The sequence below is a fragment of the Actinocorallia sp. B10E7 genome, from assembly GCF_039871655.1.
In the GTDB taxonomy this organism is placed as follows: Bacteria; Actinomycetota; Actinomycetes; order Streptosporangiales; family Streptosporangiaceae; genus Actinocorallia.
Map to the genome: position 1 here is coordinate 335205 of NZ_JBDPLZ010000006.1, position 56349 is coordinate 391553.

The window sequence follows — 56349 nt, forward strand, 5'->3', positions numbered from 1 at the left end:
AGCGCCCCGGACAGCCACTGGTGGGCGAGTTCCACCATCGATCCGGTGAACATCGCCGCGCTCACCACCGCCTGGCGGGGATCGGTCTCCGGACGGACCTGGGCGCTCTGCTGCAGGGCGGCGTCCATCAGCGCGGTCTGCGTGGCCTGGCGCCGCGCGGCCAGCACCGGATTGGCCCTCCCCTCCGTGAACAGCACCCGGCCCCGGCGGGGATCGGCCGAGCTGAACTCCAGCACGGCATGGATCCCGGCCCTGAGCCTCGAGACCAGGTCGCCGCCCGTTGCGGCCGACTCCACCGCCAGCAGCCGTTCGGCCAGCTCCGCCGCCACCTCGTCGTACACGGCGCCGAGCAGTTCACCGGTGTCGGCGAAGTTCTCGTAGAAGTAGCGGGCGTGCAGGCGGGCGGCCCGGCAGACGGCGCGCACCGACACCGCGGCCTCGCCCCCGGTGCCGAACAGCTCGAACGCCGCCTCCACCAGCAGGGCCCGCCGCCCGCTCCTGCGGTCGGCCGGGGAGACACCCGCCCATCGGGTGGCCGAGGAACCGCGCTCGCTCACCATCCCCTCACCCTAAACGCCCGAACGCCACCGCGAGGCGCGTCGTCCGCCCGTGCGTCCGGCCCGGCCGGACTCCACCACTGATTCGATAGACTTCGAAATACTGAAAGGCGTGCGGAGGGAGAGGATCACCATGGCGGACGCGCGTCCGAGCGCCGCACCGCGGAAGGTCCTGCGCCTGATCCGATCGGCCTGAGACAGACGGTGGAGAACATGACGAATCCCGCTCTTCGAGAGATCGACGTCCTGGTCGTCGGGGGCGGCCAGGCGGGGTCGGCGGCAGGCTTCCACCTGCGCCGCGCCGGGATCGATTTCGTGATCCTCGACGACCAGAACCGGCCAGGCGGGGCCTGGCAGCACACCTGGCCCTCACTGCGGCTGTTCTCTCCCGCCCGGTACAGCTCTCTGCCCGGCCGGATGATGCCCGCGCCCGCGGACGGCGGCTACCCGACCGCGTCCGACGCCGTCGCCTACCTCACCGACTACCAGCGCCGCTACGAGCTGCCCGTGGTCTGGCCCGTGCACGTCGACGCCGTCCACCGCGCCGACGGAGGGCTCCTCGTCCGGACCGGAGCGGGCGACTGGCACGCCAAGATCGTGATCAGCGCGACCGGCACCTGGTCCCGCCCCTACGTCCCCCACTACCCCGGCATCCGCGAGTTCGCCGGCCGCCAGCTCCACACCGCCCGCTACACCGGCCCCGAACCCTTCGCCGGACAGCGCGTCGTGATCGTCGGAGGCGGCAACTCCGCCGCTCAGCTGCTCGCCGAGATCTCCACCGTCGCCGACACCACCTGGGTCACCCTCAAGCCGCCTCGGCTGCTGCCCGACGACATCGACGGCAGGGCCCTCTTCGACCTGGCGACCCGCCGCTACCAAGCTCTCACCTCCGGCGAGGAACACGCCGGAGTCGGCGGCCTCGGCGACATCGTCGCGGTCCCTCCGGTCCGCGAAGCCCGCGACCGCGGCGTCCTCAAAGCCCACCCGATGTTCACCCGCGTCACTCCCACCGGCGTCGCCTGGCCCGACGGCACCCAGCTGGCCTGCGACGCCATCGTGTGGTGCACCGGCTTCCGCCCCGCCCTGGGCCACCTGGCCCCGCTGCGCCTGCGCGACCGCGACGGCCTCATCCCCACCGAAGGCACCCGCGCCGTCGCCGAACCCAGACTCCACCTCCTGGGCTACGGCGACTGGACCGGCCCCGCCTCCGCCACCCTCATCGGCGTCGGCCGCACCGCCCGCGACGCCGTCACCCGGATCTCCGCACAGCTCCAAGCCTCTGAGCCACTCCAGTAGGGCCGTTGAAGAGCGCGGGCCCTCAGCAACAGAACTTCAGATAGTCCTGCAGGTCGGCCAAGGCCCGGGCGGCGCGTTCCTTGTCGCCCCGGTACAGCACGGTCTTGCCGTCGCGGCGGGAGGTGACGATGCCGCCGCGCCGCAGCAGGGCCAGTTGCTGGGAGGCGGTGGACTGGCCGATCCCGGCGCGCTCGGCGATCTCGTTCACCGACAGCTCGGCGCCGTGGGCGAACAGCAGCATGATCTGCTGTCGGGTCGGGCTGGCCAGCGCCTTGAGGAAGTCGTGCGTGGCCTCCGACAGCCCGGGTGACGGCATCGCGCCGCAGTCCCCTGCCGCATCGCAGCCCGGTGCGGCCGTCTCCGTGCCCGATGGACTGGTCCTCGCTTCGGCCATGGGAGCACCTCCTGGGACAGCAGGCTAACCCGTACATCATCATATTGACATATTAGGAAATGAGAATATGTTGGGCGCATGCCGACGCGAACCGCACCCGACGTCACCGTGAAGGGCGGCTGAGATGACACAGCACTTCGATCTGATCGTCATCGGCGGCGGCCAGGCCGGGCTGGCCGCCGCGTACGCCGCCCGCGACGCCGGGCTCTCCGCCGTCGTCCTGGAGGCCTCGCAGCGGACGGCGGGTTCATGGCCGCACTACTACGACGGCCTCACCCTGTTCTCCCCCGCCCGTCGCAGTTCCCTGCCGGGCCTGCCGTTCCCCGCGGATCCCGACCGCTACCCCGCGCGCGATGAGGTGGTGGCCTACCTGAGCGACTACGCCGCGTGGCTGGGCGCCGACATCCGCACCGGTCACCGCGTCTCGAAGGTGGCCTCGGCCGGCTCGGACGAATTCGAGGTCTCCGCCGACGGAGGCCGGAGTTTCACCGCGCCGATGGTGATCGCCGCGACCGGGGCCTTCAGCCGCCCGTACCAGCCCGATCTACCGGGGCTGGAGTCGTTCACCGGCACCGTCCTGCACTCTTCGGCCTACCGGCGGCCCGAGCCGCTGGCCGGACGGCGCGTCGTGGTGGTCGGCGGCGGCAACTCCGCCGTCCAGATCGCCATCGAGCTCGCCGAGCACGCGCACGTCAGCCTGGCCACCCGGCATCCGCTGCGGTTCATGCCGCAACGGCTGCTGGGGCGCGACATCCACCTGTGGTTCGGCTGGAGCGGACTGGACACGGCCGGGTGGGCCCGGCCGCTGCTGACCGGCGGCAGGGGCACTCCCGTCCTCGACACCGGCGCCTACCGGAAGACCATCGCCTCCGGCCGCCCCGACCGCCGTCCGATGTTCACCCGCCTGGACGGCGACCAGGTGCTCTGGAGCGACGGGACGCGCGAGCGCGTCGACGCGGTGCTGCTGGCCACCGGGTACCGGCCCGGTGTGGACTATCTGGCCGGCCTGGGGGCACTCGATGCGGGCGGACGGCCCCTGCATCGCGGCGGCATCTCGCTCACCCACCCGGGGCTGGGGTTCGTCGGCCTGGAATGGCAGCGTTCCTTCGCCTCGGCGACACTGCGCGGCGTCGGCCCCGACGCCCGCCACGTCCTGGCCCGGCTCAGCCGGCGATCGACGCGGGGAGGGCGAACAGGCCTGACAGCCGGGTGAGCGCAGGAGGGACCACCCGGTAGTACACCCAGGTACCGCGCCGGTCACCGGTGATCAGCCCGGCTTGGCGCAGCACCTTCAGGTGGTGGGAGATCGTGGGGGCGGACAGTTCAAACAACCCGGTCAGATCGCACACGCACGCCTCGCCGCCCTCGCTCGCGGCGATCAGGTTCAGCAGACGCAGACGCACCGGGTCCGCCAGAGCCTTGAACACCTGTGCCAGCTCGGCGGCCTCCTCCTCGCCCAGGACCGGGCCGTTCAGCGGCGCGCAGCACTCCCGGGCGGTGACGTCCTCGATCTTCAGCAGCTTCGACATACATCTAATTTGACATCCATCTATCCAGAAGGCAAAGTCGAGTTACTTAGACAAACTTCGAAACAAGGGGGCGGGTCATGCGCAGCCCGTTCGGCCGCCCGCCTCTGATCTTTCGGCCATCCGTCGTTCCGAACTCCTGAAGGAGAGACCACATGAATGCTTCCGAGTCACAGCGGCCGGTCGTCTCCCCGGCCGATGACGGCTGTTGCGGGGTGAGCGCCTGCTGCACCGGCGCCGAGTCCTCCCTCGACCCGTCCGTCACCGTGATCCAGGCCAAGACCGACGCCGGCTGCGGCTGCGTCCAGAACAAGAGCGACGAGGAGGCCCTGCCGGTCGTAGTGATCGGGGCAGGGCCGATCGGTCTGGCCGCCGCCGCCCACCTGGTCGAGCGCGGCCTGGACTTCCAGGTCCTGGAGGCCGGGGAGACGGTCGGCGCGGCCGTCGCCGAATGGGGACACGTCCGGCTCTTCTCCCCGTGGCGCTACAACGTCGACGCCGCCGCCCGCCGCCTCCTGGAGCCGACCGGCTGGACGGCACCCGACCCCGAACTCCTGCCCACCGGCGCCGAACTGGTCCGCGACTACCTCGCTCCGCTCGCCGCCGTCCCCGCCCTGGCCGGACGCATCAGCACCGGAGCCCGCGTCCTGGCCGTCTCCCGCCTGGGCGTCGACGCCACCCGGACCGTCGACCGCGACCGGCATCCGCTGCTGGTGCGCGTCCGCCACGCGGACGGGACCGTCCAGGACATCACGGCCCGCGCCGTCATCGACGCCTCCGGCACCTGGGGGCAGCGCAACCCGCTCGGCCACTCCGGGCTTCCGGCGATCGGCGAGGAGCAGGCCGAGCCCTACCTGACCGGCCCCCTGCCCGACGTCCTCGGCCGGGACCGGGAGCGGTTCGCCGGAAAGCACGCGCTGGTCGTCGGGATGGGGCACTCGGCCGCCAACACCCTCCTCGCGCTGACCGAACTCGCCGCCCAGGAGCCCGGCACCCGCATCACCTGGGCCGTGCGCGGCGCGTCCGTCGCCCGCCTGTACGGCGGCGGCGACGCCGACGGCCTGCCCGCCCGCGGCGCCCTCGGCACCCGGCTGAAGAACGCCGTCGACGGCGGTGCGATCGACCTGGTCCGTTCCTTCACCATCACCGCCTTCCAGGAGACGCCGAACGGGGACGCCATCACCGTCACCGGCGCCACCCCCGACGGCGAACGGACACTGACCGCCGATCTCGTCGTCGCCGCCACCGGCTTCCGGCCCGACCTGGACATGCTCCGAGAGGTCCGCGTCGCCCTCGACCCGGCCACCGAGGCCCCCGTCGACCTCGCGCCGATGATCGACCCGAACTTCCACTCCTGCGGAACCGTCCCCCCGCACGGCGAACGCGACCTCGCCCACCCCGAGACCGGCTTCTACCTCGTCGGCATGAAGAGCTACGGCCGTGCCCCGACCTTCCTCATGGCCACCGGCTACGAGCAGGTCCGCTCCATCGTCGCCGCCCTCGCAGGCGACCGCGAGGCCGCCGACGCCGTCCAGCTGGACCTTCCCGAAACGGGCGTCTGCTCCAGCAGCCTCATCACCGAGGACCTCCTGCCCGGCGCCGACGCCGGGGGCGACACCGCCTGCGCTCCCGAACCCGCCCCCGCCGAGGCCGTCTCGTGCTGCGGCGGCTCCCCCCAGCCGGTGACCATCGGCGTCGGCGCCCCTGCCGGACTCGGTTTCGCCACCGGCCGCGCGCACGGCTACTCCGGCGACCCCGAGAACAGCGAGGCCTGAGGCCGTTCAGGAGATGAGCCGCGCCCATCCCGGTCCGGTGCCGGCGGCGTCAGTCGCCGTCGGCACCGGCGGGCCCTCCCGCCTTCCGCTGATCGCGCTGTGCATCACCGAGATCACCAGCTGGGGAGTGCTGTACTACGCGTTCCCGGTCCTGTCCTCGGCGATCACCGCCGACACCGGCTGGTCCGCCCCCTCCATCACCGCCGCGTTCTCCGCCTCCCTCGTCGTCGCCGCGCTCGTCGGCATCCCCGTCGGGCGGCTCCTGGACCGGCACGGCCCCCGCGCCCTGATGACCGGCGGCTCCGCCCTCGCGGCCGGCTCTGTCCTCCTGCTGGCGGCCGCGCCGAACCTCGCCTTGTTCACCCTCGCCTGGCTGCTCGCCGGAATCGCCCAGGCCGCCGTGCTCTACCAGCCCGCCTTCGCCGCCCTCGTCCGCTACTACGCGCCCCGTCACCTGAGCGCCCTGACGAGCCTCACCCTGGTAGCGGGACTGGCCAGTACGGTGTTCGCGCCTCTCACCGACGCCCTGGCCGCCCAGCTCACCTGGCGGCACACCTACCTGGTGCTCGCCGCCGTCCTCGCCCTGGTCACCGTGCCCCTTCACGCCCTGGCGCTGCACCGCCCCTGGCCCCCGGCCCCCGCACCGGCCCGGAGCACACCCGGCCGCACCGTCTCCGAGATCGTGCGCGGCCGCGCCTTCCTCCTGCTGACCGCAGCCCTCACCCTGTCGACGTTCGCCATGTACGCCGTCATGACCAATCTCATCCCCCTGCTCACCTCACGCGGCTCCAGCGCCACCCTGGCCGCCTGGGCGCTCGGCCTCGGCGGCGTCGGCCAGGTCGCCGGACGCCTCGGCTACGGCCTCCTGGCCCGTCACACCACCGTCGGCTCCCGCACCCTCTGGATCCTCGCCCTGTCCGCCGCCACCATCGCCGCCCTGGCGATCGTGCCCGGCCCGATCGCCCTGCTCGTCGCCATCTCCGTGTTCTCCGGAACCACCCGCGGCATCGCCACCCTCCTGCAGGCCACCGCCGTCTCCGACCGCTGGGGCACCACCGCCTACGGCGCCCTGTCCGGGATCCTCGCCGCCCCCGTCACCATCGCCGGAGCCCTCGCCCCCTGGGCCGGAGCCGCCCTCGCCGCCTCCCTCGGCGGCTACCCCGCCCTCTTCGCCGCGCTGGCCACCGCCGCCCTTCTCGCCGCGCTCCTGGCCGCCGGCAGCACCCCCGCCGAACCCGTCAAGCCATGAACCCCTCACCCCACTGCTCAAGCACGACCTCACCAAAGTCCTGGAGATCGGTGGACCGCCCTTCCGCCCCTGCCGGGTTCGGGCGCACGCCTTGCCTCCTTATCGATACTCAAGTATCAATTGACACTCAAGTATCGAAAGGATGGGTGATCATGAAAGCGGCGTTCACTACGACCGACGGTGTGCGGGTCGGAGAGGTCCCGGAACCGATTCCGGGGAAAGGGCAGGTGCTGGTGGCGCCGCTGTCGGCGGGTATCTGCGGATCGGATCTGCATATGGTGGACGCGCTGGCCGGCCTGGGTGACGCCGCTCCCCGGATCGTGATGGGGCATGAGTTCTGCGCCGAGATCCTGGAAGCGGGGCCTGGGACGTCCGGCCGGTTCGCGCCGGGGACACGCGTGGTGTCGGTGCCTCACATCCTGGGCCCGTCCGGGCCGGTGGATTTGGGGCTGTCGCCGGAGTCGCCGGGCGGGTTCGCGCAGCGGTCGGTGATGCAGGAGTCGCTGCTGCTGCGGGTCCCGGACGACCTCGCCGACGACCACGCCGCGCTGACCGAGCCCTTCGCGGTAGCCGTGCACGCGGTGCGCGCCGCCCGCCCCGAGCCCGGAGACGTGGCGCTCGTCGTAGGCTGCGGACCGATCGGCCTGGCAGTGATCGCGGCACTGAAGGCCGACGGCCACGGGCCGGTGGTCGCCGCCGATTTCTCCCCGGCGCGCCGGGCCCTGGCCGAGCGGCTGGGCGCCGACATCGTGCTCGACCCGGCCGAGTCCTCACCCTATGAGAGGTGGGCCGAGCTCGAGGTCGTCGAGCAGCCTCCCTCTCCCCTGCTGGAAGAGGGCATCCTCGCAGGGAACGTCGTCGCCTTCGAGTGCGTCGGCGCTCCGGGGCTGATCCAGCAGATCATCGACGGCGTCCCACGGCACAGCCGGATCGTCGTCGTCGGCGTGGGCATCGCGCCCGACACGATCACTCCGGTGTCGGCGATCCTCAAGGAGGTCTCGCTCGCCTTCGTCTTCGCCTACCGTCAGCAGGAGTTCGCGCACGCCCTGGAGATGCTGGCCTCGGGACGGGTGGACGCGCAGGCCTTCGTCACCGGCTCCGTGGGACTCGACGGCGTCGCCGACGCCTTCGCCGACCTGCGGACCCCCGACGAACACGTGAAGGTCATCGTGCGTCCTCGGTGAAGGGGGCCGAGATACTGGCCGTATGTCCCCAACGCATCCCAGGCCTCAGAGCCTTCGCGAACGCAAGCGACAACGGGCACGCGATGAGCTCTATACGGCCGCGCTGGACCTGCTGGCCGAGCGGCCCTTCGACGAGGTCACGATCGATGAGATCTGTGAGCGCGCGGAGGTCAGCAGGGCCTCCTTCTTCCGGATCTACGGGGCGAAAGCCGGGCTCCTGCTGGAGTTCAACCACCGACTGGCCCGGAACGCGCGTGAGGCCATGGCCGCGCAGGCGACCGCCGACGCCGTGGAGCGGCTCCGGGTGGTCCAGCAGACCTTGGCCGCCGACTGGACGGCGACGGGCCCCGCGCTACGCGAAATGGTGCGCGGGTTCCTCACCGAGGCGGGCCCCGTCGTGTTCTCGGAGGCCAGGGAGGCGCCCGTGCATCCCGAACTGCTGTCGCTCGTGGCGGAGATCATCGAGGGCGGGCAGAGGGCAGGGGAACTCGACACGCGGCTGGAGCCGAGTTTCATCGCCTGGCTCATCGTGACGGGGATGGCCACCGTCACCGGCCAATGGATCGTCGGCCGCAGTGAGGTGAGCCTGGAGAAGGCCACCGGTGATGTGCTGGAGGTGCTGCTCACCGGCCTGGCGCGGCCCTGAGACCACCGGACGCCCGAGCGCTCGACCATGGGAACTCCTTGCCAAGAAATAGAAACTCGAGTATCAATTGAGATTCAAGTTTCACTAGGAGGGTCTCATGCACCTGAACGGCGGCACTCTCTTGGCCAGAACGTTGGCCGAAGCGGCTCCGGTGATCTTCACCCTGCATGGCGGGCACCTGGACTCCTTCTTCCAGGGCTGCGTGGAGGAGGGCATCGAACTGATGGACTTCCGGCACGAGGCCGCTGCGGTCAACGCCGCCGACGGGTATGCCCGGGTGACCGGCGGGCTCGGCGTGGCCGCCGTGACCAGCGGCCCCGGTTTCAGCAACGGCTTCGCCGGGATCACCAACGCCTTCGCCGACGGCGTCCCCCTGCTGGTGATCATCGGCGCGCCCCCGCTGCGCGAGGTCGAGACCCGGGAACTGCAGGGAGGCCTCGACCAGATCGCCGCCCTCACCCCGGTCACCAAGTGGGCCCACCGCATCACCGCCCCCGAGCGGATCCCCGACCTGGTGGGCCTGGCCGTCCGCCACGCCCTGTCCGGCCGTCCCGGCCCGGTCGTGCTGGAACTCCCGATCGATGTGGCCTTCACCCCCGTGAACGAAGCCCACCTCCGGCCCGCGGGGCCCCTGCGGATCGGCGCCCGTCCGGCCCCCGGCCGTCAGGCCCTCACCGACGCACTGGAATTGCTGGACGGCGCCGAGCGCCCGGTCATCCTCGCGGGCGAGGGCACGCTGTGGTGGCAGGACCGCGGGATCCTCACCGAGTTCGCCGAGACCACCGGGATCCCGGTGATCTCGGGAGGCCCGGCCTCGCGCGGACTTCCGTCCCGGCACCCCCTGAACGGCCACGGCCTCGGCACGCTCACCGCGCTCGGCATGTCGGGCGGCGGCTCGCCCGACGTGGTGATACTGCTCGGATTCCCGCTGAGCCTCTTCTCCGGGGGAGGTCCCGGAGGGGCCATCCCCGCCGACGCCAAGCTCCTCCAGATCGACGCCGACGCCGCCGAGATCGGACGTCTGGGCCCGGTCGACGTCGCGGTCCAGGCCGACGGCGCCGAGACCCTCGCCGCCCTGCTCGACGCGCACGAGGGGCCCTGGCGCGACCACGGCGAGTGGGCCGGCAAGCTGGTGGCCGCGCACAAGCTCATGGAACTGCTGTTCGCCGACGCCCCCGAGGAGATCGACGGCCGGATCCACCCCTACCACGCCGCCAAGGAGGCCCTGGCGACGCTCGACCCGGAGACGATCATCGTCGCCGACGGCGGCGAGTCCGCCGCCTGGGTCAACTTCACGATGCCCGAGGCGGAACCGGAGATCGTGCTCAACCCCGGCTACCAAGGACACCTGGGCATCGGACAGGGCATCGCCATCGGCGCGCAGCGCGCCGAGCCCGGCCGCCGGGTCGTGCAGATCACCGGTGACGGCGCGGTCGGCTTCCACATCCAGGAACTCGACACCATGGTCCGGCACGACCTGCCCATCGTCACCGTCGTGCTGGCCAACGACACCTGGGGCATGTCGATCCACGGCCAGGACGTCCTGCTCGGCAAGGGCAACGACATCGTCAGCCGCTTGGCCCCCACCGCGTACGAGAAGGTCGCCCAGGCCTTCGGCGCCCACGGCGAGCGCGTCGAGAAGCTCAGCGACCTCGGCCCCGCCGTCCGCCGGGCCCTCGACTCCGGCAGGCCCTCCCTCGTCAACGTCCTCATCTCCAACGAGGTCGTGCACCCGATGACCACCGCGATGCTCGGCGACGTCACCGCGACCGACGAGATCGTCGTCCCCTACTACCAGAACATCCCCCTCAGGTAGCGGGCGAAGAGACACTAAGCCCCCCATCTGCATATTTCCTTCCTTATAAAGTAAACAATCTTCCTCCGGAGGACGCTCATGCTGGGACGTGACCGGCTCTTCATCGGCGGTGCCTGGGTCGACTCCGCCGGCACCGGCACCATCGACGTCGTCTCCCCCCACACCGAAGAACTGATCGGCCGGGTACCCGAGGGCACCGAGGCCGATATCGACCGGGCCGTGGCCGCCGCCCGCGAGGCCTTCGACCACGGCCCCTGGCCGCGGATGGGTCCGGCCGAGCGGGCAGAGGTCCTCGGCAGGCTGTCGGCGATCTACGCCGAGCGCCAGCAGGCCATGGCCGACCTGGTCACCGCCGAGATGGGCTCGCCCGCCCTGTTCTCGATCTTCGGACAGGCGGCCATCCCCCAGATGGTGCTCCAGTACTACACCGATCTCGCCGCCTCCTACCCCTGGGAGGAGGAGCGCCAGGGCATGCAGGGCCCGGTCACCGTCGTCCGGGAGCCCGTCGGCGTGGTCGCGGCGATCGTGCCCTGGAACGTCCCCCAGTTCGCGCTCATGCTCAAACTCGCCCCCGCCTTGATCGCCGGCTGCACGATCGTGGCCAAGCCCTCCCCCGAGACCCCGCTGGACACCGTCCTGTTCGCCGACTGGCTCGCCGAAGCCGACGTCCCCGCGGGCGTGGTCAACATCGTCCCCGGCGGACGCGAGGTCGGCGCCCACCTGGTGGCCCACCCCGGCGTCGACAAGGTCTCCTTCACCGGCTCCACCGCCGCCGGACGCCAGATCGGCGAGGTGTGCGGGCGGCAGCTCAAGCGGGTCACCCTGGAACTGGGCGGCAAGTCCGCGGCGATCATCCTGGAGGACGCCGACCTGGCTGCCACCGTCGAGGGCTTCAAGATGGCCTCGCTGAGCAACAACGGCCAGGTCTGCGCCGCGCAGACCCGCATCCTCGCGCCGCGCTCCCGCTACGACGAGGTCGCCGACGCCCTGACGGCCATGGTCGGCTCCCTCACCGTCGGCGACCCGTCCAGCTTCGACACCCACATCGGCCCGCTGGTGTCCCGGCGTCAGCAGGAGCGGGTGGAGGGCTACATCCGCCTCGGCCAGGAGGAGGGCGCGAAAGTCCTCGTCGGCGGTCTGAACCGACCGCACGACCGCGGCTGGTACGTCGCCCCCACCGTCTTCGGCGACGTCACCAACGACATGCGCATCGCCCGCGAGGAGATCTTCGGCCCCGTCCTCGCCCTCATCCCCTACGAGGACGAGGAGGACGCCGTCCTCATCGCCAACGACAGCGAGTACGGACTGGCCGGCTCGGTCTGGACCTCCGACGTCGACCACGGCATCGAGGTCGCCCGCCGTATCCGTACCGGAAGCTGCGGCGTCAACCTCTACGGCGTCGACCCCGGCACCCCGTTCGGCGGCTACAAGAACAGCGGCCTGGGCCGCGAACTCGGCCCCGAGGGCCTGGAGGCCTACCTGGAGCACAAGAGCATCCCCCGCCCCGCCTGAACGACCGACGGAGCCTCCCTTCGAAAGAAAGAAGAGAACACATGACCGACACGCTGGAAGGCAAGCACGCGCTGGTGACCGGCGCCGCCTCGGGAATCGGACTGGCATGCGCCCGCGCGCTGTCCGCGGCGGGCGCCCGCGTCACCCTGGTCGACATCGCCGAGGACTCGCTGGCCGAGTACGCGGCCGAACTCGGCGCCGAAGCCCGGGCGCTGGTCGCGGACGTGACCGACGAAGAACAGGTGGAGCAGGCCGTCTCAGCCGCCGCCGACGCCTTCGGGCCGCTGCACGTCACCGTGAACGCGGCAGGATCCGGCACCTTCGGTTCGATCACCGACCTGCCCCTGAGCGAATGGCGCCGCGTCATCGACCTGAACCTGACCGGCGTCTTCCTCTCGATCAAGCACCAGGCCCGCCACATGGCCGACGGCGGCTCGATCGTGAACATCGCCTCGCTGAACGCCCGGCAGCCCGCAGAGGGATTCGCCACCTACTGCGCGAGCAAGTCCGGCGTAGAGATGCTGACCAAGGTCGCCGCCATGGACCTGGGAAAACGCCGCATCAGGGTCAACGCGATCGCGCCGGGACTCATCGACACCCCCCTTACCGCCGGTTTCAAGGGAACCGCGATCGAGGAGGAGTTCCTGGACAACATCCCCCTGGGCCGCGGTGGCCTCCCACACGACGTCGCCTCGGTCGCCGTGTTCCTGGCCTCCGACGCCTCCTCCTGGATTACCGGTGACATGCTCCTCGTGGACGGCGGCGCCCACACCATGCGTTACCCCCAGATGGCCAAGCTCTTCGGAGCCGGCTGACCCGCCTGACGATCTCACCGATCGGCAGGACCAGGCCGCGCATGCGGCATCGTAGGGATTCCGGCCGCGGAGACTCACCGGCGACCAGCCCCCAGGCCGCCGCCTCGAAAGATCGACGAAAAGCCGAACGGCCCCGACGCTTTCGCGTCGGGGCCGTTCCGCCACGCGGCGGGTCGCGACTTTCGTCGCCACCCAAGGGTGGGCGAGGAGGGATTTGAACCCTCACACCCTTTCGGGCACACGGACCTGAACCGTGCGCGTCTGCCGTTCCGCCACTCGCCCTTGCGATTGGCCGCTTTCCGGCGGCGCTTGAAAAGATTAGCACGTCTGCGAGGGTGGTTTGCGAACGACGGTGGGTCCCGAACCTTCCCCCGGATACGATCGTCTGACTAGCAGGGAGAGGAGGTGCCCGGTGGGCGTCCTACAGCGCTTCGAACGCCGGCTTGAGGGCATGGTCGAGGGTGCCTTCGCGCGGGCGTTCAAGTCCGAGCTGCAGCCGGTCGAGGTGGCCAGCGCGGTTCAGCGGGAAATGGACGAACGCGCCGCGATCGTGGCCCAGGGCCGGACCCTGGTGCCGAACGACTTCGTGGTGGAGATCTCGCATCCGGACGGGCAGCGGCTGGAGGTCTACGCCGACAGCCTGAGCCAGGAACTCGCCAACCTGGCCCGGGAGTACGCCAAGGAGCAGGGGTTCTCGTTCGTGGGCCCCGTGCGGGTCCGGTTCGAGCCCGCGGGGGACCTGGGCACGGGCATGTTCCGGATACGCTCGGGCGTCGTCCGCGGCTCGACGATCGAGAACAACGAGATCCGCCGTCCCGCGTCCGATCACCCGCAGGGCCGCGGCAGCGTCTTCCCCGGCCGGCCGAGGCTCGACGTGACCACGGGCGAAGGAGCACACCAGTCCTATGACATCACCACCCCGGTGACGCTGCTGGGACGGGGAACCGACTGCGACCTACGACTGGTCGACCCCGGAGTGTCACGCCACCACGCAGAGATCCGCGTAGAAGGTCCCGAAATCGCGCTCGTGGATCTAGGGTCTACCAACGGCAGTTTCGTGAACGGTCAGCCGATCCGAAGAGTCTCGCTCATCGACGGCACCCGGATCACGATCGGCCGGACCAACCTCGTGTTCCGCCGCGACCGGGAGTAGCACCCCTCGATGACCCCGATCACCCTGACGCTCATCAAGATCGCGTTCCTTGCGGTGCTGTGGCTCTTCGTCATCGCCGCGGTGGGCGTGATCCGTGCCGACCTGTTCGGCTCCCGGGCCGCAGAGCGGGCCGCGAACCGTCCCCCCAGGCAGCCCCGGCAGACGGCCCAGGAAAGGGCCAGACAGCAGCAACCACAGCAGCGTCAGCCGGCGGCACCGCCCCAGCAGACGCCCCAACCGCAGCAGCCGTCGCACGATTCCCCGGTCCTCGTCGTCACCGAGGGGCCCCTGACCGGTACCCGGATCGATCTGGCCACCTCGGGAACGGTCACCATCGGCCGCGCCCCGGACTCCACCCTGGTGGTCTCCGACGACTACGCCTCGAGCCGGCACGCCCGGATCTTCCGGCAGGACGCCGGCTGGATCCTGGAGGACCTGAACTCGACCAACGGCACCTACCTGGGCAGGTCGAAGGTGACCCGGCCCACCCAACTCCCTGTCGGCGTCCCGGTGCGTATCGGCAAGACCGTAATCGAGTTGCGCAAATGAACACTCCACGTATCGGCATCCGCTACGCCGCCCGCTCCGACGTGGGCATGCTCCGCGAGGGCAACGAGGACTCGGGCTACGCCGGGGCCCGTCTGCTGGCCGTCGCCGACGGCATGGGCGGCCACGTCGGCGGCGAGATCGCCAGCGCCGCCGCCATCGAGACCCTGCGCAAGCTGGACACCGAGGTGCCCGCCGACCAGCTCCTGGTCGCGCTGGAGCACTCGGTCAAGGCCGCCAACGACAAACTGCACCACATGGTGGAGGGCGACCCGTCCCTGCAGGGCATGGGCACCACCCTCACCGCCATGCTCTGGTCCGGCAGCCAGGTCGCGCTCGCCCACATCGGCGACTCCCGCGCCTACCTGCTGCGCAACGGCGAGCTGTTCCAGATCACCCACGACCACACCCTGGTGCAGTCGCTGGTGGACGAGGGCAGGATCAGCCTGGACGACGCCGCCACCCACCCGCAGCGCTCCCTGCTGCTGCGCGCCCTGGACGGCCGCAACGAGGTCGAACCCGACCTCTCCCTGCGCGAGGCCCAGGTCGGCGACCGCTACCTCCTGTGCTCCGACGGGCTGAGCGGGGTGGTCAGCGCCGAGACCATCCACCAGGTGCTCACCGCCCAGGAGGCTCCCGAGGGGGCCATCCGCCAGCTGATCGACCTGGCCAACCGCGGCGGCGGCCCCGACAACATCACCTGCGTGGTCGCGGACGTCATCGACCTCGACCGGGAGCCCCCCTCCCAGGACCGCCAGGTGCTGGCGGGCGCGGCGGCCAACAAGGCGCAGGAGGCCGCGCAGGCCGCGCCGCAGCCGCCGCGCCCCGCCGACACCCCGGCGCAGCGGGCCGCCGACCATCTGCGGGACACCCTGCCGCAGCCGGGGCTCCAGCTGAACAACGACTACGTGCCGCCGCCCTCACCGGCTCCCGCCCCCGCCCAGGCCCCCGCGGCCCAGGGCGGCATGCCCCAGCCCTACCAGGCGGCGGGAGCGCCTCCCGCGGCTCCTCCGCCGCCCGCCGGGCAGGGCGGGCCGCCGGGCGGCCCGCCGCACGGACGCCGCAAGGGCAGGCCCGTCCTGCTGCTCGGCGCGGCCGGGGTCGTCGGCCTGCTGGTGATCGCCGCCGGCTACTTCGGCTACACCAGCCTGAACAAGGGCTTCTACCTCGCCGCCGAAGGCCAGAAGGTCGTCGTCTTCAAGGGCACCAACAAGAGCCTGTTCGGCCTCCCCGCCCCGTCCAAGGCACCGTCCAAGGAGCAGCCGGACCTCACTCTGGCCGACCTGCCGAACGCCGAGAAGAAGAAGATCCGCGACAAGTCGATCCACCACGACGACCTGGCCGGGATCAGGCAGGAACTGACCCGCCTCGAGGGCGCCTGCAAGATCCAGCTCCGGGACCAGGACGAGATCGTGGTGATCGTCAGGGGTGAGGGGCAGCCGGGCTGCCCGGCCCAGCCGCTCACCCAGGACCCCCGGTCCAACACCCCCCTCCCTCGGCCCGACGTGAAGGCCCTGCCCGAGACCGCGCTCGAAGAGGCCAAGAGCAAGGACTACCCGACGGTCGAAGCGGCGGTCACCGAACTGGTGAACCTGCAGAAGCGCGCCGACAACTGCAAGGCCACGCCCAACCAGAGCGACTGCCCGAAGTGACGACGCGTGTGAGGAAGGGACTCCAGAAGCCATGACTGCGGTAGCCACGCCGACGGCTGCGCGACCACGCCGGGCGGCGTCCCTCGGCCTGCTCGTCTTCGCGCTCGTCGTCACCATCGCGGGCTTCGCCCAGGTGGGCCTGGTCCGGGACGGCGGCCTGCCCACCAGCATGTTCGGGTACGCGCTGGCCATCATCGCCCTGGCCGGCGTCGCCTACTTCGTGATGCAGCGGTGGACCCCCTACGCCGACCCGGTCCTGCTGCCGCTGGCGATCCTGCTCAACGGCCTCGGGCTGGCGATGATCTACCGCATCGACCAGACCACGACCACCGACTTCGCCGAGGAGCAGGCCCGCTTCGAGGCCGCCAACCCCGGCAAGGAGTACGTGCCGTTCGGCGTGGGCTCCGACATCATGGGCCAGCTGCTGTGGACGGTCCTGTCCATCGGCCTGTTCATCGCCGCCCTGATCGTCGTCAAGGAGGTCAAGGCCTTCCAGCGGTACCACTACACGCTGGGCGCGGTCGGCCTGGTCCTGCTGATGCTGCCGATGGTCCCGGTGATCGGCACCGAACTCAACGGCGCCCGGATCTGGATCAAGCTCGGACCGTTCTCCATCCAGCCCGCCGAGTTCTGCAAGATGGCCTTCGTCGTCTTCTTCGCCGCCTATCTGGTGAAGAAACGGGCGGCGCTCTCCCTGGTCCAACGCAAGATCTGGCTGCTGGAGCTGCCGCGCTCGCGCGACCTCTACCCGATCCTCGCCTTCTGGATCCTCACCCTGATGGTCCTGGCCGTGGAGAACGACTTCGGCACCGCGCTGCTGTTCTTCGGCCTGTTCGTCAGCATGATCTACATCGCCACGGGGAAGGCGTCCTGGGTCTTCATCGGCCTGAGCCTGTTCATCGGCGGCGTACTGATCATCTACGTCGGCGCCCAGCTGATCGGCATCGACCACATCAACCAGCGCGTCGAGATCTGGCTGTCGCCCGAGAACTACTTCGGCGGCGGCTGCAAGCTGCCCGACGGCACCGTCGACAACATGATCGACGCCAAGCCGACCTACGACGAGTGCATCGCGGCGGGCGGCAGCTACGCCGAGAGCGACCAGCTCATGGCCGGCCTGTACGCCATGGGCGAGGGCGGCGTGCTGGGCACCGGCCTGGGCCAGGGCCAGCCCTACCGCACCCCGCTGGCGTTCAGCGACGAGATCTTCACCTCGCTCGGCGAGGAGCTGGGCCTGACCGGCATCATGGCCCTCCTGATGCTCTACGTCCTGCTGGTGGAGCGCGGCTTCAAGGTCGCCATCGCCACCAAGGACGAGTTCGCCAAGCTCTTCGCCGGCGGGGTGTCCTTCGTCTTCGCGCTCCAGGTGTTCGTGATCACCGGCGGTGTCACCAAGCTGATCCCGTTCACCGGTCTGACCACGCCGTTCCTGTCCCAGGGCGGATCCTCGCTGCTGGCCAACTGGGTGCTGATCGCCCTCCTCATCCGGCTCAGCCACGAGGCGCGCAAGCCGGCCCCGGTGGCCATCCAGGACGAGGGCATGACGCAGATCGTCAACGTGGGGGGCCTGCGATGACCAAGATGTCGATGAACGACCAGCTCAAGCGGGTGGCGCTGGTCGGCCTGGCGCTGATCGCCATCCTGATGATCAACGCCAACTACATCCAGGCGTTCCAGGCCAAGGACCTGCAGAACCACGCGCTGAACAACCGCAAGTCCCAGGGCATCTTCCTGCGCTTCCGGGGCGACATCTACTCCTCGGACAAGATGAAGCTGGCCTTCTCCGAGCCGCTGAGCCCCGGCAACTCCAAGACGAAGTACCAGCGCAAGTACCTGAAGAACGCCGAGGTCTTCGTCCCCATCACCGGGTACTTCAGCAGCACCCTGAGCAAGGGCGGGGTGGAGCTCTCCTTCGACTCCATCCTGGACGGCCGGGACGAGCGGCAGACCGCCACCTCCTGGGTCAGGACCCTGGCCGGGGAGAAGCCGCTGGGCGGCAACGTCTACACCACGGTCGACGCCAAGGCCCAGCAGGTCGCCTACCAGCGGCTCACCGCCCAGGGCCCGATCCGCGCCGCGGCCGTCGTCATCGAGGCCGAGACCGGCGCCGTCAAGGTCGCGGCGGGTTTCCCCTCCTTCGACCCCAACACGATCGCCAGCATCCAGAAGCTCAACGAGGTCGCCGCCAACCTGAACAAGCTGACGGCGGACAAGGACCAACCGCTGGTCAACAAGGCCTACTCCGAGCTCTTCCCGCCCGGATCGTCCTTCAAGACCGTGGTGGCCGCCGCCTTCCTCTCCCAGAACGGCAACACCAAGGACACCCCGGTGCCCGCCCCCTCGCAGGTGCCGACCGGCGGCAGCAAGCCGATCACCAACAGCCACGACGACGGCATCAACTGCGGTCTGCCGCAGGCGCCGCTGATCAACACCTTCGCCGAGTCCTGCAACACCACCTACGCCCTGCTCGGCGCCGACGACCAGTACCTGGGCAACAACGCGGTGCGCCTGCAGGCGGAGAAGTTCGGCTTCTACAGCAAGATCCCGATCGAGGACGACCTGTCCGCGCCGGCGTCGGAGTACCCGCACAACGCGCAGAACCGCGACGAGATCCTGCGCGGCTCGTTCGGTCAGGGTGAGACCAAGACCAGCCCGCTGCAGATGGCGATGGTCGCGGCGGCGATCGCCAACGACGGGAACATGATGAAGCCGTACCTGGTCGACAAGGCGGTCGCCCGGGTCGAAGGCGACGGGGGCAAGCCCGAGGAGGCCGGCACCATCTACGAGGCCGACCCGAGCTCGATGGGCAAGCCGCTCAGCGGCGACTCCGCGGGTCAGCTGCAGGACATGATGCGCCAGGTGGTCGCCACCGGTACCGCCAAGAACCTGCAGGGCCGCAACATCGCGGGTAAGACCGGTACCACCGAGCTCACCGCCACCCGCGGTGGCGCCTGGTTCGTCGGGTTCGCCCCGGCCGACAAGCCCAAGTACGGCTTCGCGGTCTTCGTCGAGGGCAGCACCAGCATCTTCGGCGCCACCGCCGCCGGTCCGATCGCGGCCGACATCATCGACGCCCTGTCCAAGAAGTGATCACGTGAGATGACGGCCCTGTTCGGATCTCGCCACCGGCTGCGTGCGGAGTTCCTCTCCGACGAAGCCGCCCCGCGGCGGTTCCCGGCCGCGGCCCCGGCGTACCCGGACATCGCCCGGATCCACGGCTACGGCGGGCGGGACGACCCGTCCTGCCCGCCGCCTGAAGCCCCGCTCAGGAGCTCCCCGCCTGCCGCCCGCTCGGACGACGCGCCTTTCGGGGAGAGCAACGCCTCGGTTTCGCCCCCCGAGAGTCCGGTCACATCAGAACTGACGGAGCAGCCCCCTACGACCACCGCAAGCCCGCCTTACGACGCCGTTGGCCCGTCCGTAACGATTACCACAACGAAACTTCACATCGAACCCGATCCCGTAAGCACTACCACTCGGGCGCTAGGTTCGGGTAACAAGGTTTGACTCGGATCAAAGGAACTGCGAGACATGACACAGCCTCGGCTGCTGGGCGGCCGTTACGAGCTCGGTGCGGTCATCGGGCGCGGAGGCATGGCCGAGGTGTTCCGTGCCCGCGACCTCCGGCTCGACCGCACCGTCGCGATCAAGACCCTCCGCACCGATCTGGCCAGGGACGCCACGTTCCAGGCCAGGTTCCGGCGCGAGGCCCAGTCGGCCGCCTCACTGAACCATCCGTCGGTCATCGCGGTGTACGACACCGGCGAGGACGACTTCAACGGCCAACCCGTGCCCTACATCGTCATGGAGTACGTCGAGGGCCACACGCTGCGCGAGCTGATCCGGCCGGAGAACGGCGCGGAGCGGCGGCTGCGGCCCGAGCGCGCGCTGGAGATCGTAGACGGCATCCTGCGCGCCCTGGACTACTCCCACCGGGGCGGGATCATCCACCGGGACATCAAGCCCGCCAACGTCATGCTGACCCGCAACCACGAGGTCAAGGTGATGGACTTCGGCATCGCCCGCGCGATGTCGGACTCCGCCGCCACCATGACGGCGACCGCCCAGGTGATCGGCACCGCCCAGTACCTGTCGCCCGAGCAGGCCCGCGGCGAGCGGGTCGACGCGCGCAGCGACCTGTACTCCACCGGCTGCGTGCTCTACGAACTGCTGACCGCCCGGCCCCCCTTCCAAGGGGACTCGCCGGTCGCGATCGCCTACCAGCACGTACGGGAGGAGCCGATCCCGCCGTCCCAGATCGATCCGGAGATCCCCCAGTGGGCCGACAGGATCGTGCTGAAGGCGATGGCCAAGGACCCGGCTCACCGCTACCAGAGCGCCTCGGAGTTCCGCGCCGACATCCAGCGGGCCATGCAGGGCGTCCAGGTGGCCTCCCAGAGCACCTCGACCATGGTGGTGCCGCCGCCGATGGCCGGCACCCAGGTGATGGGCCAGGTCCCCGGCGGCCCGACCAGGGTCCAGCAGCCGGTGGGTCCGGCCACCTACGCCGGACAGGGCGGGTACGACGACCTGCCGCCCGTCCGGTATGACGAGGCCACCCAGCACGGCGGGCGGCGCCCTGCCGTCTCCGACGACGACGAGCCCGGCAAGAAGGCGCAGAAGGCCGCGTTGTGGCTGCTGCTGGCGGTCGTGGTCGTCGGTGTCTTCGCCGGCCTGGCCGTGCTGCTGACCGGCGGCGGCGGTGACGACGGCGACAAGAACACCGAGAATCTGGTGGCGATCGAGAGCGTCACGGGCATGTCCCAGAGCGAGGCCACCAGCGTCCTGCAGGGACAGGGTTTCAAGGTCGAGGCCGACAAGCAGTCCAGCGACACCGTCGCCAAGGGCAAGGTCATCAGCACCGACCCGGCCGCGGGGGAGGAGGCCGAGAAGGGCAGCACGGTCACCCTGCTCGTCTCCACCGGCAAGGAGAAGGTGACGCTCCCCGGCGGGCTGGTGAACCAGCCGTTCGAGACCGTCGAGGAACGGCTCAAGGGCTTGGGGCTGCTGGTCGAGCGGTATGAGGAGACCAGCGCCAAGGTGAAGCCGGGATCGGTCATCAGGACCGATCCGGCCCCCGGCTCGTCGGTGGCGCCGGGCGCGACGATCAAGGTCTTCGTGGCCAAGGCCGTGGAGAAGGCCCAGATGCCCGAGCTGAAGGGGATGGATCAGGCGACCGCGATCGCCGCACTCCAGAACGCCGGATTCACCAAGAAGCCGACATTCGTGGAGAAGACTCCTCCGGATGCCACCTACCCGCCGGGCACGGTCTTCTCGACCAACATCGCGCCCGGCACCGAGGTCCCGGTGACCAGCTCGATCGTGGTCTACATCGCCGCCCAGCAGGAGGTCCCGCCGACGGAGACGCCTGCGGACCCGGCCCAGCCGGACCCGGGCCTGCCGCCGGAGCAGAACGACGGGACCAACCCCTTCGCGCCGTGATCCGATCCTGAGGTGAGAACGCAGAAGAGCCCCGGGCCGAGAGGCCCGGGGCTCTTCGTTGTCATGGTCAGGGTCGGCCCGCGCGGTTCCGGGCAAACGATGAGGGCTTCCGCCACTCGGGGGCGATGGCGGAAGCCCTCATAGGGAGTTCGTCACGGAAGGACCCGTTGTTACAGATTCCGGGAAAGAACGTGAAGAAAGAGCCCCTCCCGGACGGAGTGAGTGCAGCCAGGTGCGCAGCAGGGTGTGTCCGTGCTCGCTGAGGACGGACTCGGGATGGAACTGCACGCCCTCCACCGGGGCCGTCCGGTGCCGCAGGCCCATGATCACGCCGTCGGGGGTGGTGGCGGTGACCTCCAGCTCCGCGGGGACGGTCCGGGGGTCGACGGCCAGCGAGTGGTACCGGGTGGCGCGGAACGGCGACGGCAGCCCCGCGAAGACCCCCCGCCCCCCGTGGTGGATCTCGCTGGTGTGCCCGTGGACGATCCGCGGGGCGGGCCCGACCCGCGCCCCGCACGCGTAAGCGAGCGCCTGGTGTCCGAGGCAGACGCCCAGGACGGGCGGGCCGCCGTGCCCGGCCGCGGCCAGCAGTTCCAGGCAGACGCCGGTGTCGGCGGGGTGGCCCGGACCGGGGCTGAGCAGCACCCCGTCCACGCCTGAGGCGTGCTCCAGACGTGCCTCGTCCCGGTCGAGGACCCGGCAGTCGGCGCCGAGCTCCCTCAGGTACTGGACGAGGTTGTAGACGAAACTGTCGCGGTTGTCGACGACGAGGACGCGCTCAGCCGTCCTCATGGATGGTCCCCTGGTCGAACTGGATCTGCGGCTCCACCCAGGGGAAGACGACGTACCAGAGCAGGGCCGCCAGGGCCAGGACGAGCGCCGCCGCGATCGCGGCCTTGGCGAAGGGACTCTTGGCCGGGAGGTGACGCCAGATCCACAGGTACATCGGGCTGCCTTACTTCTGGCCCCCGTCGCTGACACGGGGGAGCTGCCGGTCGAGCTCACCGAAGACGATGAGCCGCTGCGCCGCAGAATACTTGGGATGGCAGGTGGTGAGCGTGATCAGCTTCTTCTTCGGCTTCCTCCCCGGGTGGAGGGGGACCGGCGCGGTCACCTCGATCCGGGTGGGCGCGACGATCTGGAGCTTCGTCACCTTGTAGACGTACTGGGTCTTCTTGGTGTCGATCAGGATCTCGTCGCCGGCCCTGAGCCTGTCGGCCTTGTTGAAGGGCGCACTGTAGGTCGTCCGGTGGCCGGAGACCACGAAGTTGCCGATCTGGCCCGGCAGCGCCGTCTTCGCGTAGTGGCCGGGACCGCGCCGCAGATCGGCGGGCGAGGTGCCCTCGACTATCACGAACCTGTAGTCCTTGCCGAACCTGGGGATGCGGATCAGCGCCAGCCCGTCGCCGAGTCTCACCTTCTCGGTGGTGACATGGGGCGCGGCGGGCTCGGACCACTTCTGGTCCAGTTGTTCGGCGAGCGTCTCCTGGTGCGCCTGGGTGTACCGGCCGGTCCCCCACAGCTCGTAGGTCACGAACAGCAGCACGACCAGCCCGAAGGTGATGAAGAACTCGCCCAGAACCTTGATGAGTCCGCGCATCAACGAAGCCCTCTCACCTGGATCAACCTACCAGCGGCGCGCTCACCCCGCGGGGACGCTGCGCCCGCGTGCGGGAGCGATTAGAATTCGGCGGACTGGACGTTTGCGCGGGAGAGACGCGCGACCCCGCGTTCGTTGAGGAGACTACCCGTGGCCAAGTCCAAGACTCGCAAGAAGGCCGTCTACACCCCGCCCGTAAGGGCCACCGAGAAGGCAGCCGTCACTCCGCGCTGGCTGGTCCCGGTCATGCTCGCCGCTTGGCTGATCGGCCTGGGCTGGATCGCCACCTACTACGTCGCGGCCAGCACCGGCTCCGACGTGCCGCTGATCAGTGACCTGGGCAACTGGAACCTGGGCATCGGCTTCACCCTGATCATCTTCGGGGTGATCCTGTCCACCAAGTGGCGTTAGCCTTTACCCAGGTTTCGCGTGGCTCAATCCACGAATGTTTTCCACAGCCTGGGGACAACGGCTCACGTTGTCCCCAGGCTGTCTGGGTTATCCACAATCCTCAGGTCAGGGCACCTGTCCGCACCGCGATCAGCGCCAGCATCAGCACCGTGATCGCGGCGGTCGTGCCCCACTGCACCGCGTTCCGGTGCTCCCGGGGCGCGTAGGCGTACGCGAACGCCAGCAGCCCGCCGGCGACCAGCCCGCCCAGATGGCCCTGCCAGCTGATGCCGGACCACACGAAGGTGAACACCAGGTTCAGGATGATCACGAAGGCGATCGGCCTGATGTCCAGGTTCATCCGGCGGGACAACACGAAGACCGCGCCGAACAGGCCGAAGATGGCGCCGGACGCCCCCGCCGTGTTGGACAGCAGCGGCGAGGCCAGATAGACCAGCGTCGCGCCGCCCAGCGCGCTCACCGCGTACAGGGCGAGGAAACGCGCCCTGCCCAGCCACAACTCCAGGGACTGGCCCACCGCCCACAGCGCCCACATGTTGAGCAGCAGATGCGCCAGGCTGTTGTGCAGGAAGGCCGAGGTCGCCAGCCGGTAGAACTCGCCCTCGGCGACCAGCGGCGGGAACAGCCCGAAGTCGAACCGGATCCGGCCGGGATCGCCCACCCCGTACTGCAGCAGGAAGACCGCGACGTTGACCGCGATCAGCGCGTAGGTCAGCCGCGGTGAGGTGGCCACCTCACCGCCGAACCTGCCGGCGGCGTGCCGCACGTCGCGGTTGCCCGCCTTGACGCATTCCGGGCATTGGAAGCCGACCGCCGCCTCGACCATGCAGTCGGGGCAGATGGGCCGGTCGCAACGAGTACAGCGAACGTAGGTCTCACGTCCGGGGTGCCGGTAGCAGGTGGGCACCCCGGTCTCTTCCGGGGCCGGGGGAATGTCCGTCACGTCAGTACAACGGTCAGCGGCGCTCGATCGTCACCGATTCCAGCACGACGTCCTTCAGCGGACGGTCGTTCGGGCCCGTCGGGGTCTTGCCGATGGCGTCGACCACGTCCTGGCCCTCGACCACCTCGCCGAACAGGGTGTGTCCGTTGTTCAGCCACGGGGTCGGGACGGTGGTGATGAAGAACTGCGAGCCGTTGGTGCCCCGGCCGCCGCGCTTGCCCGCGTTGGCCATGGCCAGCAGGTAGGGGCGGTCGAACTTGTTCTGGGCGTGGATCTCGTCGTCGAAGTCGTAGCCGGGGCCGCCGATGCCCTTGCCCAGCGGGTCGCCGCCCTGGAGCATGAAGTTGTCGATCACACGGTGGAAGATCGTCCCGTTGTAGAGCGGGGTCTTGGAGACGACGCCGGTCTCCGGGTGCTTCCACTCACGGGTGCCCTCGGCCAGCTCCACGAAGTTGGCGACCGTGTTCGGTGCCAGCTCCGGGAACAGACGAATGACGATCTTTCCCTGGCTGGTGTTGAACGTCGCGAGTGTCTCGGCCATGGCTCCTCCTGGATGATTGTCAGCGCCGACCCAGCCATCCTGCCACGACCCCCGGGCCGCGAGTTCACATGGTGTGACGTGTGCCGGGGAAGGTGTGATGCCTCAAGCCCGGGGAAGGGAGTTTTCAGGACCGTCAGCTATTCGGGGGAGGAAACGTGTCCATGCGTCTTTCCGTTCGCAGGACGCCCAAGGGGGTCGACCGGAGGTTCCGGCTGAAAACCCGGGGCGTGACCGGGGCCATGCGGAACTCCAGCCTGCCGGGTGTGAGGAAGAGTCCGGGCATGATGGGCGTGAGGAGCCGGGGCTCCGTCGCCAGGTCCCTTGCCAAGTCCCAGGTCAGGTCCCGGGCGCGCACCGGGGCGGCACGCACGAAGGCCGGCACGTCCCGGTTGCGGACGGGGATGTACCGGACGCAGGCCGATGTGAACCAGGCTCAGACGACGGCCACCCAGGTCATCGGCTGGATGATCCCCGCCTCGATCGCGGCGCGTCGCATCGCCGCCCACCGGGTGACCGCCGCCCGCGGCTGGACGGCTCCGCGGATCGAGCGCGCCGCCGTCTACTTCAACGGCAGCATGGCGCCGAAGATCGGCTCCGCTCTGAGCGGCACCGCCGCCTGGATCGAGCCGTCCAGTCGCCGCCGCAACACCCGCAACACGATGATGGGCACCCTCGCGGCCTGCGTGGCGGGGGCCACCGTCGCGGTGATGATGACCCGGCGCCGCCACCAGATGCAGCACCTGCTGGAGCCCGAGGAGAGCCTGGAGTCGGAGCGCTACCGGCGGGAGCAGACGCTCTCGGGTTCCTACAGCCCGACCGCCCCGGGCTCCGCCTACGGCGAGACCGGCCGCGGCTCGACTCCGGGGGGCACCCGGGGAGCGGGGGGTCCGGGGACCGCGTGAGCCCCGGATGAACTGCGCTTTCGGGCTACCCGTCCTACCGGCGGGTAGCCCCTTTTTTATATGCATGTACCTTTACCCCCATGTTGAAGGATGGCGCGCGCCGGCTGGCCGGAGAGGCCGTGCACCGGGCCTACGCACTGATCCGCAGGCTGGGCGAGATCAGCCCCGCCTCCCCCGGGGGCAAACGTTTCCACCATCTGGGCGAGGGCGTGTGCATCGCCTTCCCCCAGGGCGCCATCTTCGGCGAACCCTGGATCTCGGTGGGCGCCCACACCCTCGTCGGCACGCACGTGTCCATCTCGGCGGGCTTCGTACCGGGGCTGGACCTCGGCCCCGACGTCATCGTCAAAATCGGCGAGAGCTGCTCCATCGGACGGGGCAGCCACATCGTCGGCCACCAGTCGATCGTCATCGGCGACGACGTCTTCACCGGCCCCTACGTCTACATCACCGACCAGAACCACACCTATGCGCAGATCGACGCGCCCATCGGCCGGCAGTGGCCGGAGAACAGCGCGGTCGAGATCGGTGACGGGTGCTGGCTGGGCACCGGGTCGATCATCCTGCCGGGGACGAAGCTGGGCAGGAACGTGGCCGTGGCCGGCGGCGCGGTGGTCAGGGGCGAGTTCCCCGACAACTGCGTGATCGCGGGCGTGCCGGCGAAGATGGTCCGCCGGTACGACTCCGAGGAGGGCTGGCTGCCTCCGCTGAAGAACAAGCCGCAGCTCATCACCGCGGAAGAGCTCGCCCTGCTGTCCGTGGAGGGCATGCGCGGGCTCCAGGAGCTCCAGGACAAGCTGCGCGAGGAGAACGAGGCGGACCGCGCGAGGCGGGAGCAGGCCGGCTGAGTCAGCGGCCCAGGTACTTCTTGCCGGGCTTGGGCTTCTCCCCCTCCAGGGCCGCCAGGACGTCCGTGACGGTCGCCAGGGTCAGGCCCCTGCGCCTGGCCTCCTTGAGGATGCGGGGCACGGCGTCCACGGACGTGGGGTGGATGTCGTGCATCAGGATGATCGAGCCCCGGTGCAGTCCGCGGATGGCGCGGCGGGCGACGACGGAGCTGTTCCTGTGGCGCCAGTCGTCGGTGTCCACGCTCCAGAGGATCACCGACATGTCCTTCTTCCGCGCCTCCTTCTCGACCCGCTTGTCGGTGGCTCCATACGGCGGGCGGAAGAGGGTCGGCTCGAAGCCGAGGATGCTCTTGATGATCCTGGTGGTGCCGTCCAGCTCCTGGTGCACGACCTTGCCGGGTTCGGCGGTCAGCTGCAGGTGGCGCTGGGTGTGGTTGCCGACCTCGTGCCCGTCCTCGGCCTCGCGCAGCAGGACCTCGGGGAACTGCATGGCCTGCGGGCCGATGACGAAGAACGTCACCTTCGCCTCGGCCTCGGAGAGCATCTCCAGCAGCCGTTCGGTGTCGGGTCCCGGCCCGTCGTCGAAGGTCAGGGCCACGCACTTCAGCTTCTTGCAGTCCGTCCTGGGGCGTTCGAAGGAGGCCGGGAGGGTGGGGAGCGGAGGCAGCAACTCTTCCTCAGGCGAGCGGTTCAGCTCGGCGGAGGTCCGTTCGACCCGATGGGCGTCGCTCACCGACGCCCCTGACAGCAGCATCAGTCCCGCCAGCCCGGCGACACCGATCGCCATCCTCCTGCCCCAGCGCACAGATCCCCGCATTCTTCGCGGCCACCATGACCATCGGAGTCTAGAACCCTGTCGCCACAAACGGTGAAAAAGTAAGAAAGCAAGAATGACACAGGCCGGGCCCGTAAGGGACCCGGCCTGCGCCGATCAGTCGGTGGAAACCCGCTCAGGCGGTCGTCGAACGACGCTGGCGATACGGACGGTCACCGCCGCCGGACCCGCTGCCGCTGCCGCCGCCGTTGCCGCCGCCGGTGTGCCGGCTCGAGCCCCGGTAGGGAGGACGGCCGCCGCCCTCCCGGTCGTTGCGCTCCCGGTAGGGGCGGCCGCCGCCGCGGTTGCCGTCGCCGTTGTAGGAACCGGTGCCGGTGCCGGTACCGGTGCCGCCGCCTTCGAAGCCGCCCTCACGGCCGCCCCGGTAGGGACGGCGCCCGCCCTCGGCGGAGCCGCCTCCCTCACCGTCACGGAAACGGCGGGGACCGCCTCCGCCCCTGCGGGGGCCGCCGCGGCCGCCGAAGCCGCCGCCCTGGCGCCGCGCGGAGCGCTTCTCCTGCTCGGGGATGATCGGCTCGGGGATGGGCTCTCCGGACGGCTCACGCGCGCCGGTCAGCGCGACCAGCGCCGGGTCCATCGAGGTCACCTTGACGCGCTCGGCCTGGATGCCGGCGCGGCGCATCATCGAGGTGGTCGCCCGCACCTGGTGGGAGAGGACCATCGTGACGACGGTGCCCTTCTCCCCCGCCCGGGCGGTGCGGCCGGCACGGTGCATGTAGTCCTTGTGGTCGGCCGGCGGGTCGACGTGCAGCACCAGGGTGACGTCGTCCACGTGGATGCCGCGCGCGGCGACGTCCGTGGCGACCAGGACGCTGATGCGGCCCTCGCGGAACTCCGCCAGCGTGCGGGTGCGCAGGTTCTGCGACTTGCCGCCGTGCAGGCCCGCCGCGCGCACGCCGACCGAGGTGAGCTGCTTGGCGATCCGGTCGACGCCGTGCTTGGTGCGGGCGAACAGGATCGTCCGGCCCGCCCGGTTGGCGATCTCGGCGGTGATGGTGTTCTTCTCCTTCGGCGGGACCAGGAGAAGGTGGTGCTCCATCGTGTCGACCGTGTCGTCGATCTCGCTGAGCGCGTGGGTGACCGGGTCGTTGAGGTACTTGTTGACCAGGACGTCGACCTCGCGGTCGAGGGTGGCCGAGAACAGCATGCGCTGCCCGCCGGGCCGGACCTCGTTCAGGATGTCGGTGACGTCCGGCAGGAAGCCCATGTCGGCCATGTGGTCGGCCTCGTCCAGCACCGCGATGCGCACGTCCGACAGGTCGCAGGCGCCCTGGCGCATGAGGTCCTTGAGGCGGCCGGGGGTGGCCACCAGGATCTCGACGCCGCGGCGCAGCGCGTCGATCTGGCGGGGCATCGAGGTCTGGCCGATGACCGTCTTCATCCGCAGGCCGACGGCGCGGCCGAGCGGCTCCAGGTTGGTCTGCACCTGCTGGGCCAGCTCGCGGGTGGGCACCAGGATCAGGCCGAGCGGCTTCTTGGGCCGGGCCTGCTGGTGGGCGAGCAGGGTGAGCAGGGGCAGGCCGAAGCCGAGGGTCTTGCCCGAGCCGGTCTTACCGCGGCCCAGGATGTCCCGTCCGGCGAGCGCGTCGGGGATCGAGGCGGCCTGGATGGGGAAGGGGTGGGTGATGCCGTTGCGGGCGAGGGAGTCGACCAGCGCGGCGGGCAGGCCCAGTTCCGCGAAGGAGGGCAGGTTCTCTTCTTCCGTGGCGGGGGTGGACAGGGCAGGGGATACGTCTGACACGTACAGCCTTCCGAGAGGGGGGCACGTCTCGGGAGGCCCCTTGTGCCGACGGCACACGAATGAAGAGGGGTCGCTGCAAGGACGAGCCCGGCGGCCGACGAGCGGCACACCGTGAAATGGGTGAACACTGAACTAACGTCGAGAAAACAGGGTTTTATGCCTTTGTTTTCTACAACAGCTCTTCAGCATACCTGCCCTCGCCCCGAGACTAGGACCCCTCGTCCTTCCGCGCCGCCTTGGCCCGCCGGGCGATCAACGTCTCCACCTGCCCGTTCAGCTTGGCGCCCAGCGGCCAGCCCACATAGTGAGTGAGGAAGATGACGATCTCCCGCAGCTCACCGGCGTCGAGTTCGCCGTTGTCGAGGGCGGCCGGGAGCTGGAGGTCCAGCACGTCGTTGAGGCCGCGCCCGGCCAGCAGGCCGATGAGCAGCAGCCTGCGGTCGCGCATGGACAGGCCCTCGCGGGTCCAGATCTCGGCGAAGAGGTGGTCGACGGTGTAGCCGAAGAAGTCGTCGCCCGGGCTGTCGGTGACATCGAAGCCGTAGACCTCGGTCATCTTCCGCAGGCCGAGTTCACGCCTGTCGTTCACGGGGCACTCCCAGGGATTCGGGCAGGAGGTCGGCGGCCAGCGCGGTCAGCGGGGTCTCGACGCCCAGCTCGCCGGCGAGTTCCAGGGCCAGGGCGAGGTCCTTGTCGCCCAGGGCGAGGACATGCGCGTAGACGTCGTGCAGGGGGTCGTCGGGGGACAGCGGACCGGTCTCGGACCTGAGCATGATCGAACCGGGGCCGCCGGTGATCGCGTCGCTGTGCCGCACCACCCGGGCCAGCCTGCGCAGCGAGACCCCGGCGGCCTCGGCCAGGCGCTGGGCCTCCCCCGCCGCGGTGAAGGCCACGAAGTGCAGCAGGTTGCGGGCGAGCTTGGCGTGGGTGCCCGCGCCGACCGGGCCCATGTGCACGACGAGCCCGGCCCAGGGGGAGAAGGCCTCCTGGCAGCGGGCGAAGGCCTGCTCGGAGCCGCCGACCATGGCGGCGAGGGTGCCCTGGTGCGCGCCGAGGAAGCTGCCGCTGACGGGGGCGTCCACGATCTCCACGCCGTGCGGCTCGGCCTCGGCGGCCAGGTCGACCGCGGTCCCGGCGCGGATCGTGGAGTGGATCGCGATGACCGACCCGGGGGAGAGCAGGGGGAGGAGGACGGCGCAGACCTCCCTGACCTGGGCGTCGTCGCGGACCATCAGCTCGACGAGCCCGGCCTCGGCGAGGTCCTCCAGGGTCCGGGCCGCCTTGGCGCCCTTGTCCACCAGCTCCCGTACCGCCTCGGGCCGTACGTCGTGAACGATCACACCGCGTTCCACCAGGTGCCCGGCCATCGGGGCGCCCATCTGGCCCAGGCCGACGAAACCGATCATCGAAAGAGCACCTCGCCGGGACCGGGGACAGGAGACCGTGCAGACCAAACGATTGTTTTGGACACCTGTCCAGATTACAGTCCGGTACCGGATCCGGCGCAAGAGGAGAGACCCCGGAAATCAACACTCGCCGGACGGGCCGCCGTCCGGCGCACCGCGGCGGGGAAGCAGGATCCGGAAGACCGTGTCCCCCGGGACGCCGACGAGCTCGACGCGGCCGCCGTGGGCGGTGACGATGCCGTGCACGATGGCCAGACCCAGACCGGTGCCGCCGGAGCTGCGGGCGCGGGAGCGGTCAGCGCGGACGAACCGGTCGAAGATCTCGGGTTGGAGGTCCACGGGGACGCCGGGACCGTCGTCGTGGACCTCCACGACGGCCTGGTCCGCGGTCGCGGACAGGCGGACGGTGACCGTGGTGCCGGGCGGGGTGTGCACGCGGGCGTTGGCCAGAAGGTTGGCGATCGCCTGGTGCAGACGGCTCTCGTCGCCCCGGATCAGCAGGGGCTCCTCGGGGAGCTCCATCCGCCAGCGGTGGCCGGGCCCCGCGACCCGGGCGTCGCTGGTGGCGTCCAGGACGAGCCTGGTCAGGTCGACGGGCTCGTCCGCGAGGGGACGGCCCGTGTCCAGGCGGGCCAGGAGTAGCAGGTCGTCCACGAGATGGCCCATCCGTGCGGACTCGGCCTCGATCCGCCGCAACGCGTGGACGACGTCGTCGGAGACCTCGCCGCCGGTACGGCCGGACGGAGAGGAGATCTCCCGCAGCGCGAGCTCGGCATGGCCGCGGATCGTCGCGACGGGGGTGCGCAGCTCGTGGCTGGCGTCGGCGGCGAAACGCCGCAGCCGCTCCTGACTGGCCTGCCTGCGGCTGAGCGAGTCCTCCACGTGCTGGAGCATCCGGTTGAACGCCGCCCCTAGCCGGGCCACCTCCGTGGCGGACCCGGTCTCGGGAACGCCCTGCGGCAGCGCGACCTCGCCGCCGGAGAGCGGCAGTTCAGCGACCCTGGAGGCGACCGTCGCCACCCGCCTCAGCGGACGGAGCGCGAACCGCACCCAGAACGCCCCCGCGGCCCCGGCCGCCGCCAGCACGACGGTGAAGACGGTCAGCTCGACCAGCGCCAGCCGCCGGACGGTGCCCTCCAGATCGTGCACCGGAAGCCCGGTGACCATGACGTCGCCGTCACGCCCCTTGAACGCCCTCACCCGGTAGTGGTCGAGCGTGGAGAACTCGACCGTCCGTGCCTGGCCGCCCGGCGTGAGCCCGGTGAGCGTCCGGCTGTCCCCGGCCGTGAGCGAGACCGGCTCGGCGCCGCGCCCCTTGACGATCGCCACGTGGACGATCTCGCCGTCCACCAGCCGGGCCCCGAGGGTGCCTTCGGCCTCGCCGCGGGTGTCCGAAGAGAGCCCGTACTCCCGTCTCTCCTCGGCCCCGTGTTCCAGCGTCGCCGCGAAACGGCCGCCGTCCGCCGCGAGCTGGTCGTCCAGCCGCCCGGTCAGAAAGTGGTTCAGCCCCGCCGCGGTCGCCACGCCCACCGTCAGCGAGCTGAGCGCCAGCAGCAGCACCAGACCCAGGGTCAGGCGGGCCCACAGCGACCTCACCGCGCACCCGGCCGGAGCACGTAGCCGACCCCGCGCACCGTGTGGATCATCGGGGCGCGTCCGGCGTCGATCTTCTTGCGCAGGTAGCTGATGTAGAGCTCGACCACATGGGCCTGCCCTCCGAAGTCGTAGCTCCAGACGTGGTCGAGGATCTGGGCCTTGCTCAGTACCCGGCGCGGATGGCGCATGAGGAAGCGCAGCAGCTCGAACTCGGTGGGCGTCAACTCCACCGGCTCGCCGCCGCGTGCCACCTCGCGCGCGTCCTCGTCGAGTTCCAGGTCGCCGACCTTCAGCAGCCCGGGACGCTCCGTCCGGCGGGTGACGCCCGCGCGGCGCACCAGTCCGTGCAGCCGGGCCAGGACCTCTTCGAGGCTGAACGGCTTGGTGACGTAGTCGTCCCCGCCCGCGGTGAGGCCCGCGATCCTGTCCTCGACCGCGTCCCGCGCGGTGAGGAACAGCACACATACCTCGGGAGAGAGGGCACGCAACCGGCTGAGGACGGCGAACCCGTCCAGGTCCGGCAGCATCATGTCGAGGATCACCGCGTCGGGCCGGAACTCGCGGGCCAGCTCCAGCGCCGCCCTCCCGTCGGCGGCGGCGGCCACCGCCCAGCCCTCCGACCGCAACATCCGAGACAGGACATCCGTGATGTCCGGTTCGTCATCGACGACCAGCACCCGGACGGGACCGCCGTCGGCGCGCTGCGGGCCGGACGGGCCGGACGGGCCGGGAGAAAGGTCGTTACTCGCCATGGTGTGCCCAGCCTGCTCCTCGAACCTCTGAATTCCCTCTGAGAATCCGCTGGAACCCCGCGGAACACCCCTTTTCAGAGGGATCACAGAAGTTCATGGCGTCGGATGGCCGGAGCCGACGACCCGGGAGGCCGCCATGACCGCTCTCGCCCCTCAACCCACCACCGCCCCGCGGGCCGGCCATGCGCCCCCGCGGTTCGCGGCCCTCCTGCCCGGGCCGGTGGCCGGGCTCGGCGCCCTGGCCGTCCTGCTGCTGTGGTGGCGGACCACCCCCTCGGTGATCGGCCCGGCGGGCTGGCTCACCGAGAGCGGCCGGATCACCGGGCTGCTGGCCGGCTACGGCGCGGCCGTCCTGCTCCTGCTCATGGCCCGGATCCCCGTGCTGGAACACCACGTGGGCACCGACCGGCTGGCCCGTTGGCACGCGATGGCCGGCCGCTACACGGTCGGCCTCGCCCTCGCGCACACCCTGACGATCCTCTGGGGCTACACGCTGACCTCGCGGACCGACCCGGTCACCCAGACGGTGGACGTCCTCCACTACCCGGAGATGCTCAAAGGCACCCTGGGGTTCCTGCTGATGCTGCTGGTCGGCGCCACCTCGGCGCGGGCGGCCCGGCGCAGGCTGCCCTACGAGGCGTGGCACCTGATCCACATGAGTTCTTATCTGGCGGTCTTCGCCGCCTTCTCGCACCAGCTGGTCCTCGGTGCCCAGTTCGTCGCCTCCCCCCTCGCCCGGGTGTTCTGGTACGCGCTGTACCTCTCGGCCGCGGCGCTCCTCGCCTGGTACCGGTTCCTGACGCCCATCGTCATCGCCTTCCGGCACCGGATGCGGGTGGCGGAGGTCCGGGTGGAGAGCCCCGGCGTCGTGTCGGTGTACGTGACCGGACGGAGGCTCGACGAGCTCGGCGCCCGCGCCGGCCAGTTCTTCCGCTGGAGGTTCCTGGCGCCCGACCTGTGGTGGGCCGCCAATCCCTACTCGCTGTCGGCCGCGCCCCGACCGGACCTGCTGCGGATCACCGTGAAGGCGGCCGGCCGCCACAGCGCGGCGCTGGCGGACCTGCGGCCCGGCACCCGGATCTGGGCGGAGGGCCCCTACGGAGCCCTCACCGCGGACCGGATGGAGAGCGGCCGCGCCCTGCTGCTGGGCGGCGGAGTCGGCATCACCCCGCTGCGCGCCCTGTTCGAGACGCTCCCCGGCGACCTCACGCTGGTCTACCTGGCCCGTACCCCCGAGGACCTGGCCCTGCGCGAAGAACTCGAAGCCCTCGCCGCGGCCCGGGGAGCGCGAGCCGTCTTCTTCGTCGACGAGCCCGCCGGGCACCGGCTGCCGCTCACCGCGAGCTCGCTGCGGCGGGTGGTGCCCGACCTGCCCACCCGGGACGTGTACCTGTGCGGTCCGCCCGGCATGGCGCGGGCGGCACGGACCGCGCTGCGCGAAGCCGGAGTCCCCCGCCATCGGATCCATCACGAGTCCTTCGAATTCTGAGGAGTCACGACCATGCGCCGTGCCCTGATCACCACCGGCACGACCCTCGCCGGGATCGTCCTGCTGCTCTCCCTCAAACCCCATGAGAGCACGCTCCACAACGCCTCGGCACCGTTGTCCACAGGCGACGTGCCCGGCCCGGAGACCCGGGCGAGCCAGCCCGCCGGTCCGACCGCCACGTCCGGCAACGGCACCTTCATCGGAGACGCCGTCCAGACCGAGTTCGGCACCGTGCAGGTGAGGATCACCGTGCGGGACGGCGCGCTGGCCAAGGTCGACGTCCTGCGGTATCCCGACGAGGACCGCAAGTCCGTCGCGATCTCCAGGTTCGCCCTTCCCCGGCTGACGGAGAGGACGATGGCCGCCGGAAACGCCCAGATCGACACGCTCTCCGGGGCCACGTACACCAGCGAGGGCTACCGCCGGTCTCTGCAGAGCGCATTGGACCAAGCCGGTGTCCGCTGAGTCCTCCCTCCGCTTGGTCGAACCCGCCATGGGCACCGTGTTCTCCTTCGACGTCCGCACCCCCGCGACGGACGAGATCCACGCGGCCCTGACGTCCGCCGTCGCCTGGCTCCACCACGTGGACGCCCTGTTCTCCACCTACCGGCCCGGCAGCCAGATCAGCCGACTCGGCCGCGGCGAACTCACCGTCGGGGAGTGCGCTCCGGAGGTCCGCGAGGTCCTGGACCGGTGCCGCGAGCTCTCCGAGGAGACCGGCGGCCGGTTCAGCAGCACGCCGGCCGGGCGGCTCGACCCCAGCGGCCTGGTCAAGGGCTGGGCCGTCGAGCGGGCCTCCGACCTCCTGTACGAGGCGGGCGCGCTCGACCACTGCGTCAACGGAGGCGGGGACGTCCAGACCCGGGGCGAGGCCGCGCCGGGCCGTCCGTGGCGTATCGGCCTGGCCCACCCCGCCGACCACGAAGCGGTGGCCGCCGTCGTGGAGGGCCGGGATCTGGCCGTCGCGACCTCCGGCACCGCCGAACGCGGCGCGCACATCACCGACCCGCGCACCGGACGGCCCGCCTCCGCCCTGCTGTCCCTCACCCTCGTGGGCCGTCGTCTCGCCACGGTCGACGCCCTGGCCACGGCCGTGTTCGCGATGGGCGAGGAGGCCGAGGACTGGCTCAGGTCCAGGCCCGGCCTGCACGCCTACGCCGTCACCGCCGACCACCGCGTCTGGTCGACGCCCGGTTTCCCCTTCGCCGCCCCTCTCGGGGCGCCCTGCCACGCGGTCTGAGAGAGCCGGGCACCGGCTCCGGGTCATGCGCGGATCTTCCGGCTCGAGGTGGAGCGTCTGAATGCCTTCTCCGACGGGGTACTCGTCGCGGCCGAGCTCACCTGGCTCCTGCTCGTCCCCGGACGGCTCCTCGTCCTCCGCCGCCTCCACCGGAGCGTCCGGGGCGACGGTCAGGAGCGGCGGAGGTAGGGCTCCAAGAGCTCGTGGGTGAGGGCGCGGGCCCTGTCCTCGGAGAGCGTGCCGTTCTCGAGCAGCACGGAAGCGCGCTGGACGACGGCCTGGATCAGCTCGCCCATCGTCCCGGGATCGTCGCAGCCCAGAGCGATGAGCGCCTCGTCCAAAGGCGTGCGCAGTTGGTCGTGCAGGACCTTGCTGGACTCGGCCAGGACCTCCGCGCGGGCGAAGGAGGCCAGCCCGCGGGCGATGGCGTGCTCGCCGGACGCCACCAGATGGAGGTTGGCGTCCACGTAGGCCAAGGCACGGTCCGCGGGGGTGTCCGCCTCCTCGACCCGCGCCGTGACGTAGGCCGCCCATCGGGGGAACATGTCGACGATGACGGCTTCCAGCAGGTCGTCCTTGGAGCTGAAGTACTGGTAGATGCTGGAGCGGGCCAGGCCGGTGCGTTTGGCGACCGCGGCCAGGCTCGGCGTCTCGCTCCCGCCCTGGGCGAGGATGTCCCGTGCCGCGTTCAGGATGGCTCTGCGCTGCATGGCGCGGTGCTCCACTACGGTGGCCGCCTGAATTTTCGGCACGGGACTCCTACCTCTGTTCCTACTCGACGCGTGTGAGCTTGCCGTCGACCATCTCGTAGACGGTGTCGCAGTGGCTCAACACGTCATGATCGTGGGTGACCATGACGGTGGCCACCTTGTGTTCCTTGGTCTCGCGGGCGAGCAGTTCCACGACCTCGTGGCTGCGCTGCCGGTCGAGGGCGGCGGTCGGCTCGTCCACCAGGAGCAGGCTCGGCCCCGTCATGAGGGCGCGGGCGATGCCCACCCGCTGGCGTTCGCCGCCGGAGAGCTGATGCGGGCGGCGGTTCGCCTTCTCCGCCAGACCGACCTCGGCGAGCAGCTTCTTGGGGTCGCGTCCGGTCTTCTTACCGAACTTGGTCATCAGGCGGAGCTGGTCCTCGGCCGTCAGCGCGGGGATCAGGTTGCCCGACTGGAAGACGAACCCGACGCATTCCCGACGCAGCGCCGTGCGCGTCTTCTTACCGGCCACCGTCATGTCGCGCCCGGCGACCATCACGGTGCCGGAGGTCGGCGTCGCCAGGCCGCCGGCGACGGCCAGCAGGCTCGACTTACCGGAGCCGGAAGGCCCGACGATGGCGACGAACTCGCCCGGTTCGACGACGAGGGACACGTCGCTCAGCGCGTGGACGACGTCCTCGCCGTCGCCGATCTGCAGGTTCACGTCCCGCATGACGAGTCCGGAGGCGGCTTGCTCGGATCGTGCCTCGGGCACGGTTTCGGCCGGTTTCATCGGCTGCCTCCAAGGGCGGTCAGGGGGTCGACTGCGGTGATGCGCAGCACCGCGCCGAGCGCGCCCACCACGCCGAGGGCGATGAGCAGCGCGGAGGCCGCCGCGACGGCACCGGCCTCGAGTGCGAACGGGGCGGTGCCGCCGATCATGCTGCCGAGTCCGACGCCGACGGCGACACCGGCGCCCACGGACAGGAGCAGGAGGATGAGCGCCTGGGCGATGGCGTCGCGCAGCAGGTAGCCGGTGGACGCGCCCATGGCGCGCACGACGGCGATCTCCTGCTTGCGCTGGATCGTCAGGACGGTGAAGAACGCGCCGACGACCAGCGCGGAGATGGCGTAGAGGAACACCTCGATCAGCGTCAGGGTCGACGTCTCGGCGGTGTAGCCCGGCGAGGCTCCGAACGCCTCCTTCAGGGCCAGGGTCTCGGTTCCGGCCGCCTTGTCGGCCGCGGCCGCGTCGGCGGGCTCGCCCTTCACCGCCACCGCGGTGATCTCCTCGTAGGCGCGCGCGGGCACCTCGTCACCGGGGCCCGCGCCGATCTTCACCTCCTGCCAGGTGCGCAGCGGCACGTAGCCGACGTCCACGTGCCCGTAGGTGTGCTGGTCGGCGAGCGTCCCCACGACCTTGAGGCGGGTGCCGATCCGGTCGATCGTGATGGTGTCTCCGAGCTTGACCCCGGCGTCCACCGCCGTCTTGCTCACCACGATCCCGGCCGGCTCGGCGCCGCTCAGCCGCGCTCCCTCGGCGACGGCGGGGGAGAGGAAGGAGCCCGTCTCCACTCCGAACAGCGCGAGGTCGATCTCGACTCCGCTGTCGCTCTTGCCGTTGACCAGGGCGTTCCCGAAGGGAGCCGCCTCCTCCACGCCCTTCTGCCCGGCCCAGGTCTTGACGGCGTCGGTCTTCACCACGCTGCGGGAGAAGGCGGCGTCGTGCTGCACTCCCTCCTCGAACGCGAAGGACGTCACCGGAAGCCGCTGCAACCCGGACACGCCGTCGTTGACCAGACCCACCGACAACCCGGACAGCAGCACCATGAGAACGGCGATCAACGCCACGACGGCGCCCATGAGCCCGAACCGGGCCCGGGCGAACTTGAGTTCCCTGAGGGCTAGAAACATGTGCCCCGCCCCTCGGGCGAGCACGTTATCGACATCATGTCAGCATGATACCGACGCCTCGTCGGCAACTTGGGTGACCCCATCTCTCCGGGCCGGGGTTCACCCGGACGAGCGCAGGAGTCGCACCACGGCGGCGACACGGCGGTGGCGGGTGTCGTCGTCGGGCGGCAGGCCGAGCTTGGCGAAGATGCGCTGGGTGTGCTTCTCGACCGCCCCGACGGTGACCACCAGCTCCCCCGCGATCGAGGCGTTGGAGCGGCCCTCCGCCATCAGCGTGAGCACCTCGCGCTCGCGGGGCGTCAGCGCGGCGAGCGGATCGCGCCGCCGGTCCATCAGGCCGCGCACGACGGCCGGGTCGAGCACCGTCCCGCCGCCGGCCACGGTCTCGAGCGCTTCCAGGAACTCGTCGATCTCGCTGACGCGGTCCTTGAGCAGGTAGCCGACGCCGCTCGGGTCGTCGGCGAACAGGTCCTCGGCGACGGCCACCCGCATCAGTGCCGGTCCACCGGGACGCGTGCCCTCACCGCGGTCGGGCCGCCGACCGGGGAGGTCACGGTCAGCTCGCCCTCGACCGCCTCGACCCGGCGGGCCAGCCCGGCCAGGCCGAGGCCCTTGCCCTCGTGCGCGCCGCCGACCCCGTCGTCGGACACCTCCACCTCAAGCCACATACCGGACATCGTGACACGGACCTCGGCCCCGCGGGCCCCGCTGTGCTTGGCGACGTTGGTGAGGGCCTCGGCGACCACGAAGTAGGCGGCCGTCTCCACGTGCGGCGGCAGCCCGTCCGGCACGTCCACGTCGACCTCCGCGGGCACCGGGCAACCCTGCGCCATCTCCTCCACCGCGGCGGCCAGACCACGGTCCACCAGCAGAGGCGGGGCGATGCCGCGCGAGAGCGACCGCAGCTCGGCGACCGTCTCGGTGGCCTGACGGCGGGCGTCCTCGATGATCTCCTCTGCCCGCTCGGGATCGGCGTGGACCTGGCGGCGGGCCCGGCCGAGGTCCATCGCCAGGCGCACCAGCCGCTGCTGCGGGCCGTCGTGGATGTCACGCTCGAGACGGCGCAGCGACTCCGCCTCGGCCGTCCGCGCCGCGTCGCGCGACCCCTCGGCCCGGACGACCCGGCCCTGCAGCTCCGCGCGGCCGCACAGCAGAGCCGCGGCCAGGCCGGCGTGCGTCAGCGCGGCCGCCCTCATCACCCAGGGCAGAGTGAGCAACGCGAAGACGCCGAACCCGGTGTGGAGCGCGATCTCGGGCCGACGCCCCTCGCCCAGCCCGATGATCGACGCCAGGGTGACGCCGTCGCCGTCCACCGGCAGGAAGGGCTCCCAGTACCAGTAGGTCAGCCCGCCGCCGACGGCCGCCCACCAGGCCACCGCCACCGAGAAAGCGATCGTGCCGGTCAGGAGGCCCACCAGCGACCACACGACGTCCAGCCGGCTCTGCGGGTCGCGCAAGGGCGTGAGGACCCGCCGCACGATGCCGTCGCCCTCGCGCCCCGCAGGTAGCGGGGCCCGGGCGCGACCCGCCCCAGCATGCCGCGAAGCCGCGTCCGTTCGGCCACCGCGAACCCACGGGCGATCAGCACCGCCAGGGCCACCAGTGCGAACCCGACGCCCAGGACCGACAGCCCGAGCCCCGTCGCGAGCACCGACGCCACCACCACGAAGGCGGCCAGAGAGATCGGAAAGGCCGTGAGCGCATAGGCGGAGTCGAGCAGCACGCGCCGTACGCCGCGTATACGAACCGGAGGCCGTTCAAGCCGCATCGTGGTCGTCGTCATTCCCCCATACTTCTCACCGTCCGAAGCCGACGGTATCCGGCCAGCCCGACACTTCCAGGTCCGGCCGCCGGGAACTCCCCGGGTGCGGGACCTTCCGTCCGCCTCTCGCCGACGACGCTCCGGTAGAGCCCGCACGCGGCTTCCAGATCAGCGGGTGGAGAAGATCCGGTCGAACCGGTGGTCAGCCGAGGCGGTCCGGGGCGGGGACGGCGTGTTCGGCGGCGCGGCTGACCTCCTCCCAGGCCGCCCAGGTCTCCATGCGGCGGCGGGAGATGTCGAAGGCCAGGTCGTAGACCATGCTGCCGAGGAGCAGACGCGGCGGCGGGTCGTCGGAGGCGACGAGCTTCATGACGGCCTCGGCGGCCAGGCGCGGGTCGCTGTCGACCGACCCTTCAGCCCACTGCTTCTGCATTTCGGCGCGCAGCGGGCCGTACGCCTCCAGCGGTTCGGTCATCGTCATGCCGGTGGAGTACAGGTCGGTCCAGTAGCCGCCGGGCTCGACGATGGTGACCTTGACCCCGAACGAGGCGGCCTCCGCGGCCAGCGCCTCACTCATGCCCTCCAGCGCGAACTTGCTCGCGCTGTACATGCCGTTGCAGGGGAACCCGCCCAGCGCGCCGATGCTGGAGATCTGCAGGATGCGGCCCGAGCCCTGAGCCCGCAGGTAAGGCATGACGGCCTGGCTCACCCACAGGGCTCCGAAGAAGTTCACCTCCATCTGGGCGCGGGCCTGGGCCTCGGTGAACTCTTCGACCATGCCCATGAACAACGATCCGGCGTTGTTGACGACGACGTCGAGTCGCCCGAAGCGCCCGACGGCCTCGGCGACGGCGGCGAAGACGGCGTCGCGGTCGGTGACGTCCAGGGGCAGGGCCAGCAGCCGGCCTTCGTGCTCGGCGGCGAGCCCGTCGAGCGGAGCGATGCCGCGCGCCACGGCGACGACCCTGTCGCCCGCTTCGAGGGCGGCTCGGGTGAAAGCCCTGCCGAGGCCCTTGCTGGCACCGGTGACGAACCAGACACGGCTTGCGGGGGAGGTGGTCATGGGTCTCCTTCACACGATTCATTGTTGAGACGATACGTCTCGTCTCGCTTGATGGACTCATGTTGCGCCACGGACACCCCTATGTCAAGACGGAACGTCTCGTCTTATATAAGCTTGGCGCATGACGACACAGCGCAGGAAGAGCCCCGACGCCGCGCGGCGCAGCGAGGCGTCGCGGCGCGCCATCCTCACCGCGGCGTTCGAGCTGGTCGGCGAGGTCGGCTACGCCAAGCTGAGCATCGAGGGCATCGCCGCCCGCGCCGGAGTGGGCAAGCAGACCATCTACCGCTGGTGGCCGTCCAAGGGCGCGGTCCTGTTCGACGCGTTCCTCGCGCTCGCCGAAGGGCAGGACGGCCAGGAGGCGGCCCTGCCCGACACCGGCGACCTGGAGGCCGACCTGAAGACGGTCCTGCGCGCCACGGTCGACGAGCTGAACGACCCCCGCTACGACGAGCCGATGCGGGCGCTGAACATCGAGATCCTCCAGGACCCCGACCTCGCGGCCGCCTACGCCGAACGGCTGGACGGGCCGATGAAGGAGCTGAAGAAGGAGAGGCTGCGCAGCGCGCAGCGCGCCGGAGAACTGCCCGGCGGCCTGGATCTCGACCTCGCCGTCGAACTGCTGTGGGGACCGCTGCGCGCCCGGTGGCTCGAACGCGGCCCCCTGACCCGCGCGTACGCCGACCGGATCGTCGAGACGGCCCTCGACGGCCTGCGCCCCCGGAACTGACGCGGAAGAAGGCAAAACCCCGCTCTCGTGCGAGAGCGGGGTTCCAGGTGGAGCCGTGGGGAATCGAACCCCAGACCTCCTGCATGCAAGGCAGGTGCTCTACCAATTGAGCTACGGCCCCTGGTGGTGCGGCCAGCGTACCGGGGAACGGGGCTGGTCGCGAACGGGTTTCCCCTCACGGAAACGGCGCCGCTGATCGCGCGGCGCCGGTTCTCGTCAGCCCGTCACTCCGCGGAGGTGGCCTCGGTCCACAGATCCAGCTCGGCGCGGTCCTGCTGGAGGCGCTTCCAGATGGCGAAGCCGCCGAGGCCGAGAATGGCGAGCACGAGAAGCTTTTTCATGGTGAGGACCCCTTCACCGTCGACAGTGGTCAGAACTCAAACCTAGCAACGTCTGCACACTATCGAATGCCCTCTGCGACTCCTCAGGGGGAGCGCTGGATCACAGAAACCGGCAAAGCGGAAAAACCTCGCACATTTGAAGAATGTACGCGGACCGCGTTCTTCTCTTCCACGTCGTAGGAGGCGACCATCCGCGTCAGTTCACCGAGCGCTATCTGCGCCTCCAGACGGGCCATGTTCGCGCCCAGGCAGTAGTGCCTTCCCGCGCCGAAGCTGATGAGCTGCGAAGTGTCGCGGCCGAGGTCGTACCTGCCCGGATCGGGGAAGACGTCCTCGTCCCGGTTGGCCGAGCCGACCAGCAGGAGAAGCCGCGAACCCGCCGGGACGGTCCGTCCGTGGACGGTGAAGTCCTCCGTGACGGTGCGCGCGATCTGCTGGCTGGAGGTGTCGTAGCGCAGCGTCTCCTCGATCCAGGAGTCCACCGGCTCCTTCAGGGCGCGCTCGGTGAGCCCGTGCTTCCAGGCCCAGTAGAGGGCGTTGGCGAGCAGTTTGGTGGTGGTCTCGTTGCCGGCGATGACCATGAGGAACAGGAAGGCGATGATCTCGCCGTCCGCGAGCCGGTCGCCGTCGATCTCGGCCTCCAGCAGGGCCGAGGTGAGGTCCTCCCCGGGCCTGCGGCGTTTGTCCGCGAGCAGTTCCTCGTAGTAGCCGACCAGGGTGAGCGCCGCCTCCATCCCGGCGGGCGGCACGTCCAGCACACCCTCCTCCCGGTGGACGACGAGGTCGGCGAGCCTGCGCAGTTCGGGACGGTCCGCCTCGGGCACGCCCATCAACTCCGAGATGACGTCCATCGGCAGCACGCCGGCGAAGTCGGCGACGAAGTCGAAGGAGCCCTCCTCGACCAGGGGCCCCAGCCGCGCCCTGGTCATCTCCAGGATGCGCGGGTGCAGTTCGCGGACCCGGCGCGGGGTGAAGCCCTTGGACACCAGGCCGCGCAGGCGGGTGTGCCGGGGCGGGTCGAGCGCCAGGAACGACATCGTCCGATGCGCCTGCGGGCCCCACGCCGACGGGTCGAGCGTGACGCCGTTGACGCTGGAGAAGCGCTCCCAGTCGCGGAAGGCGACCGAGACGTCGGCGTGCCGGGACAACGCCCAGAAGTCGAGCTCCTCGTTGCGGTAGAGCGGCGCCTCGCGGCGGAGCCGGGCGTAGACCGGATAGGGGTCCTCGTGGATCCGGTAGTCGTACGGGCTGTACTCAAGGTTACTGGACACGTGTCCAGACGTTAGTTCAACGCACCGGCGCGGACAAGAGACCTTTTCCTTCTCTCCCGCCGAAAGGATTCAGCGCGTGATGAGCCGCGCCACCTCGGCGAGCCGCTCCGCCGCCTCCGCGTAGGACATGTAACCCATTCCCGCCTGCAGGAGCGCCCCCGAATAGGCCATCTCCAGCGCCTCCAGGATCAGCGGGTCCTCCCGTCCGAGCGCGTGCGCCAGCCTCTTGTGGATGTCCACGCCGATGCGCAGCCGCAGCTCCTGGACGTCCGGATCGGACGCCAGAACCGCCGTCGTGCAGGCGGCCGCCAGCTCCGGCTCGCTCGCGATGAGCAGGACGACGTCCTTGAGCGCCTGCGCCGCGTCCCCGTCCGTGAGGGGCAGCCCCTCCAGCCTGCGCCAGAAGACCTCGGTGAGGAGGTGGTTCTTGGAGGCGAAGTAGGTGTAGGCGGTCGCCGCGGCCACTCCCGCCCGGCGCGCGACGTTCCTGACCCTCAGCCCGTCATACCCCGTCTCCCGCACCTCGACGACGGTCGCCTCGGTCAGCCTGCGGACGGTGTCGGCCTGGCGCTCGGTCAGCCGCCGGCGTGTGGACTCATGTACGGACACGCGTCCGGACGGTATCAGCCCCAGCGCGTCGGGACCCGGTGCCCGCCGGCGGACCGGGGGCACCGGGCTCGAGATCACCGCTCGGCCGGGGCCAGCAGCGTGGTGACCAGGTCGTCCAGGCTGATCAGGCCGATCAGCCCGTTCTCGTCCCTGACCAGGCCGAGCTGGCTGTGCTGGCTCCGCAGGACCGCCAGCGCGCCGGCGACCGGGGTCTCCGGGGTGAGCACCGGCACCGGGTAGCCCGAGTCCATGGCGCGGAAGGGCCTGCCCTGGGCCCGCGCCAGATAGGCGTCCCTGGCGTGGACCATGCCGATCAGCTCGCCGTCGGCGTCCCGCAGCAGCAGCCGGGTGTGCCCGGTGCTGACCGCGGTGTCGACGACCGTCCGCGCGTCGGCGTCCGGCGCCACCGAGGTCAGCTCCCCCAGCGGGATGACCAGCGGGAGCAGGCTGGTCTCCGGCGCCTCCAGTGCCCGGCTGAGCACGTTGCGGTCCACCTCGTCGATCAGGCCCAGGCGGCGGGACTCCTCCACCAGATGCATGAGCTGCTCGGGGGTGCGCGACACCGACATCGAGTCGCGCGGCTGGACGCGCATCAGCCGCAGCAGGGCGTTGGTCGTGCGGTTGAGGGCCTGCAGGACCAGCCGGAACAGCTGGGTGAAACCGCGGAACGGCAGCGCCAGCAGCATCGCCGCCCGCTCGGGACGGGCGATCGCCCAGGACTTCGGCGCCATCTCGCCGATGACCATGTGCAGGAACGTCACCAGCGCCAGCGCGATCACGAACGACACCGCGTGCGAGACGGCGTCCGAGATCCCCAGCCCGTGGAAGACGGGGCTGAGCACCTCGGCGATCACCGGCTCCGACACGATGCCCAGGCCCAGCGAGCACATGGTGATGCCCAGCTGGGCTCCGGCCAGCATCAGCGACAGCTCGCGGATCCCGGCGACCGCCGAGGCCGCGGCCCGGCTGCCCTCCGCCGCCGCCTTCTCCAGCCGGGGCCGCCGGGCCGCCACCAGCGCGAACTCCGCCGCGACGAAGAAGCCGTTGCCCAGCAGCAGGAGGACGGTCAGCAGGATCCCCGTGGGCACGCTCATCTCGGTTCCTCCACTGCGACCGGCTGCTCCCGCAGCCGGATCTTGTCGGGGACGTGGTGGCCGTTGCTCAGCACCTCGATCTCGAGGGTCCGGCCGCCCTCCTCGACCTGGATCACGTCACCGGGGTCGGCGAACCGGCCGAGCCGACGCAGGATCAGCCCCGCGGCGGTGTCGTAGTCCCCCTCGGGCAGCTCCAGGCCGGTGAGCTGCTCGATCTCGTCGATCCGCAGGCCGGCGTCCAGATGCCACCACTCGTCCTTGGGCGTGACCTGCGGGATCTCCAGATCGGTCTCGTCGGAGATGTCCCCGACGAGCTCCTCGGCGACGTCCTCCAGGGTCAGCAGGCCGGCGAACCCTCCGTACTCGTCGATCACCACGGCGATCTCGTCCCTGCGCTCCTGCATCTGCACGATCACCTCGGGCAACGGCAGTGAGTCCGGGACGAGCAGCGCCTGCCGGGCCAGCCGCCCGGCCGTCACCTCGTCCCACTCCCGCGCGGAGACCGGCAGCAGCTGCCGCAGCCCCAGCACGCCCACGATGTCGTCCACCCGCTCCCCGACCACCGGGTAGTGGGTGTGGCCGCTCCGCCCGATGATCTCGACGATCTCGTCGGCGGTGGCCTCGGCCGGAATGGTCACCACGTCGACCCGCGGGATCATCGCCTCGTCGGCGGTGTGCTCGGAGAACACCAGGGCGCGCTCCAGCAGATGGACGTGCTCGTCGGCGAACTCCTCCTCCGACTCGCCGATGATCAGCCCGAGCTCCTCCAGCGTCGCGCCGTGGTGCAGCTCCTCGACGGGCTCGATGCCCACCGCCCGCAGCACCCGGTTGGCCGAGGCGTCGAAGAACCTGATCACCGGGGCCGCGACCGCCAGGTACAGCAGGGTGGAGGGCGCCAGCGCCCGGGCCAGGGTCTCCGGTCTGGCCAGCGCCAGGTTCTTGGGGAAGAGCTCGCCCAGCACCATCTGAATGATGATCGCCAGTGCGAATCCGATGCCCAGCGCCACCCCGCCGACGGCGGCCTCGGGCACGCCCAGGGGGTGCAGCACCGGTCTGATCAGCTGTGCCAGGGCCGGTTCCGCGATGAAGCCCACCACCAGGGTGGTGACCGTGATCCCCAGCTGGGCGCCGGAGAGCATGAAGGACAACCGCTCCAGCACCTTGACGGCTCGCGCCGCCTTCTTGTCACCCTCTCGGGCCGCCTGCTCCAGTTCGAGCCTGTCGGCCGTCACATAGGCGAATTCCTGTGCCACGAAATACCCGGTCGCCGCCGTCAGGATGAACACGGCGGCCAACCCGAACAGGACCGTCACCGGGGGTCACCCGGCCTCTGCGACAGGTCCGTTCTATGACCGGAGTCCGAACTATCGGACACCGCACCCCTCTCCCTACTCGTTCTCTGCCTGGTTCAACGAACCAGGACGTCCAAGAGTTACTCCTTCAAACCCTAAGCCCAGGGAGGCCCTCGCTCTAGCACGCCCTCCACGATCCCCGCAGGAGAATCCCCCTTTTCCGGCAGGCCTCCGCGGCCCGTCGCCACCGAAAGCGACCGGGTGACAACCGGGAGACACCTGGGCAGGCCGAAGAGAGCGGAACCGCCAGATCAGAGCGGGTCCAGGAGGAAGGCAGAGCATGACCACCACCGAGGAACTGGTCGAACGGATGTTGAACGACGCGGTCTCCGCACTGGAGACGTTCGGCGTCTGCCTGGGGGTACGGCTCGGACTGTACGAGGCCCTGGCGGGCGGGCCCCCTCGACGCGTACGGCCTCTCGGAAAGAGCCGGCATCCACCCGCGCTACGCCCGGGAATGGCTGGAGCAGCAGGGCTCCGCCGGCTGGCTGGCCGTGGCCGACGAGGCCGAAGGCGACCCGTACGCGCGGGCGTTCCGGCTGTCGAACGAGGCCCGGGAAGTCCTCCTCGACGAGGACAGCATCTTCTACATGGGGACGCTGCCAGGGTTCGTCACGTCCATCGCCGACGTGATCGACCGGGTGGCCGACGCCTTCCGGACCGGCGGAGGCGTCCCCTTCTCCGCCTACGGGGCGGGCACCCGCCACGGCATCGGCCGGCTCAACCGGCCGATGTTCCTCCACTCGATCACCGAGTGGATCAACGCCCTGCCCGACGTCCCGGCCCGGCTGGCCGAGGACGGCGCACACGTCCTCGACCTGGGCTGCGGCACGGGCTGGTCCACGATCGCCATCGCCGAGGCCTTCCCCGCCGTCCGCGTCCACGGCGTCGACCTGGACGAGACCTCGGTGATCGAGGCCCGGCGGAACGCCGAGTCAAGGGGCGTCGCCGACCGCGTCGCCTTCCTCCACACCGACGCCTCCGCCTTCGACCCGGACGGCACCCGGTACGACCTGGCCTGCGTCTTCGAAGCCCTGCACGACATGGCCGACCCCGTAGGCGTCCTGCGCAACGTCCTGCGCGTGCTCGTCCCCGGCGGCTCCGTCCTCATCGGAGACGAACGCGTCGCCGACGTCTACTCCGCTCCAGGCCCCGTCCTGGAACGCCTCAACTACGCCTTCAGCACCCTCCACTGCCTTCCCGCGACCCGCGCCGAGGGCACCAGAGTGGAGGCGGGCACCGTCCTCCGCTCCCCGACCGTCGCCGAGTACGCCGCCGCAGCCGGGTACTCGTCCTTCAAGGAGGCCTCTATCGACCACGACCTGTGGCGCTTCTACCACCTCACCGCCTGAGGCGCGCCGGGGCCGCGGACCCCTTCCTCAACGCCTCACAGGGACACGGGAAGAGGCTCGAGGTTCCCGAGCCAGCCCTCGGGGATCGAGGAGAAACCGGTGCGGGCCGCGACGATTCCACCGACGATGGCGCAGTTCGTATCGATGTCCCCGCCCACCGCGGCGGTCGTCCAGAACGCCTGCTCGTAGTCGTCGAGGTTCTTGGCCGCGGCCCACAGGCAGAAGGGCACCGTGTCGTGGGCGGCGATGCGGTGCCCGTTGCCCAGTACGGCGCCCGCGGTCCCCGGATCGTCGATCGTCAGCAGCTTCCGGGCTTCCACGACGCCGTCACGGACCATCCCGGACGGCGTGAGCTCCAGGACGCGGTCGAGGAAACGTCCGGGGGAGAGCTCCTCCTCCGTCAGGGCGACGGCCGTCGCCACCGCCACCGCGACGCCGCCGGCGACGCCTTCCGGATGCATGTGCGTGACCTCCGACGACCGGACCGCCTCCTCGACGAGCCGGTCCAGGTCGTCGGCGAACCAGGCGCCGAGAGGCGCGATCCGCATGGCCGCCCCGTTGCCCCACGAGCCCTCGCCCTCGAAGGTGTCCCGGGCCAGCTCCCGCCAGTCCCCTCCTTCTCTGATCAGCCGCAGGATCCGGTTGGTGGAGGCGCCGTAACCGCGCAGGAAGTCGTGGCGTTCGGCGAACGTGCGGGCCAGGAGGTCCTGGTCGATGTGACCGGCCTCGTCGAGCACGGCCCAGATACCGCAGGCCATCTCGGTGTCGTCCGTCCACTTCCACCGCCCCGGCGGCACCTCCCTGCGGCTGTAGGCCGCCAGGTTCTCGGGGACGAAGAACTGCGAGCCCAGCGCGTCCCCCAGCGCCAGCCCGTGCAGGGACGCCCGCGCGGCATCCCGTCGACCGTTTTCCATTGGATTCCCCCTATGGCAGAGCCGATCGAGGCGCGAGCTCCCTGGATTCACGTGAAACCGGCCCTCCCGAATGTCCGCCTCTCGATCTAAGGTGACGACCGGACAAAAGTGAAAGTTCAGGCGAAGGCTGACCGAGGGGATCTTCAGTGAGCTGGTCTTGGCAGGAGCAGGCGGCCTTCCGGGCACGGGTGCGGGGCTGCCTGCTCGGCGGGGCGCTGGGAGACGCGCTCGGCCACCCGGTCGAGCAGGACTCGCTGGCGGAGATCCGGCGGAAGCACGGCCCTGACGGCGTCGTGGGACCGGCATCCGACACGGACGGACGGGTCGGGCTGGTCTCCGACGGCACGCAGATGACGCTGTTCACCGCCGAAGGACTGATCCGCGCCGCCTTCCGGCTGGACCGCAAGGGCTTCTGCGATCCCGTCGAGGTGGTGCTGAACGCCCTGCTGCGCTGGCTGGAGACCCAGAACTCGCCGCGGCCCGCCCCACCGGACGGAGTCGTCCGGACGGGATGGCTCCGGGAGCAGGAATGGCTGTACGCGCGACGGGCGCCGGACAGCGCGTGCCTGTCCGCCCTGGAGACCCGGCGGCACCCCGGCCCCCACGACGGCAGCGGGGCGCCCGGACCGGTCAACCCCGGCTCCCAGGGGTGCGGCGGTGTGACGCGTTCCGCGCCCTTCGGCATCGCCTGTCCCCCCGACCGCGCCTTCGACCTCGCGGTCGACTGCGCGAGGCTCACCCACGGCCACCCCGCCGGCTACTACTCGGCCGGCGCGTTCGCCACGATCATCGCCCATCTCATGGCGGGCGAGTCGCTGCGCGGAGCCGTCCTGCAGACCTTGGAGAGGGTGCACGGCCACCCGGGGCACAAGGAGGTCGCCGACGCCCTCCAGCGAGCGCTGGACCTCGCGAACAAGGGCGGTCCCAGCCCCGAGAAGGTGGAGAGCCTCGGCGAAGGCCGGGTGGCACAGGAGGCTCTGGCCATCGCCGTCTACTGCGCTCTGGCCGAACCCGTCTCAGCGGCCGGGGCGCTCATCCTCGCGGTCAACCACGGCGGGGACAGCGGCTCCACCGGCTCGATGTGCGGCAGCCTCGTCGGCGTCCGCCACGGCGACTTCGGCCTGCCCTCCGACTGGCTCGCCCTCCTCGAAGGCCGCGGAGCCGTCACCGAACTCGCCGACGACTTCGCCACCCAGTTCATGCCGGGCTCCCGCACGCCCGACTGGAGCGCCCGCTACCCGGCCTGCTGACGCGCCGGCGCGGCGTCGTACCCGGCCAGGGTCGCGGCGATGTCCCGCAGCGCGACGGCCTGCTGTTCCGGGGTTCCGATCGTGTGGGCGACCCGTTCGGCCTCCGCAGGGTCGATCTCCGCCAGGGCCTGGACGGTCTCCCGCAGCACCGCGTCGCGGTCGTACTGACGCGTGACGGAGCGCGCGAGATGCTCCGACTCGGCCAGCAGCCCGCGGGCGTGGTGCGGGGACTCCACCGCCACCGCCACCGCGACGTCCCGGAGCGCCCGCGCGCAGTGGGCCGGGTCGTCGATGCCGCGCGCCAGCCGCTCGGCCTCCGGCGGGTTCAGCCCCGCCAGCACCCCGACGACCTCACGCAGCGCCGCCGTGCTCAACGGCGGCTTCGCCGCCTCCACCAGCAGGCCCCACGCCCGCTCCGGATCCTCGGCCCCCACCGCCTCGGCGACGTCCCGCAGCCGCCACGCACGCGACTCCGGGTCGGGGATGGCGCGGGCGATGCGCTCGGCGAGCGCCGGGTCCCCTCCGGCCTGCGCCCTGACCAGGTCCAGCCACGGGGTGACACGGAAATCCAGGTCCTCGATGTCGTCGATGAGGCGCTCCGCGCCGTCCGGGTCCTCCTCGGCGATCGCCCGGACGACGACGCCCAGAGCCACGTCACGGGTGCTCGGCTGCCCGATGCCGTGCGCCAGCCGCTCGGCGGCCGCCGGGTCCCGCCCGGCCAGGGCCTCCACGACGTACCCCAGCGCCATGTCCCGGACGTCCGGGTCGTCGATGCCGTGCGCCAGCCGCTCGGCGGCCTCGGGATCCTGCCAGGCCAGAGCTTCCACGATCCGGGCCAGCCACCCGTTCCGCGGAGGCAGGTCCCCTTCCCAGCCGCCGCCCCGCGTGGACCCGTCCGCCCGGACCAGACGCTCGGCGTCGGCCAGCAGCCTCCTCGCCCGCTCCGGCTCCCGTCCGGCGAGTGCCCTGGACACCCGGCAGGCCATCCCGACCCGCACGGACGTACTGGAAATGGTGTCGACGACCTCCGCGGCCTCCAGCAGCAGGCTCCTCGCACGCTCCGGCTCCCGGCGGGCCACCGCCTCGGCGAGGCAGCGCAACGCGGTCGCCTTGTCGTACGGACCGGAGATGTTCTGGATGAGGCGCTCGGCGTCCTCCACGTCGTGCTCCACCACCGACTCCACCAGGCTGCACAGGATCCCGTCCCGGGAGACCACCGGGTCGGAGACGGTGTAGGCGAGGGTCTCGACGTCCGTCAGCAGCTTCTTGGCCCGGTTCGCGTCCCTGCCCGCCTGCGCCCTGGCGATGGTCAGCAGCAGCGACGCCTGGAAGTGGGGCTTGGTGACGGTGCGGGCGAGACGCTCCGCCTCCTGCGGGTCCTCCTCGGCCAGCACCTCGACGATGCCGTGCAGCACCGGCATCCGGTGATGCCAGAACGGGATGGACCAGGCGATCCGCTCGGCCTCCGCCAGCAGGCGCAACCGGTACCGCGACTCGTAGGGGGCCCGGGCCCGGTGCAGCATCACGGCGACCTCGGCGGCCTTGACGGGACCGCGTCCGGGCTCGTCCGCCAGCAGGTCGCCCAGCCGGGCGTCGAGCTCGGGCAGGATGCCCCGCCGCAGCGACCGTGCCGACGGCGCCTCCCCGGCGGACGCGACCTCCTCGCCGGTGAGCAGCCAGAAGAGAGTGGCGCCGAGCGAGTAGAGGTCGGCGTGCTCGTCGAGCTCCTCCGCCTTCTCCGGTTCACTCAGCACGGCGAGGCCGAAGTCGCACAGCTTCACGGTGCCGTCGTCCGACAGCAGCAGGCAGGACGGCTTCACCGCGCCGTGCACCAGGCCCACCGAGTGCGCGGCGGCCAGCGCGTCGGCGACCTGGATGCCGTAGTCGAGCGCGGTACCGACCGGAAGACCGCGGGGTGCGTGCTTCAACTCGGTGCCGAGGTCCCGGCCGCCCCAGGGCTCCAGGACCAGGAACGGCCGCCCCTCGTGCTCGCCGACGTCCTGCACCGGGGCGATGCCCGGATGGATGAGCTCGACCGCGGCTCTGGACTCCCGCTGGAAGTGCTCCAGGGCTTTCACACGGGCCCAGACGTCCTCCGGAGGGTCGGCGGGGGGCACCCTGATCGTCACCATCCGGCCCAGGAAAAGGTCGACCCCCTGCCAGACCTCGCCCTCACCGCCACGACGCACCGGCTCGTCCAGCCGGTACCTGCCCGCGAGTTCGGCCCCCGCCTGCATGCCGCCTCTTTCCGCTTCGCCACCCCGGAACACATGGACCTTTACCCATGGTGACAAAGGAAAGACCATTCCCGTTCACCGGACCGGCGAGAGAAAGAAACAAGGCCGGTCTCTTGACAGAGAACCGGCCTCGGGTAAAACCTCCGAGTGGGCGTACCAGGACTTGAACCTGGGGCCTCATCCTTATCAGGGATGCGCTCTAACCGACTGAGCTATACGCCCGGAGCGTTGCCCGGAGGACTTCCTCCGTGGCGACGAGAAGTGAGATTACCCCATCTCATCGGGCAACGCGAACTGGTTACTCGGCCTCCTTCAGGGTGACCTCCACCCCGCCCACGAACTCGGCGGCCAGGTTGTAGATGACCGAACCCACCGTGGCCAGAGCGGTGATCAGCAGCACGTTCAGCGCGCCCATGAGAGCCGTGTAGCCAAGGATGCGGCCGGCGGAGAACCAGTCGCCCGCGTCGGACCCCTGACCGGAGGAGCCGTTCGTGGTCTCGTTGATCGCCCCGGAGATCGAGTCGAAGACCCCCAGTCCCGACAGCACCACGTACAGGACCGTGACGGCCACGAACAGCACCACGAAGCAGACCAGGGACATGACGAAGCTGAACTTCATCACCGTCCACGGCTCGAACCGCGCGATCTGCAGATGGGCCTTGCGCGCCGCCTTGCCGTCCTTGCCCTCCTCGTCGCCGGCCCCGCCGGAGTCGCCCCCGGTGAGCTGGCGGCCGAGCCTGGAGGCCAGGGCCGCTGCGGCGGACGCCGCGGAGGCCACCGGACGGTCGGTGCTCGGCTGCGGCGGCGGAGACTTCGGCTCCGGAGAGCCCATCACGGAGTCGGTGACCGTGGTGTCCGACACCGCGGACATCGCGGACGTCGGCTCGGACGATGCGGACCGGCCCTGGGCGCGGTCTGCGAAGACCGAGTCCGAGGGTTCGGCGGCCACCGTCCAGGGTGCGTCGACCACCGTCTCGTCCGCGGCCGGAGTCATGACGGGCTTGTCCTCCCCGTCCACCGCGGTCCCGCCCTCGCGGCCCCCGGCGGCGCCGGAGGCCTCCTCCCGGTCCGGCTCAGTGGGTACGGCCTCGTTCACCCTGGTCCGCTCGGCGTCGGCGGGATCGGGGGTGCCGTCCGCCTGGTCCTCGTTCTGGGAGGTCGTACTCACGGGCTCTCACTTCCCTCTTCCTCCAGCGCGGCTTCCGCAGAGTCCTCGATCGACTCTACGTTCCTCGCGATGGCGACCACGACGTCGCCCTCGGCGAGGTTGACGAGCCGGACCCCCATCGTCTGCCTGCCGGACTGCTTGATCTCGCCCGCGCTGGTGCGGATGACGCCGCCACTCGACGTCATAGCGAACACCTCGTCCTCAGGACGGACCATGAGCGCGCCGACCAGCCTGCCGCGAGTTTGCACGATCTTAGCGGTGAGCACACCCTTGCCACCCCGGCCCTGCACGGGATACTGGTCGGCCGGCGTGCGCTTGGCGTAGCCGCCCTCGGTGGCGATCAGCACCTCCTCGTCGCCGCCCTCGCGGATGACGTGGACGTCCAAGAGGTCCTGGTCCTCGGCGAACCGCATGCCGATGACGCCCCGCGTGTCGCGGCCCATCGGCCGGAGCTGGTCGTCGTCGGCCTTGAACCGGATCGCCTGCGCCGAGGTCGAGACCATCAGCAGGTCGTCCTCCGCTGAGGCCAGGCGGGCGGCGATGACCTCGTCGTCCTCCTTGAGGCCGATCGCGATGAGGCCGGCCGAGCGGGGCGAGTCGTAGGCGCTGAGCGCCGTCTTCTTGATCATGCCGCTCTTGGTGGCGATGACCAGGTACGGGGCCACCTGGTAGTCCCGCAGGTCCATCACCTGAGCGATCTTCTCGTCCGGCTGGAAGGCGAGCAGGTTCGCCACGTGCTGGCCGCGCGCGTCCCGGCCGCTGTCCGGCAGCTCGTACGCCTTGGCCCGGTACACCCGGCCCTTGTTGGTGAAGAAGAGGATCCAGTGGTGCGTCGTCGTCACGAAGAAGTGCTCGACGATGTCGTCCTGCTTGAGCTGCGCGCCCCGGACGCCCTTGCCGCCGCGCCGCTGCGCCCGGTAGTGGTCGGTGCGGGTGCGCTTGGCGTACCCGTCCCGGGTGATGGTGACGACGATCTCCTCTTCGGCGATGAGGTCCTCGATGGACATGTCGCCGTCGAACGGGATGATCTCGGTGCGCCGCTCGTCGCCGTACTTCTCGACGATCACCGCGAGCTCGTCGCCGACGATCGACCGCTGCCGCTCGGGGGACGACAGGATGTCGTTGTAGTCGGCGATCTCGGCCATCAGCGAGTCGTACTCGTCCGTGATGGCCTGGCGCTCCAGGGCCGCGAGTTTGCGCAGCTGCATGTCCAGGATGGCGCGGGCCTGGAGCTGGTCGATCTCCAGCAGGTTCATCAGGCCCTGTTCGGCCTCGGACGCCGAGGGGCTGCGCCGGATGAGGGCGATGACCTCCTCGATGCGGTCCAGGGCCTTGAGCAGGCCGCGCAGGATGTGGGCGCGCTCCTCGGCCTTGCGCAGCAGGAAGCGGGTGCGCCGGACGATGACCTCGATCTGGTGCGTCACCCAGTGCCGGACGAACTGGTCGACGCGCAGGGTGCGCGGCACCCCGTCGACCAGCGCCAGCATGTTGGCGCCGAACGTCTCCTGAAGCTGGGTGTGCTTGTACAGGTTGTTGAGGACGACCTTGGCGACGGCGTCGCGCTTGAGGACGATGACCAGGCGCTGGCCCGTACGGCCCGAGGTCTCGTCCTTGACGTCCGCGATGCCCGACAGCTTGCCCTCGCGGACCAGCTCGGCGATCTTCAGCGCGAGGTTGTCCGGGTTGACCTGGTAGGGCAGGGAGGTGACGACCAGGCAGGTGCGGCCCTGGATCTCCTCCACTTCGACCTGGGCGCGCATCGTGATGGAGCCGCGGCCGGTCCGGTACGCCTCCTCGATGCCGCGGCGGCCGACGATGAGCGCGCCGGTCGGGAAGTCCGGGCCCTTGATGCGCTCGATGAGCGCGTCGAGCAGCTCCTCGTCGTCGGAACCGTAGTTCTCCAGGTACCACTTGACGCCGTCGGCGACCTCGCGCAGGTTGTGCGGCGGGATGTTCGTCGCCATGCCGACCGCGATACCGGCCGATCCGTTGACCAGCAGGTTGGGGAAACGGGACGGCATGACGTCCGGTTCCTGCTGCTTGCCGTCGTAGTTCGGCGAGAAGTCGACGGTCTCCTTCTCGATGTCGCGCAGCAGCTCCATCGCCAGCGGGGCCATCTTGCACTCGGTGTAGCGCATGGCCGCGGCCGGGTCGTTGCCGGGCGAGCCGAAGTTGCCCTGGCCGTCGACCATCGGGTAGCGCAGCGACCACGGCTGCGCCAGCCGCACGAGGGCGTCGTAGATCGAGCTGTCGCCGTGCGGGTGGTAGGAGCCCATGACGTCGCCGACGACGCGCGCGCACTTGAAGTAGCCGCGGTCGGGCCGGTAGCCGCCGTCGTACATCGCGTACAGAACGCGCCGGTGCACCGGCTTGAGCCCGTCGCGGACATCGGGGAGCGCCCGGCCCACGATCACCGACATCGCGTAGTCGAGATAGCTCTTGGCCATCTCGTCCTGGATGTCGACAGGCTCGATCCGGTCGTGGCTCTCGCTCGTCACCTCGGTCACTTACACAACCCTCTTCTTCGTGGCGGTTCTGGAAAAGGCCGGGAGGCGACCTACCGGATCAGATGTCAAGGAAGCGAACGTCCTTGGCGTTCCGCTGGATGAACGACCTGCGCGCCTCGACGTCCTCGCCCATGAGGACGGAGAACAGGTCGTCCGCCTGCGCCGCGTCGTCCAGGGTGATCTGGAGCAGGACGCGCCGCGCCGGGTCCATCGTGGTGGACCACAGCTC

55 protein-coding genes, 3 tRNA genes and 1 pseudogene (2 of these 59 running past the window's edge) are annotated in these 56349 nt (G+C 70.6%); 25 read left to right on the forward strand and 34 right to left on the reverse strand.

The window, feature by feature from the left end; all coding sequences use genetic code 11:
• On the reverse strand, positions 1-560 hold the 5' portion of the coding sequence (locus tag ABGB12_RS23300; RefSeq protein ID WP_347681302.1) for a TetR/AcrR family transcriptional regulator. It extends 70 nt beyond the left edge of the window; 560 of the gene's 630 nt are visible here — the first part of the coding sequence; its start codon is at positions 558-560; the stop codon falls past the left edge of the window.
• Between the two features lie 210 nt (positions 561-770).
• Between ABGB12_RS23300 and ABGB12_RS23305 the strand changes: the two genes are divergently transcribed.
• Positions 771-1853: an ArsO family NAD(P)H-dependent flavin-containing monooxygenase gene (locus tag ABGB12_RS23305; protein ID WP_347681304.1), complete on the forward strand. Its 1083-nt coding sequence runs from the start codon at positions 771-773 to the stop codon at positions 1851-1853.
• A 22-nt stretch (positions 1854-1875) separates the two neighbouring features.
• On the opposite strand, the gene ABGB12_RS23310 is transcribed toward ABGB12_RS23305, so the two are convergent.
• Positions 1876-2247, reverse strand: a complete 372-nt coding sequence (locus ABGB12_RS23310; protein WP_347681306.1) for a metalloregulator ArsR/SmtB family transcription factor — start codon at positions 2245-2247, stop codon at positions 1876-1878.
• Between the two features lie 124 nt (positions 2248-2371).
• Here ABGB12_RS23310 and ABGB12_RS23315 point away from each other — a divergent pair, with 124 nt between their 5' ends.
• The gene (locus tag ABGB12_RS23315) at positions 2372-3460 is read left to right on the forward strand and encodes an NAD(P)-binding domain-containing protein (RefSeq protein ID WP_347681308.1); all 1089 of its coding nucleotides are present in this window, start codon (positions 2372-2374) and stop codon (positions 3458-3460) included.
• On the opposite strand, the gene ABGB12_RS23320 is transcribed toward ABGB12_RS23315, so the two are convergent.
• Entirely contained in the window at positions 3411-3776 is a 366-nt protein-coding gene (locus tag ABGB12_RS23320) for a metalloregulator ArsR/SmtB family transcription factor (RefSeq protein WP_347681310.1), read from the reverse strand. The genes ABGB12_RS23315 and ABGB12_RS23320 overlap by 50 nt on opposite strands.
• Positions 3777-3928: 152 nt before the next feature.
• On the opposite strand from ABGB12_RS23320, the gene ABGB12_RS23325 reads away from it, so the two are divergent.
• The 7 genes from ABGB12_RS23325 to ABGB12_RS23355 all read left to right on the forward strand — a co-directional run bounded on the left by ABGB12_RS23325 (position 3929) and on the right by ABGB12_RS23355 (position 12770).
• Positions 3929-5548: an FAD-dependent oxidoreductase gene (locus tag ABGB12_RS23325; protein ID WP_347681312.1), complete on the forward strand. Its 1620-nt coding sequence runs from the start codon at positions 3929-3931 to the stop codon at positions 5546-5548.
• A gap of 13 nt (positions 5549-5561) precedes the next feature.
• Positions 5562-6797 carry an MFS transporter gene (locus tag ABGB12_RS23330; RefSeq protein ID WP_347681314.1) on the forward strand — a complete coding sequence of 412 codons (1236 nt, stop codon included), beginning with the start codon at positions 5562-5564 and terminating at the stop codon, positions 6795-6797.
• A gap of 152 nt (positions 6798-6949) precedes the next feature.
• Positions 6950-7981, forward strand: a complete 1032-nt coding sequence (locus tag ABGB12_RS23335; RefSeq protein ID WP_347681316.1) for a zinc-binding dehydrogenase — start codon at positions 6950-6952, stop codon at positions 7979-7981.
• A 22-nt stretch (positions 7982-8003) separates the two neighbouring features.
• Entirely contained in the window at positions 8004-8627 is a 624-nt protein-coding gene (locus ABGB12_RS23340) for a helix-turn-helix domain-containing protein (protein ID WP_347681318.1), read from the forward strand.
• A gap of 97 nt (positions 8628-8724) precedes the next feature.
• Positions 8725-10443: a thiamine pyrophosphate-binding protein gene (locus tag ABGB12_RS23345; RefSeq protein ID WP_347681320.1), complete on the forward strand. Its 1719-nt coding sequence runs from the start codon at positions 8725-8727 to the stop codon at positions 10441-10443.
• 78 nt (positions 10444-10521) lie between these two features.
• Positions 10522-11955 (forward strand): aldehyde dehydrogenase, encoded by a 1434-nt coding sequence (locus ABGB12_RS23350; RefSeq protein ID WP_347681322.1) that lies wholly within the window; start codon positions 10522-10524, stop codon positions 11953-11955.
• A 41-nt stretch (positions 11956-11996) separates the two neighbouring features.
• Positions 11997-12770 (forward strand): SDR family NAD(P)-dependent oxidoreductase, encoded by a 774-nt coding sequence (locus ABGB12_RS23355; protein WP_347681324.1) that lies wholly within the window; start codon positions 11997-11999, stop codon positions 12768-12770.
• 199 nt (positions 12771-12969) lie between these two features.
• Here ABGB12_RS23355 and ABGB12_RS23360 read toward each other — a convergent pair.
• Positions 12970-13052, reverse strand: a tRNA-Leu gene (locus tag ABGB12_RS23360).
• Positions 13053-13182: 130 nt separating this feature from the next.
• On the opposite strand from ABGB12_RS23360, the gene ABGB12_RS23365 reads away from it, so the two are divergent.
• From ABGB12_RS23365 to pknB, 6 genes are all read left to right on the forward strand, one after another.
• Complete coding sequence (locus tag ABGB12_RS23365) at positions 13183-13923, forward strand: DUF3662 and FHA domain-containing protein (RefSeq protein ID WP_347681326.1); 741 nt, start codon at positions 13183-13185, stop codon at positions 13921-13923.
• A gap of 9 nt (positions 13924-13932) precedes the next feature.
• Entirely contained in the window at positions 13933-14472 is a 540-nt protein-coding gene (locus ABGB12_RS23370) for an FHA domain-containing protein (protein ID WP_347681327.1), read from the forward strand.
• Positions 14469-16121 carry a Stp1/IreP family PP2C-type Ser/Thr phosphatase gene (locus tag ABGB12_RS23375; protein WP_347681329.1) on the forward strand — a complete coding sequence of 551 codons (1653 nt, stop codon included), beginning with the start codon at positions 14469-14471 and terminating at the stop codon, positions 16119-16121. Before ABGB12_RS23370 ends, ABGB12_RS23375 begins: the two co-directional genes overlap by 4 nt.
• A 31-nt stretch (positions 16122-16152) precedes the next feature.
• Entirely contained in the window at positions 16153-17697 is a 1545-nt protein-coding gene (locus ABGB12_RS23380) for an FtsW/RodA/SpoVE family cell cycle protein (protein WP_347681331.1), read from the forward strand.
• Positions 17694-19211: a penicillin-binding transpeptidase domain-containing protein gene (locus ABGB12_RS23385; protein WP_347681333.1), complete on the forward strand. Its 1518-nt coding sequence runs from the start codon at positions 17694-17696 to the stop codon at positions 19209-19211. The genes ABGB12_RS23380 and ABGB12_RS23385 overlap by 4 nt, the downstream gene beginning before the upstream one ends.
• Positions 19212-19652: 441 nt before the next feature.
• Positions 19653-21563, forward strand: a complete 1911-nt coding sequence (pknB, locus tag ABGB12_RS23390; RefSeq protein ID WP_347681335.1) for a Stk1 family PASTA domain-containing Ser/Thr kinase — start codon at positions 19653-19655, stop codon at positions 21561-21563.
• A gap of 138 nt (positions 21564-21701) precedes the next feature.
• Here pknB and ABGB12_RS23395 read toward each other — a convergent pair whose 3' ends face one another.
• The 3 genes from ABGB12_RS23395 to ABGB12_RS23405 are packed head-to-tail and all read right to left on the reverse strand — an operon-like array spanning position 21702 to position 23163.
• Positions 21702-22355: an aminodeoxychorismate/anthranilate synthase component II gene (locus ABGB12_RS23395; protein WP_347681337.1), complete on the reverse strand. Its 654-nt coding sequence runs from the start codon at positions 22353-22355 to the stop codon at positions 21702-21704.
• Complete coding sequence (locus ABGB12_RS23400) at positions 22342-22509, reverse strand: hypothetical protein (protein ID WP_347681339.1); 168 nt, start codon at positions 22507-22509, stop codon at positions 22342-22344. Before ABGB12_RS23400 ends, ABGB12_RS23395 begins: the two co-directional genes overlap by 14 nt.
• A gap of 9 nt (positions 22510-22518) precedes the next feature.
• A complete protein-coding gene (locus tag ABGB12_RS23405; RefSeq protein WP_347681341.1) occupies positions 22519-23163 on the reverse strand; it encodes a class E sortase in 645 nt (214 codons plus the stop codon).
• Positions 23164-23313: 150 nt separating this feature from the next.
• Here ABGB12_RS23405 and ABGB12_RS23410 point away from each other — a divergent pair, with 150 nt between their 5' ends.
• Positions 23314-23574, forward strand: coding sequence for a cell division protein CrgA (locus tag ABGB12_RS23410; RefSeq protein WP_347681343.1), 261 nt, complete (start codon positions 23314-23316; stop codon positions 23572-23574).
• Positions 23575-23674: 100 nt separating this feature from the next.
• Here the strand turns inward: ABGB12_RS23410 and ABGB12_RS23415 are convergent, their stop codons facing one another.
• Both ABGB12_RS23415 and ABGB12_RS23420 read right to left on the reverse strand, forming a co-directional pair.
• The gene (locus ABGB12_RS23415) at positions 23675-24517 is read right to left on the reverse strand and encodes a rhomboid family intramembrane serine protease (RefSeq protein ID WP_347681345.1); all 843 of its coding nucleotides are present in this window, start codon (positions 24515-24517) and stop codon (positions 23675-23677) included.
• Positions 24518-24530: 13 nt separating this feature from the next.
• Positions 24531-25058, reverse strand: coding sequence for a peptidylprolyl isomerase (locus ABGB12_RS23420; protein WP_347681347.1), 528 nt, complete (start codon positions 25056-25058; stop codon positions 24531-24533).
• 263 nt (positions 25059-25321) lie between these two features.
• Between ABGB12_RS23420 and ABGB12_RS23425 the strand changes: the two genes are divergently transcribed.
• Together ABGB12_RS23425 and ABGB12_RS23430 are read left to right on the forward strand one after the other, a co-directional pair.
• Positions 25322-25960 (forward strand): hypothetical protein, encoded by a 639-nt coding sequence (locus tag ABGB12_RS23425; RefSeq protein ID WP_347681349.1) that lies wholly within the window; start codon positions 25322-25324, stop codon positions 25958-25960.
• Positions 25961-26040: 80 nt separating this feature from the next.
• Complete coding sequence (locus ABGB12_RS23430) at positions 26041-26808, forward strand: acyltransferase (protein ID WP_347681351.1); 768 nt, start codon at positions 26041-26043, stop codon at positions 26806-26808.
• A gap of 1 nt (position 26809) precedes the next feature.
• Here the strand turns inward: ABGB12_RS23430 and ABGB12_RS23435 are convergent, their stop codons facing one another.
• The 6 genes from ABGB12_RS23435 to ABGB12_RS23460 form a co-directional block, all read right to left on the reverse strand.
• Positions 26810-27595 carry a polysaccharide deacetylase family protein gene (locus ABGB12_RS23435; RefSeq protein ID WP_347681353.1) on the reverse strand — a complete coding sequence of 262 codons (786 nt, stop codon included), beginning with the start codon at positions 27593-27595 and terminating at the stop codon, positions 26810-26812.
• Positions 27596-27758: 163 nt separating this feature from the next.
• Positions 27759-29384, reverse strand: coding sequence for a DEAD/DEAH box helicase (locus ABGB12_RS23440; protein WP_347681355.1), 1626 nt, complete (start codon positions 29382-29384; stop codon positions 27759-27761).
• Between the two features lie 208 nt (positions 29385-29592).
• Positions 29593-29973, reverse strand: coding sequence for a carboxymuconolactone decarboxylase family protein (locus ABGB12_RS23445; RefSeq protein WP_347681357.1), 381 nt, complete (start codon positions 29971-29973; stop codon positions 29593-29595).
• Entirely contained in the window at positions 29957-30790 is an 834-nt protein-coding gene (locus ABGB12_RS23450; protein WP_347681359.1) for an NAD(P)-dependent oxidoreductase, read from the reverse strand. The genes ABGB12_RS23445 and ABGB12_RS23450 overlap by 17 nt, the downstream gene beginning before the upstream one ends.
• A 120-nt stretch (positions 30791-30910) precedes the next feature.
• Positions 30911-32386, reverse strand: coding sequence for a HAMP domain-containing sensor histidine kinase (locus ABGB12_RS23455; protein ID WP_347681361.1), 1476 nt, complete (start codon positions 32384-32386; stop codon positions 30911-30913).
• Positions 32383-33138 carry a response regulator transcription factor gene (locus ABGB12_RS23460; RefSeq protein WP_347681363.1) on the reverse strand — a complete coding sequence of 252 codons (756 nt, stop codon included), beginning with the start codon at positions 33136-33138 and terminating at the stop codon, positions 32383-32385. The genes ABGB12_RS23455 and ABGB12_RS23460 overlap by 4 nt, the downstream gene beginning before the upstream one ends.
• A gap of 136 nt (positions 33139-33274) precedes the next feature.
• On the opposite strand from ABGB12_RS23460, the gene ABGB12_RS23465 reads away from it, so the two are divergent.
• From ABGB12_RS23465 to ABGB12_RS23480, 4 genes are read left to right on the forward strand one after another with little or no spacing between them, the layout of a single operon-like run.
• Positions 33275-34627, forward strand: coding sequence for a ferredoxin reductase family protein (locus ABGB12_RS23465; RefSeq protein ID WP_347681365.1), 1353 nt, complete (start codon positions 33275-33277; stop codon positions 34625-34627).
• 12 nt (positions 34628-34639) lie between these two features.
• Positions 34640-35092 carry an FMN-binding protein gene (locus ABGB12_RS23470; RefSeq protein WP_347681367.1) on the forward strand — a complete coding sequence of 151 codons (453 nt, stop codon included), beginning with the start codon at positions 34640-34642 and terminating at the stop codon, positions 35090-35092.
• Positions 35082-35867 carry an FAD:protein FMN transferase gene (locus ABGB12_RS23475; protein WP_347681369.1) on the forward strand — a complete coding sequence of 262 codons (786 nt, stop codon included), beginning with the start codon at positions 35082-35084 and terminating at the stop codon, positions 35865-35867. Before ABGB12_RS23470 ends, ABGB12_RS23475 begins: the two co-directional genes overlap by 11 nt.
• A 48-nt stretch (positions 35868-35915) precedes the next feature.
• Entirely contained in the window at positions 35916-36056 is a 141-nt protein-coding gene (locus ABGB12_RS23480) for a hypothetical protein (protein ID WP_347681371.1), read from the forward strand.
• Here the strand turns inward: ABGB12_RS23480 and ABGB12_RS23485 are convergent.
• From ABGB12_RS23485 to ABGB12_RS23515, 7 genes and pseudogenes are all read right to left on the reverse strand, one after another.
• Positions 36038-36619, reverse strand: a complete 582-nt coding sequence (locus tag ABGB12_RS23485; RefSeq protein ID WP_347681373.1) for a TetR/AcrR family transcriptional regulator — start codon at positions 36617-36619, stop codon at positions 36038-36040. The two genes, ABGB12_RS23480 and ABGB12_RS23485, sit on opposite strands and share 19 nt — an antisense overlap.
• 19 nt (positions 36620-36638) lie before the next feature.
• Positions 36639-37349 (reverse strand): ABC transporter ATP-binding protein, encoded by a 711-nt coding sequence (locus ABGB12_RS23490; RefSeq protein WP_347681375.1) that lies wholly within the window; start codon positions 37347-37349, stop codon positions 36639-36641.
• Complete coding sequence (locus ABGB12_RS23495; RefSeq protein WP_347681377.1) at positions 37346-38470, reverse strand: FtsX-like permease family protein; 1125 nt, start codon at positions 38468-38470, stop codon at positions 37346-37348. Before ABGB12_RS23495 ends, ABGB12_RS23490 begins: the two co-directional genes overlap by 4 nt.
• A 99-nt stretch (positions 38471-38569) precedes the next feature.
• Positions 38570-38941: pseudogene (locus ABGB12_RS23500) on the reverse strand (response regulator transcription factor); the annotation flags it as partial.
• Between the two features lie 20 nt (positions 38942-38961).
• The gene (locus tag ABGB12_RS23505) at positions 38962-39948 is read right to left on the reverse strand and encodes a sensor histidine kinase (RefSeq protein WP_347681379.1); all 987 of its coding nucleotides are present in this window, start codon (positions 39946-39948) and stop codon (positions 38962-38964) included.
• Complete coding sequence (locus ABGB12_RS23510) at positions 39873-40253, reverse strand: sensor domain-containing protein (protein ID WP_347681381.1); 381 nt, start codon at positions 40251-40253, stop codon at positions 39873-39875. Before ABGB12_RS23510 ends, ABGB12_RS23505 begins: the two co-directional genes overlap by 76 nt.
• A 181-nt stretch (positions 40254-40434) precedes the next feature.
• The gene (locus tag ABGB12_RS23515; RefSeq protein ID WP_347681383.1) at positions 40435-41295 is read right to left on the reverse strand and encodes an SDR family NAD(P)-dependent oxidoreductase; all 861 of its coding nucleotides are present in this window, start codon (positions 41293-41295) and stop codon (positions 40435-40437) included.
• A gap of 121 nt (positions 41296-41416) precedes the next feature.
• On the opposite strand from ABGB12_RS23515, the gene ABGB12_RS23520 reads away from it, so the two are divergent.
• Positions 41417-42025, forward strand: a complete 609-nt coding sequence (locus tag ABGB12_RS23520) for a TetR/AcrR family transcriptional regulator (RefSeq protein ID WP_347681384.1) — start codon at positions 41417-41419, stop codon at positions 42023-42025.
• Positions 42026-42073: 48 nt separating this feature from the next.
• On the opposite strand, the gene ABGB12_RS23525 is transcribed toward ABGB12_RS23520, so the two are convergent.
• The 6 genes from ABGB12_RS23525 to ABGB12_RS23550 all read right to left on the reverse strand — a co-directional run bounded on the left by ABGB12_RS23525 (position 42074) and on the right by ABGB12_RS23550 (position 46653).
• Positions 42074-42146: transfer RNA gene (locus tag ABGB12_RS23525), tRNA-Ala, on the reverse strand.
• A gap of 103 nt (positions 42147-42249) precedes the next feature.
• Entirely contained in the window at positions 42250-42366 is a 117-nt protein-coding gene (locus ABGB12_RS23530) for a DLW-39 family protein (protein WP_232835313.1), read from the reverse strand.
• Between the two features lie 83 nt (positions 42367-42449).
• Positions 42450-43637 (reverse strand): cytochrome P450, encoded by a 1188-nt coding sequence (locus ABGB12_RS23535; protein WP_347681387.1) that lies wholly within the window; start codon positions 43635-43637, stop codon positions 42450-42452.
• Positions 43638-43706: 69 nt separating this feature from the next.
• Entirely contained in the window at positions 43707-44246 is a 540-nt protein-coding gene (locus tag ABGB12_RS23540; RefSeq protein ID WP_347681389.1) for a TetR family transcriptional regulator, read from the reverse strand.
• 74 nt (positions 44247-44320) lie between these two features.
• Positions 44321-45340, reverse strand: a complete 1020-nt coding sequence (locus tag ABGB12_RS23545) for a hemolysin family protein (protein WP_347681391.1) — start codon at positions 45338-45340, stop codon at positions 44321-44323.
• Positions 45337-46653 carry a hemolysin family protein gene (locus ABGB12_RS23550; RefSeq protein ID WP_347681393.1) on the reverse strand — a complete coding sequence of 439 codons (1317 nt, stop codon included), beginning with the start codon at positions 46651-46653 and terminating at the stop codon, positions 45337-45339. Before ABGB12_RS23550 ends, ABGB12_RS23545 begins: the two co-directional genes overlap by 4 nt.
• A gap of 533 nt (positions 46654-47186) precedes the next feature.
• On the opposite strand from ABGB12_RS23550, the gene ABGB12_RS23555 reads away from it, so the two are divergent.
• A complete protein-coding gene (locus ABGB12_RS23555) occupies positions 47187-48044 on the forward strand; it encodes a class I SAM-dependent methyltransferase (RefSeq protein ID WP_347681395.1) in 858 nt (285 codons plus the stop codon).
• A 35-nt stretch (positions 48045-48079) separates the two neighbouring features.
• On the opposite strand, the gene ABGB12_RS23560 is transcribed toward ABGB12_RS23555, so the two are convergent.
• Positions 48080-48958, reverse strand: a complete 879-nt coding sequence (locus ABGB12_RS23560) for an ADP-ribosylglycohydrolase family protein (protein ID WP_347681397.1) — start codon at positions 48956-48958, stop codon at positions 48080-48082.
• Positions 48959-49104: 146 nt separating this feature from the next.
• Here ABGB12_RS23560 and ABGB12_RS23565 point away from each other — a divergent pair, with 146 nt between their 5' ends.
• Positions 49105-50208, forward strand: a complete 1104-nt coding sequence (locus ABGB12_RS23565) for an ADP-ribosylglycohydrolase family protein (protein ID WP_347681399.1) — start codon at positions 49105-49107, stop codon at positions 50206-50208.
• On the opposite strand, the gene ABGB12_RS23570 is transcribed toward ABGB12_RS23565, so the two are convergent.
• The 5 genes from ABGB12_RS23570 to gyrB form a co-directional block, all read right to left on the reverse strand.
• Positions 50193-52445: a protein kinase gene (locus ABGB12_RS23570; RefSeq protein ID WP_347681401.1), complete on the reverse strand. Its 2253-nt coding sequence runs from the start codon at positions 52443-52445 to the stop codon at positions 50193-50195. The two genes, ABGB12_RS23565 and ABGB12_RS23570, sit on opposite strands and share 16 nt — an antisense overlap.
• A 148-nt stretch (positions 52446-52593) precedes the next feature.
• Positions 52594-52667, reverse strand: a tRNA-Ile gene (locus tag ABGB12_RS23575).
• 76 nt (positions 52668-52743) lie between these two features.
• Positions 52744-53613 (reverse strand): DUF3566 domain-containing protein, encoded by an 870-nt coding sequence (locus ABGB12_RS23580; RefSeq protein WP_347681403.1) that lies wholly within the window; start codon positions 53611-53613, stop codon positions 52744-52746.
• Positions 53610-56120, reverse strand: a complete 2511-nt coding sequence (gyrA, locus tag ABGB12_RS23585; RefSeq protein WP_347681405.1) for a DNA gyrase subunit A — start codon at positions 56118-56120, stop codon at positions 53610-53612. The genes ABGB12_RS23580 and gyrA overlap by 4 nt, the downstream gene beginning before the upstream one ends.
• 58 nt (positions 56121-56178) lie before the next feature.
• A protein-coding gene (gene gyrB, locus ABGB12_RS23590; RefSeq protein WP_347681407.1) for a DNA topoisomerase (ATP-hydrolyzing) subunit B crosses the window boundary here: on the reverse strand, positions 56179-56349 show its end. Its footprint extends 1773 nt past the window's final position; only the last 171 of its 1944 coding nucleotides appear in the window; its start codon lies beyond the right edge, outside the window — the gene reads right to left on this strand; its stop codon occupies positions 56179-56181.

Coding starts and splice junctions, on each gene's coding strand:
- ABGB12_RS23305 (WP_347681304.1), top strand. CDS start 771: ATGACGAATCCCGCTCTTCGAGAGATCGACGTCCTGGTCGTCGGGGGC.
- ABGB12_RS23310 (WP_347681306.1), bottom strand. CDS start 2,247: ATGGCCGAAGCGAGGACCAGTCCATCGGGCACGGAGACGGCCGCACCG.
- ABGB12_RS23315 (WP_347681308.1), top strand. CDS start 2,372: ATGACACAGCACTTCGATCTGATCGTCATCGGCGGCGGCCAGGCCGGG.
- ABGB12_RS23320 (WP_347681310.1), bottom strand. CDS start 3,776: ATGTCGAAGCTGCTGAAGATCGAGGACGTCACCGCCCGGGAGTGCTGC.
- ABGB12_RS23325 (WP_347681312.1), top strand. CDS start 3,929: ATGAATGCTTCCGAGTCACAGCGGCCGGTCGTCTCCCCGGCCGATGAC.
- ABGB12_RS23330 (WP_347681314.1), top strand. CDS start 5,562: ATGAGCCGCGCCCATCCCGGTCCGGTGCCGGCGGCGTCAGTCGCCGTC.
- ABGB12_RS23335 (WP_347681316.1), top strand. CDS start 6,950: ATGAAAGCGGCGTTCACTACGACCGACGGTGTGCGGGTCGGAGAGGTC.
- ABGB12_RS23340 (WP_347681318.1), top strand. CDS start 8,004: ATGTCCCCAACGCATCCCAGGCCTCAGAGCCTTCGCGAACGCAAGCGA.
- ABGB12_RS23345 (WP_347681320.1), top strand. CDS start 8,725: ATGCACCTGAACGGCGGCACTCTCTTGGCCAGAACGTTGGCCGAAGCG.
- ABGB12_RS23350 (WP_347681322.1), top strand. CDS start 10,522: ATGCTGGGACGTGACCGGCTCTTCATCGGCGGTGCCTGGGTCGACTCC.
- ABGB12_RS23355 (WP_347681324.1), top strand. CDS start 11,997: ATGACCGACACGCTGGAAGGCAAGCACGCGCTGGTGACCGGCGCCGCC.
- ABGB12_RS23370 (WP_347681327.1), top strand. CDS start 13,933: ATGACCCCGATCACCCTGACGCTCATCAAGATCGCGTTCCTTGCGGTG.
- ABGB12_RS23375 (WP_347681329.1), top strand. CDS start 14,469: ATGAACACTCCACGTATCGGCATCCGCTACGCCGCCCGCTCCGACGTG.
- ABGB12_RS23380 (WP_347681331.1), top strand. CDS start 16,153: ATGACTGCGGTAGCCACGCCGACGGCTGCGCGACCACGCCGGGCGGCG.
- ABGB12_RS23385 (WP_347681333.1), top strand. CDS start 17,694: ATGACCAAGATGTCGATGAACGACCAGCTCAAGCGGGTGGCGCTGGTC.
- pknB (WP_347681335.1), top strand. CDS start 19,653: ATGACACAGCCTCGGCTGCTGGGCGGCCGTTACGAGCTCGGTGCGGTC.
- ABGB12_RS23395 (WP_347681337.1), bottom strand. CDS start 22,355: ATGAGGACGGCTGAGCGCGTCCTCGTCGTCGACAACCGCGACAGTTTC.
- ABGB12_RS23400 (WP_347681339.1), bottom strand. CDS start 22,509: ATGTACCTGTGGATCTGGCGTCACCTCCCGGCCAAGAGTCCCTTCGCC.
- ABGB12_RS23405 (WP_347681341.1), bottom strand. CDS start 23,163: ATGCGCGGACTCATCAAGGTTCTGGGCGAGTTCTTCATCACCTTCGGG.
- ABGB12_RS23420 (WP_347681347.1), bottom strand. CDS start 25,058: ATGGCCGAGACACTCGCGACGTTCAACACCAGCCAGGGAAAGATCGTC.
- ABGB12_RS23430 (WP_347681351.1), top strand. CDS start 26,041: ATGTTGAAGGATGGCGCGCGCCGGCTGGCCGGAGAGGCCGTGCACCGG.
- ABGB12_RS23435 (WP_347681353.1), bottom strand. CDS start 27,595: ATGGCGATCGGTGTCGCCGGGCTGGCGGGACTGATGCTGCTGTCAGGG.
- ABGB12_RS23450 (WP_347681359.1), bottom strand. CDS start 30,790: ATGATCGGTTTCGTCGGCCTGGGCCAGATGGGCGCCCCGATGGCCGGG.
- ABGB12_RS23460 (WP_347681363.1), bottom strand. CDS start 33,138: ATGGCGAGTAACGACCTTTCTCCCGGCCCGTCCGGCCCGTCCGGCCCG.
- ABGB12_RS23465 (WP_347681365.1), top strand. CDS start 33,275: ATGACCGCTCTCGCCCCTCAACCCACCACCGCCCCGCGGGCCGGCCAT.
- ABGB12_RS23470 (WP_347681367.1), top strand. CDS start 34,640: ATGCGCCGTGCCCTGATCACCACCGGCACGACCCTCGCCGGGATCGTC.
- ABGB12_RS23490 (WP_347681375.1), bottom strand. CDS start 37,349: ATGAAACCGGCCGAAACCGTGCCCGAGGCACGATCCGAGCAAGCCGCC.
- ABGB12_RS23495 (WP_347681377.1), bottom strand. CDS start 38,470: ATGTTTCTAGCCCTCAGGGAACTCAAGTTCGCCCGGGCCCGGTTCGGG.
- ABGB12_RS23510 (WP_347681381.1), bottom strand. CDS start 40,253: ATGACGACGACCACGATGCGGCTTGAACGGCCTCCGGTTCGTATACGC.
- ABGB12_RS23515 (WP_347681383.1), bottom strand. CDS start 41,295: ATGACCACCTCCCCCGCAAGCCGTGTCTGGTTCGTCACCGGTGCCAGC.
- ABGB12_RS23520 (WP_347681384.1), top strand. CDS start 41,417: ATGACGACACAGCGCAGGAAGAGCCCCGACGCCGCGCGGCGCAGCGAG.
- ABGB12_RS23530 (WP_232835313.1), bottom strand. CDS start 42,366: ATGAAAAAGCTTCTCGTGCTCGCCATTCTCGGCCTCGGCGGCTTCGCC.
- ABGB12_RS23545 (WP_347681391.1), bottom strand. CDS start 45,340: ATGAGCGTGCCCACGGGGATCCTGCTGACCGTCCTCCTGCTGCTGGGC.
- ABGB12_RS23560 (WP_347681397.1), bottom strand. CDS start 48,958: ATGGAAAACGGTCGACGGGATGCCGCGCGGGCGTCCCTGCACGGGCTG.
- ABGB12_RS23570 (WP_347681401.1), bottom strand. CDS start 52,445: ATGCAGGCGGGGGCCGAACTCGCGGGCAGGTACCGGCTGGACGAGCCG.